Origin of the sequence: Microcoleus sp. AT8-B5, assembly GCF_036705565.1 — a bacterium.
In the GTDB taxonomy this organism is placed as follows: domain Bacteria; phylum Cyanobacteriota; class Cyanobacteriia; order Cyanobacteriales; family Microcoleaceae; genus Microcoleus.
Window position 1 is genome coordinate 213,569 of the sequence record NZ_JAUBUY010000002.1, and the last position, 56,471, is coordinate 270,039.

Consider the following 56,471-nt stretch of genomic DNA (forward strand, 5'->3'; position numbering starts at 1 on the left):
ACTTTTTACCAATTTTGTTAAGCCTGCTTCCTGGGAACCTAAATGCGGGCGCAATTCAATTTTTAGCTTGTCACCAAAAGTTTGTTGGGCAATTTCGACCTCTGCCGGTATGTCTTCGGCGACGTGAACACCAGGCAATAAAAATACAGGCAGGATTTGCAATTCTGTCAGTCCCAGGGACAGGGTACGTTCGCCAAAACTGCAAATTTGTTCGTGCAGCGGTGCGGGGCCGAGTTCTAAGGTGGCGGTTGCTACTGCTGGGAACGAGTCAGCCAAATTTTGAGACAGCAGTTGACCTAGGTTTTCCAAAGCTAGTTGGGGTCTGGGGTCACGGCTGCCGTGAGAAACTAATAAATAGGTCGATCGCAATTTCAATATGGATTTGATGTTAATGTTCGAGCCGAATTTCAAATAATTATAACACCGTTGGGCGCGTGACTTGAAAAATACTCAACACAAAAGTTCGATATCCTAGGGTGCGTGGCTTAAAAATCAATAAGGTTCAGTTAAGGAAAATTGTAGAGAAAATGTTGGGTTTCGTTCCTCAACCCAACCTACGCACTGGGCTTAAATCTTCTAAGCCGCACACCCTCAAAAAGAAGGTGTGCGGCTTAAAAATTACTTAACACTGGGCTTAAATCTTCTAAGCCACACACGCTACACAACTCACAAATTAACCTTTGGGAGCGGGATCGGCAATGTATTTGAAAGTAGGTTCCGAGTTCCAAGGGCCGCGTTCATCCTTGCCATTTGTGGACAAGTTAAAGTAGAGATCCACAGTGGAATCTGGTGGAATATTGCCGAACATCGGATCGGTGAGTTTACCGAGCGATTCCAGAGCTTTCATGAACATTTGAGTGTGAGAAATTTCGCGAGTCAGCAGAAACTGCAACGTCTTTTTCGTTCCCATATCCGGCGCTAGTTTAATCAACTCTTCGTAGGTTTGGCGAGCTCCTGCTTCCGCACCGATATTAGCGCGCAAATCGCGCACTACCTCCCCGCCTTCGTTGACATAAGCTGCCGTCCAAGCTTGACCTTGGCTGTCCAACAAGTGCGGGCCTACACCGCGCACCGCAAATAAAGTGCTTTTGTAAGCTTCTGTTTGGTCAACGTTTTTGGTGTGCATTTCGATAAGTTGGCCCACCATTTCTAAGTGGCTGAATTCTTCTATTGCAATATCTTGGAGCATATCCTTAATCCCTGCATCTTCACAGTGAAAGGACTGCACCCAGTATTGCAAAGCTGCTGTCAGTTCTCCGGTTGCTCCGCCAAACTGTTCTAGCAGCAATTGGGCAAAACGGGGGTTGGCTTCGTCTACAGTCACCGCAGCCATTAGTTGTTTTTTGTGAAAAAACATGGATAGATACCTCTCTTTAATTCTGTTGCTACAGTCTCAGGATCGCAGACTTGTAGCTGTGTTCACCTTCTGAATCCATTGTGCGACAATCGATCGCACCGAGCCTCGGTCGATGGATACATCTAGCTCAACAAATTTCTCTGCTTTCCGGTAGAGTTTAAATATGAAATTATACTTAGTGAGTCGGTAGACCGAATTACAATTTAGGAGCAGGATTATTGTCGCACTCGGTTAATTTTGCTGATAGGGCATCGAGGTGTCGCAGCCACTGAATGCCGCCAACCCAACTGCGAGAGGGGAGGTGTCCGATTGGTGCTTGCTGACTAAATTTAATCGGCCCTAAAGTAGTAGCAGAATTGTAGGTTTGCCAGTTGACCCGATCGCAAAATCTGATATAGTCTCCCTTAACGCTTTCATAAATCTCCTTTTGGACGCTGAAGCCAAACCGACCTTGACTGTAGTGCAACCAAAGGCGATCGACTGTTTGCAAATCTTCGCAGGGTAGCTGGTAAATTTGGCTAATTTCTAGCTGAGTACCCGGTGGCTGAGAAAGAGACTGACACATCAAGCCCCAAGTTTCGCGATCGGCTTCTTTCCATTTTTTGTTTGACAAAAAATCACGCAGTTTGGTATAATCAACTCCCCGTGCCGAAATCATGGTCGGATCGAGATTTGAAGTAACAGATAAGGAAAAAGTTTCTGCGGAATTGGCGACGGCATTTGTGGGTAAAATCCGAGAATCAGAAGTTGGTAGCGCGTTGATATCGGCAGAGTTGTCGCTATTATTAAGAGCAGGAGCGATCGGCTTTTGGGGCGAAAGCAAATTTTGATGGCGAATATCTAAAGCTGCTTTGATATCGTCCAAAACTTCCGTAGCAAAACTGTACCGCTGAGTGAGACGAGTTTGCAGCAATTTATCTAAAATTTCGCCTAACTCGTCGCTAATACTCGTGGCTTTGGGGAGAAACTCGCGCCACCACCAGCGCTCGTGGTTGCAGTCGTACATATCCAAGGGAGGAACTTGCGTCATGAGGCGAATGCAAGTAACCCCTAAACTGTAAAGGTCGCTAGCAGGAAATACTTTGCCGCGCATTTGTTCGGGGGCTACATAATCTTGACTGCCGATGAGCGTTGCTGAACGGAGTATCGCTGAATCAGTCAGCAGTTTGGCAATGCCGAAATCGATCAATACGAGTTTGTTGTCCGACTGGCGGCGGATAATATTTTCGGGTTTGATGTCGCGGTGAATGACGCGCTTGTCGTGGATAAATTGCAGCACGGGCAATAAGTCTTGCAGCAGTTGCCAAATTTGATTTTCATCGTAGACACTATTGTCTAATTCTTGTTTAAGAGTCGGCCCGTCTATAAACTCTTGAACTAAATAAATATGACCTTCTTGTTCAAATCCCGCTAATAATGTGGGGATTTGCGGGTGTTTTCCGAGTTCGTCTAAACGGACTGCTTCTTGGCGAAATAATTCAACGGCTTTGTTGAAAATTTCGGGGTCGCGGTCGTAAAAATAAAATTGCTTGACTGCACAGCGGGGATGAGATGGGATGTCTTCATCAATTGCTAGGAAAGTTTTACCAAATCCGCCTCTACCTAAAAGTTCAATCGGGCGATATCGCTGTCTCAGCAACAGGTTAAAGCCGCAGTTTAAGCAAAATTTGGCGGTGTGGGAGTTTTGAGGATTTTGACATTCTGGTTTGATACAGTAGCTCATATCGATTTTAGATTTTAGATTTTAGATTTTAGATTGCACAGAAGACTTTTTTTTAAACGAACCGCGAAGACGCGAAGCGGCGCGAAGGAATAGGGAAGAGAGAAGAGACAGAAGAGAGAGGGTTGATAACTGTCCCGCTTCTGGCGTTGTATTTTTTGGGCGGGCGGGACACCCCACAAGCATTTCATCTGAGATGTTGCACCATTCTCAATCAGGCTTTTAGGGGCGGGCTAGAAGAGCCCACCCTAAAAGAAATTCATTCTTTGTGGAACAGGCCGGAAAGCCTGTTCTTAAAAATGGTGTCAGAGGTGAGTTTTATCAAGCTGGACTGTAGATGCGCCTGGGCTGATAAGGCTATTTTAATGCGCGGGATCGAATCGGGACGCTGCCAGAGCTGCCGAACCCGGGCCCCATGACCGAAAGCATCCAGGATACCCGCCACGTGGTTCATCCGTGGAGACATAAAAAACCTGTATCCGATAAAGGAGCCCCCGAATTTATCTCGCGCAAGTCAATGCTTCAATTCTAAAATCTAAAATCTAAAATCTAAAATCTAAAATCGATTGAGTGCTGGGGGCGGGATAATTGCCGTTGGCGAAGCCCTCGAAGAGGCTCGCACAGGCCGATCGCTCACCCCGATCGCACAGAGCGAAAATTGTGCTAAACTCCTACTGTGCTTGGAATTTGAGGCACCATCGATCTGTCCGGTTCAGGGACGCTCAGAAATATTTCAAAATATTTTTGCCTTACCCCTAGACTTGTGCTGAGATATGATGCTATAGTTAAAACTGATACGGCGAGCGTAGCCAAGTGGTTAAGGCAGTGGTTTGTGGTACCACCATTCGTGGGTTCAAGTCCCATCGTTCGCCCTTTTGATTCTCAACTGTTTAATTCGATCGCCCGTTGCCTGTACGGTAATTTGCGATGGTCGTAGGGTGTGCAATGCACACCTTAATTTTTTTTGGGATGTCGCGGTTCTGTCGGCACAAGTTCCGATGTGCTAATCTTAAATCCAATCTAAAATCTAAAATCTAAAATCTAAAATCAAAATATGCCATCTTTAGTAACAGAAGATTGGGGATATAAATTTAGTGGCGATCGCACAATTAATAAGTTTATTCGGGATATAGAAGGAGAAGCTGCTTTAGGGAAATATTGCGATTGGGAATGCAAAGAACGTGCGGAAATTCTGATGTCGGAGATAGCTGGCAAATCCCACAATCTTTTCTACGTGCGTCGCCAAAAGGTAAATGAGAGATTTTCCGAAGAAGAAATCTGGGAATTGCTGCTTGCTACGGATGGAGATGATTTTGAATTACCTCAATTGTTGCAAAAAGCAGATCGCACTTTGCGGTTGTTAGCAACTGTACGCTGTGAAGACGGAATCGGCGGTTTAAAACTGCTGGATGCTGGTTTGGTGGCGCTTCCCAGAGGGAGGAAAGATGGGTATTCTTTGCCGGTTCAGTTGCGACTTTTGGCTAACAGTAGATCGCCAATTCCTGTAAAGTCGATCGCCCGCGTCCAACAAATGCCATTTTGGGACGACAGGCACATACCGACTACCGAACAACTAAAGGTTTGGCATACTTTTTTAAATGTAGAAAAACGCATTGCGGAAGCGCGTCAATTTTGTGTACCTTTCCGAGGACACAATTACGGTTCCGGCTTCAAAATCGTCACTTTTGAAATCGATCGTAATTCCGCAACTCTTGACGGCTACGAGGAAAATCCCTTACAAGTGGGCGACTTTCGCGACAGGCTGAAAAAAGCCAGAAATGAAGAAATTATCCTGTTTGATTCGCCGCCCGGAAGCAGAAGCAGCCGCGACGGAGAGACATTGGGTAGCATCGCCGAAATTGACTTTGAACATAGTAAATTACGCATTAAGTTAGATGTTGATTTAGGAGCTCGCATGGCGGGCGGCAGATATCAAATGCCCAAACAAGGATTCTTGTATTTTGAGGCTGCGGGCGATATTAGTCAGATCGAACGAAAGAAAAAAGCTTTAAAAATGCTGACAGATGGGCGCGCTCAAAATCCCTATTTGAGTGAGTTTTTATTCGACTCTTCTCAGGCGAGAAAGCCCGAAAAACTGATTAAATTGGATCGGGAAAACTTATTAAATCGCAATGCTAATGAGGACCAACTTGCTGCCGTAGAAACTGTGCTTTCGGCGCGGGATTTAATTTTGATTCAAGGCCCGCCGGGAACGGGCAAAACGACTGTGATTGCGGAAATTTGCTATCAAATTGCCCGTCAGGGTGGCAAAACGCTCATTGCTTCCCAAGCAAATTTGGCTGTAGACAATGCTTTGAGTCGGTTAGTTCACAATCCGGCGATTCGGGCTTTGCGGAAGGGAAAAGCTCATAAGGTGCAGGAAGAAGGGCAGCCGTTTTTGGAGGAAAATGCGATCGGCACTTGGCTGCAAAATACGGCGACAGACTGCGAACAAAAGCTCTCGCAGCGCCTGACTAATGTCAAATCTTTGCGGCAGTTGGTGGCAGAATCCGAGCGATTTACCGCCTACTGTGCCGCAGAGAGAGATTTTTTTAATGAACTAAAACACCTGCACGACAGTAAAGCAAGTATTGAGGAAAAGTGCAACCAGCAAGCAACCAATTATGAACTAATTTTAACCGAAAAAAGCGAGATTGAATCGGTGGTTTCGGGGCTAGAAAATCTACTGGATGCGCCGCAAGTTAACTGGGAATCTCCAGAAGTTGCCGAGTTTATGCCCCGACTAAAACCCTATTCAGAAGGCAATGTTTTAGTAGAAAACTTTATGGCAAAGGTTCGGATTGCTGCTAGCAATGCTATTCAAATAGGGTTCGATCGCCCTGCTTGCGGCGCGTTTGGGATTGCGGTTTGGCTGCAGGAAACTGTAGCAGCGCAAATATCGGAATTTAAGACGGCATTCGATCGCGCGGATGATGTTTGTCACGCTATGTCGGCGGTTGCGGAGTCGTTGCGGGTGTCGCGGCAGATGTCTGAGGCTGTGAATCAACTCGAATTGGGCGATCGGCAAAATCAGACGCACCGCCACAATCTCGAACAGAAAATCAAGAATTTGGAACTGCGAAAAGCGGAAATTGCAGCCGTTGTCGTCGCCGTTGCACAGTGGATTGAGACGGCGGATACGGGACTATATGAAGTCGTGAAAACTTGCTGGGAAACGGGCGCAATGCTGACGGATGATATGGTAGAATTGCCCGCAGGATTGCTGAAAATTGCCCGATCGCTCAAATTGCCGATCGTGCCGCCCAAATGCAAAATCAATTTGCCCGATTTGGATCGGTTGCAAAAGGCGATATCCCACGAAGAAAGCGCAGGTTTTAAGGATATACAAGGGCAACAATTTCGGTTTAGCGAGTTTCTGCACCTAAATTTGAGTCAAACGCCGATCGTGCTCTCTGCGGGCGATCGTACACAGTGGCAGCAACTAGCTAAAGACTTCGCCAGCTACTCCCAAGTCAGCCAAAGTCAGCGCAAATTTATCATCGAAAAAGCAGCGACTTTCTTAGCTAGCATTCAACAATTTTACAGTCAATCCTTGCAGCCAAATAATATCCAGGCTACGTTCGATCGCCTAGTCAAAGAATTGCTGCACAGTATCCTCGCAAATGCCCGTCAGTGCGTGGTTCCCCTGAAAACCGAAACCGAACAGCAGCTTATAAAACAGCAACAGTTATTAGATAAAATCGGTCAAACCTTGAGCCAGCAGCAAATATCCGCCGCTAAACTTCAGGTAGAAACAGCGCAGCAAGAGGCAAACTTAAAAATTAGCGAAGTTACTACTTTGTTGCAAGCAATTGTCCAACAGCCAAACGTACCTGAAAAATTGCGAATTTTATCCGAACAATATCTCGCCCAAAAATCGAATATTTGGGAGCAACCGCAGCAGTTTGTCAAGCAAGTTGAGGCTTGGAAAGCCAGCACGATTCAGCTTGAAAAATCCATTGCTGACTTAGATCCTTTTGGTGTTTTGGAGACAATCAAAAACACTCTTGACGAGCATTTATCCCCCCTGCGAATTGCGGCTGCAACTTCGCAGCAGCAACTCGCTCAACTACAAGCAGAATTGAGCGAAATTAATGCTCAACTGCAACAGCAGCAACCAACAGCAGCATTACTTGTTGAGAGAAATTGGTGGGAGTCAGCATGGCAAACTATCCCGACTCAATATCAGCCAGAAGTTCCGAATACAGGATTATTCACCGTAGCTTTTTTGAACAAAATTAAGCGTCTCTTCAAAACTTGGCAGCGGAAATTAGAACAAGAAGAAACAGCACTAAATCGCTCTCAAACGTTTGTGACAGATTGGATTCAAAAACTCCGCAATCCATCAGAAAAAGACCGCAACGATTTAAAGCAAATTTATATTGACAATGCTAACGTAATCGGCATTACTTGCGTGCAAGCTGCTAGTTTCGATTTTACTAAAAACTTTCCCAGCTTTGATGCAGTTATCATTGACGAAGTTAGCAAATGCACTCCGCCAGAGTTGTTAATTCCCGCTTTGAAAGGCAGAAAGTTAGTATTAGTGGGCGATCACAGGCAATTGCCGCCGATGTTTAATCAAAGTACGATCGACGATATTGCCGAAGACATCGGCTGTACAGGAGACGAACTTAACTTTATCAAAGAATCGCTGTTCAAAGTTTTGTTTGAAAATGCCAGCGACAGCATCAAAAAAATGCTGACAACTCAATACCGAATGCACCCGCAAATCATGGGCGCAATCAATCAGTTTTACCAGCAAAAGCTCAACTGTGGCATTCAGGAAGCTGACACCAAACGCGCCCACAACCTCGCAGGTAGAATCATTCAAGAAAATAATCACATTCTGTGGGTGAAAACGCCCATTGGACAAGGGTTTGAAGAGGAAAAACAGGGTACTTCGCGGTTGAATGTCAAGGAGATTGATGCGATCGAGCGTTTGTGCGAACAAATGGACACAGCTTGGCAGCCCAAAGTTGCCGATGGTGAACCGCCGAAAGAAATCGGAATTATCACTTTTTATGCTGCTCAATTAAATGCAATTAAAGACAGAATCGAAGGCGAAAGATTCCCAGCTTTGAGCATCCGTACTGGTACGGTTGACATATTTCAAGGTATGGAAAGACCTGTAATTATTGTCAGCACAGTGTGCAATAATGTTAGGGGCGATATTGGATTTGCTAAGGAACCGGAACGGGTGAATGTGGCATTTTCCCGCGCTCAAGAATTGCTGGTAGTTGTCGGCTGCCACGATTTATTTACCCAACAAACAGGTACAGTGGGGAAAATGTATCAGGAAGTTTCAAAAACGGTGCGTCACTGCGGAGGTTTTGTAGATGTTTCTAGCGTCCTCAACTAAAACAATAGACTCGAATTTAAGTTCGCTAGCCGAACAAATTGAGCAACAAAATCCGGGTTTGTCTGTGTTGGCGGCGCGTCAATTCCGCTTTGCAATCCGCCAAACTCCGCTGGAGGTGGCGGTTAGCGAACCGCGCGAGTTTAACGTGTTGGAAGAGTTCATTTTGCGGGCGGGTGTTGAGTTTGAACCTGCACCAACTTTGAAGGAATTGGCGGATTTGCTGGGGTTGGACGAGATTTTTGTGAAGACTACGGCGGCGACTCTGGTTAGTTTGGAAAGCTTGGAGGTGGCTGAAAATGGAAAAATTGCGATCGCCCCACAAGGGAGAAATTTTTTCGAGAAAGGTGCGGTTAGTCGATCGCAAATTCAATCACTTTATGCCATTTCCGATCCGCTGAATCAAACTCTTACCTTTAAATTCGATGCTTTAGCCGCAGAATCGGTCAACTTACCCGATTTAGCAGATTTAGTTTCGCTCGAACATAAAATTACTGACCTTGCGAATTTAAGTCTAGCAGAAATCCAGCCGTTAATTCAAGATTCCGGCTTAGGAATTCACGCCCCACAAAACGGCAAAATTGTCTCTGCTTGCGATGTCGTCGGCGACGATTTAGATATTTGGCAAACAGTCTCGGTTTTTGTGTTGCTAGATGCGATCGAAAATAAAACTACTATTCAAGTCCGACAGGGAAAACAAATATTAGAAACAGCTTCAAACTTGCTAAACGAACTTGAATCGCAACAAAAACTTTCTTTGAATGACTTTTGTAACTCAACCTCAGATATCGCACAGCAAGAATTAGAGACAATCCCGGTTCCGAAAACTCCTAAAAAGCTATCTAAGAAGAAACCCAAGTAAACGATATGATGAAATCTAAAGTCCTGATTACGAACTGGTTTGTAATCAGGACTTTAGTCCTGATTAACTGATATCTTGCACCCTTCTCAATTACTTGTTTAGGAACGGGCTCTCCGGCCCATTCCACAATAAAATCAAGTTTTGTGGAACGGGCCGGAGAGCCCGTTCTTGAAAAGATTACAACATAATATAAGTATTAACAAACAAATGAGGTAATTGTGCAATGGACAAACTAGCTCAATATCGTCAATATGTTCAGACATTAATGAGCCGTTATTCTAAAAAAGTTTTAGACGGCTCTTTAGCAACTAAATTTGGCTGCATTCCCGCCGAAAAACCGAATTCCGCCTCTCGACGGCGCACCCCCATCAATTCAGCGCGAGTGACGGGCTGGGTAGGTTTAAAAGTTCCATCTTGATAGCCGCTAACTATCTTGTTGTCCCGCGCAAATAGAACTTTTCCGGCACTCCAGTGGGAAATAGGAACGTCGCTATAGGGAGGGATAGAAACATAGCTAGGAAATGTGATATTAGCACCTTGTATTCATTTCAAGAATTCCCAAACTAAAGATACCAATTGCTCTCTGGTAACAGCAAGTTGTGGTCGAAAGGTATTATCTTGAGAAAACCCGGCTACAAACCCCAGGTTCACAGCTTCTTTAATTTCGGAAGCGTAGATATCATCGGTAGCTATCTCCAAATTGTAGAAAAGGCAGTATTGCCTACGGTATTGGTATTTCCTGCGGTATTGGCTGCGGTATTGGTATTTCCTGCGGTATTGGCTGCGGTGTTGGCTGCGGTGTTGGTATTGGTATTGGTATTGGCTGCGGTATTGCTTCGGTATTGCCTCCGGTATTGCCAATTTCTTCCGGTGCGGCTTGATTGGTAGTGAAATAAAAGTGACCTAATGTGCGGCCTTGATAAGCTCTTTTGCTCAAGCGCCAAGCAGGATCGAGAGTGATTTTCATAAATTCGTTAGCATCGCCATTTGTGCGGCCTATTACCACCGATTTACCTTGGTAATCTACGGGAGTTCCAATTAGTAGAACATCGCCATCAACAATTTCCAAAGTCAGGGCGTATTTTAATGCTAAATCGGTGCCTGCCATGCGAATTGAAAAGCCGTTGCTGTCTGTTGCACGGCCACAAATACCGGTGAAATCAAAACTAACTAATAATGGATCGACTTTCACGGGATTAGAGCCACTTTCGCTCCAGCATTGTCGCGTGTTAGATACCTGTTCTACAATTAGCAATTGGTAGCCGCCGGAAGGGCGGGGTTGGGCGATGACAATTACTCGGTCTTGGTTAATTTCGGTTTCGTCAAAAGTAAATGCTTTAGCCGAACCGATCGCGCCAAGTGTTAAAATTGCTGAACCTGCCAGTGCGGCCACTGTTCGTACAAGTGAATGTTTCATGATTTTTCCCTATTGGCTCCTTATGGTGATGAGACTTATCTAGAATATAAAAAAGTCGCCCTCTTCCAACAACAAGATAGAATTTTACCATCTCTTGTTCCGGTGGTACCAAGTGCGATCGATCGGCGATCGTCACCTTGGTTCGTAGCGAAAACTCAAGTCCGAGCGAATTTTATGAGGGCGTTAGTCCTCAGTACAAACTTATAACCGTTATTTTACCGAGGAACTTGATAAGCTGTTCGACCTCTAAATTGTATTTTCCGGGCGGGCGGGACGCCCACTCACAAGAATTTGATGGGACTTGAGAGTAAAATTTAGATGAGCCTGGGCTGATTACTTGGGGGAAACGATCGCACTATTGGGCAAAAAAACGGTGCGTTACACTCTTGTTAACGCACCCTAAAACAAACATTCAAAAAGTGTCTTTGCCCTCTAGCGGAACATACTGCTAACAGAACTATCTTCGTGAATCCGCCAAATAGTTTCTCCGAGCAAATTGGCTACCGAAAGCACCGTCAACTGCTTAAAACGGTTCTCTTCCGGCACAGGAATTGTATTCGTAACAATTACCTCTTCCAAAACCCCGCTAGACAAACGCTCGATGGCTGGAGGCGAAAACACCGCATGAGTAGCACAAGCATAAACCTGCCTCGCACCCTCGTGGCGCAACAATCTCGCGCCCTCAGAAATCGTGCCGGCAGTATCGATCATGTCGTCCACCAAAACAGCAGTTTTGCCCCTGACATCACCGATGAGGTTCATCACTTCTGCCACGTTGTGAGCTTGGCGGCGCTTGTCAATAATTGCCAGGGGAGCATCACCAAGCTTTTTGGCAAAAGCTCTCGCCCTAGCGACTCCGCCAACATCCGGCGAAACCACAACAATATCCGTCAATTGCTTGCTCGCCAGATAATCCAAAAGCACCGGCGAACCGTAAACGTGATCGAAAGGAATGTCAAAATAACCTTGAATTTGAGCCGAGTGCAAATCCATCGCCAAAATGCGACCTGCCCCAGCTTCCGTAATCAAATTAGCCACTAATTTTGCCGTAATCGACTCTCTTCCGGCCGTTTTGCGGTCAGCCCTAGCATATCCGTAATAGGGAATGACAGCAGTAATTTGTCTAGCCGAAGCGCGGCGACAAGCATCGATCATAATTAACAATTCCATCAGGCGATCGTTTACCGGACAGCAAGTTGGCTGAATCAAGTAAACATCGCAACCCCGAATCGATTCTTGAATTTGAACGTAGAGTTCCCCATCAGCAAACCGCTTGCGAACCATCGGCCCCAAATCGATCCCCAGATAGCGAGCCACCTCTTGGGCGAGGGGAATATTAGCAGAACCGGAAAACAGCCGCAGACGGTCATGGGCGGAAATTGGCGGCTCGGGAAGCGGAAGCGGTAAAGTAGCAGAACGGATCACAGCAGGCCTCTTGCAGGACGTTTATTCCATCGCTATCTTACCATCTGAAACTAGAAATATTCAGCCAATTTTTTAAGAGATTTAACATTCGAGGCGACCACAAGTGTTAAGTTAGGCGAATTGAATAGGACTTGCAGAAATATGTCCGAGAAACCGGGTTTCTAGCCCACATTCGACACCTTCAACGGTCACAATCGGTTTTTACTTATTTTGATCCAGCAATAAAACTATAAATTATACTAAAATACCGTATATTAACGGATAAATTACTTTTAAAAGGCATAATTTATTACTTTAAAGATAGAGTTTTCTGCGTAATTATGCTGTGTGACACCCCAGGGTGTGGAATGTGGGTTCTAGCTGAAATGTTGCACCATTGTCAATAAGCTTTTTAGGAACAGGCTGGACGGCCTGTTCCACAAGAAAATCTACTCTTTGTGGAACAGGTCGTCCAGCCTGTTAAGCGAGAATGGTGCAAGATGTGAGTTCTAGCGAACTCTGTACTGGCAGAAGTACGATCGCACTTGTGCCCCTGCGTCTAAAAGTTCTAGGGTGAGTCAATTTGGGGGTGAGGCTGCACTTGCAGTCTCACCCCCAAATTCCGTCGAAAGCCGAAGGCATCCGGGTTCAAGGCGATAAAAATGCCACCAACAGGCAATAAACTGGAAAAATACTGTAAAAAAAGTTAAGAATCGGAAGCACACTTCAGATTTTTGATATCGGGCAAAGCAAGGTAGAAATCGATGAGCTTAAGAGAACGCATTGACGCAGAAATCAAAGCAGCTATGAAGTCCAAGGACAAAGTTCGCTTGGAAACAGTTCGCGGCATCAAGAAATTTATTCTCGAAAAAGAAGTCAGCCTCCGTCCCTCCGGGCAAGAAACGCTGACAGAAGCTCAAGAAATGGAAATTTTGATGCAAATAGCCAAACAGCGCCGGGATTCGATCGAACAATACCGCAAAGGTGGCCGCGAAGATTTAGTGGCACAAGAGGAGGCGGAGTTGGCAATTGTTGAAGAGTATTTGCCGGCGCAGATGTCAGACGAAGAGGTGAGTCAAGTCGTTGACGAAGTGATTGCTTCGGTTGGCGCTACTTCTGCAAAAGATATGGGCAAGGTGATGGGCAAGGCAATGCAGCAGCTTAAGGGCAAAGCAGACGGTAACAGAATTCAAGACATGGTGAAAGCAAAGCTTAGTCCTTAGTCAGTAGTCAGTAGTCAGTAGTCAGTAGTCAGTAGTCAGTAGTCAGTAGTCAGTAGACATCTCCCATAAATAATCTCAAGCTTTATAGAGATGTAGGGCTTAGGTCGGGGGCGACAATTTATTAGGGCTAAGGCCAAAAAACCCGGTTTCTACGAAAAATCGTGCATTTCTCCCTTGAGATATTGACGCAGAAACCGGGTTTTTGATCGGATCTGCAGGTGGCAACCTCTGTGTTTTCGTGAAAAAACCCGGTTTCTGACCATCATTGCGTCCAAGAATGTCATAAAAAATGTAAAATACTAACTTTGGTCGGGACTGGGGACTACAGATAGTGAAGTATGCTCAAGAGCATTAAAGACCTAGCATTACTAAGTCTGTGAGCGATCGTCTATTTTTTAACAGTTTCTACTTAAACTTATGCAGCCACCTATTGCTATTGGAACTCTCCTACAAAACCGCTACCGCTTGGTGAATATTTTAGGTCAAGGAGGATTTGGCCGGACTTATTTAGTAGAAGATTTGGGACGGTTTCAAGAACGCTGCGCCCTGAAGGAATTGATTCCGGTGCAAAGCGGGCCATACGTTTTGGAAAAATCGAAGGAATTGTTTCAAAGAGAGGCGGCAATACTTTACCAAATTGGGCACCCACAAATTCCCCAGTTTCGAGCAATATTTGAAGAGAACCAGCGTTTGTTTTTAGTGCAGGATTACGTGGAAGGGATGACTTACCGCGAACTGTTGCTCGATCGAACTTCAAAGGGTCGCACCTTCACCGAAGCCGAAGTCTTGGTATTTATCCGGCAAATGCTGCCGGTACTGGCTCACATCCACGCCCGCGGCATCATCCACCGCGACATCTCCCCAGAAAATATAATTCGGCGCGAAAACGACCAGTTGCCGGTGCTGATTGACTTTGGAGTGGTGAAGGAACTCGCCACCAAAGTCCAGTCTCCCGAAGGAACAGCCCACGCGACAACAGTCGGTAAAATCGGCTACGCACCGATGGAACAGTTGCAAAGCGGGCGGGCAACAGCCAGCAGCGACCTCTACGCTTTAGCCGTAACGGCTATCGTCCTGCTGACAGGCAAAGAACCGCAGGAATTGCTCGATCAAACAACGCTGCAGTGGAATTGGCAGCAGCAAGCGCAGGTGAGCACGGGTTTGGCTTTGGTGCTAAATCGGATGTTGAGCCGATCTCCGGGCGATCGATATCAATCTGTCAGCGAAGTCGCCCAAGCACTCGACGCCCAAACTAATCCTAAACCTAGCCAGCCAACTGTACCGCCCGCGCCAGTAGTGGTGCAGACAAACCCTTCGCTAATAGCAACGGTGGCCGTGGGCAGGCCGCCAGAGCCCGCCGCCCAGAGTTCCCACCCCCAAAAAAACCAGCCAGACCCGTTAATTGAGCCTGCTGCCGACACTTTTTGGGACAATCCCATTGCTGCGATCGGACTGCTGGCCGGCTTAGTAATCTTGACGGGCTTCGGTTCCTGGGCTTTAGTCGGCTCATTTCTCAACAATTCGCGCCCCAAACCCACTCCGACACCGCCAGCACTTACAAGTCCGACGCCGACACTAACTCCGGTACCAAACCCGCTACCTTTGCCAACCCCAACCCCGCAACCTTTGGCAACCCCAAGCCCAGAACCTTTACCAGAACCGAGCCCAGAACCTTTGCCGGAACCAACCCTAGAACCTTTGCCGGAACCGAGCCCAGAACCTTTACCGGAACCGAGCCCAGAACCTTTACCGGAACCAAGCCCAGAACCTTTGCCGGAACCAAGCCCAGAACCAAGCCCAGCGCCAACTCCGGCACCAAAACCGACGCCCGCGCCGACTCCAGCGCCGACTCCAGCGCCCAAACCTGCGCCCAAACCTGCGCCCGCACCCAAACCAACACCCGCGCCGTCGCCAACACCGTCGCCAACACCAGCACCAACTCCCGCGCCAACACCGGAACCAGCCCCAACACCCGCGCCCTCGCCGGAACCAGCGCCAACACCGGAACCATCGCCGGAACCGGAACCAACTCCTGCACCGTCGCCGGAACCGGAACCGGAACCCGCGCCGGAACCGGAACCAGCACCAACACCCGCACCATCGCCCGAACTATAAACTTCTGGCAAAATTCCCCTAGACTGAGGTTGAGGCCAATTACTTGTTAGCTATTTGCCAATGAACTCGCTGCTAATTGCTGGAACTGATACCGACGCGGGCAAAACTGTTTTGACCACCGCTCTGGCTGCTTATTGGCAAATGTATTTTCCCGATCGCAGTTTGGGAATTATGAAACTCATGCAAACAGGAACGGGCGATCGCGAACTCTACACCCGTTTGTTTTCCCTCGACCAATCCCCCGAAGAACTCAATCCGCTGCACTTTGATGCGCCTCTAGCACCACCAATTGCAGCCGAACGGGAGGGGAGACGTATCGAACTCGAAAAGGTCTGGACAGCGTGGCAAAGCCTCTCTGAACGCAAGGATTTTGTGTTGGTGGAAGCTTTGGGAGGGCTGGGATCGCCTGTAACGTGGGAACTGACGGTGGCCGATATTGCTAGGGATTGGCGGCTGAGAGGGGTTTTGGTAGTACCTGTGAAGTTGGGGGCGATCGGGCAAGCTGTGGCGAATGTTGCTCTCGCCAAACACACTGGTTTTAAGCTCAGAGGAATTGTGCTCAATTGCGTTAAAGCTTATTCTGAACAAGAAATTGCCGATTTAGCGCCCGTTGACTTGATCCAGTCGCTGACTCAAATACCTGTGTTGGGTATTTTGCCGCATTTAGATGACCCGACTGACCTTGCTAAATTAGCTAAAATTGCTTCAGATTTAGATTTAGAACAGTTACTGCCAGGGGTTAATTTAGTTCCTCAGACTTCTAAATAACCCTATTCTCAACACCTCTCTTTCTCATTCTTCTCTTCCTCTGCGTACTCTGCGTCCTCTGTGGTTAAAAACTAAGATTTTATTTGAACCGCAGAGAGCGCAGAGAGCACAGAGAAAGAAAAGAGAGAGTTTTACAAATTGCTATAAGGAGAATAAAACATGGTTTCTACTTTACCGAATTTAACCTCTGTCGATTTATCTCAGTTGCGGCTGGAAATTAGAAATTTGCAGCCTCAGCTAGTCGAATGGCGTCGCCTTTTGCATCAAAGGCCGGAGTTGAGTTTTGATGAAAATTTAACGGCGCAGTTTATCTCACAAAAGTTGCAGGAATGGGGCATTGAGCATGAAACTAATATTGCTAAAACTGGTATTGTCGCCACTATAGACAGCGGCAAACCGGGGCGGGTTTTGGCAATTCGGGCGGATATGGATGCTTTGCCTATTCAAGAAGAAAATGAGGTGGATTATCGATCGCAGCATGATGGAATTATGCACGCTTGCGGCCACGACGGCCACACTGCGATCGCCCTCGGTACTGTCTGTTATCTTGCTAAGCACAAACACAGCTTTTCGGGGAAAGTAAAATTTATCTTTCAGCCCGCCGAAGAAGGGCCAGGAGGCGCAAAACCGATGATTGAAGCGGGAGTTTTGAAGAATCCTGATGTTGATGCGATCGTCGGTTTGCATTTGTGGAACAATCTACCTTTGGGCACTGTAGGCGTCCGCAGCGGCGCGCTGATGGCGGCTGTGGAAGTTTTTGACTGCACGATTTTTGGCAAAGGTGGGCACGGTGCAATGCCACATCAGACTGTGGACTCGATCGTAGTTACAGCCCAAATTGTCAGCGCTTTGCAGGCTATTGTCGCGCGGAATATTGACCCGATCGACTCAGCGGTAGTAACTGTCGGCAAATTCCACGCAGGCCACACCCACAACGTGATTGCCGATACTGCTCAAATCGGTGGTACGGTGCGCTATTTCAATCCTGCATATCAAGGTTATTTTGCACAGCGAATCGAGCAAGTAATTGCTGGAATTTGTCAGAGTCACGGCGCTAATTACCAATTAGATTATTGTGCGCTTTATCCGCCAGTTATTAATGATTCGAGAATAGCTGAATTGGTGCGCGGCGTCGCAGAATCCGTTGTCGAAACTCCTGCAGGAATCGTGCCGGAATGTCAAACAATGGGCGGCGAGGATATGTCGTTCTTTTTGCAAGAAGTCCCCGGTTGTTATTTCTTTTTAGGTTCGGCAAATCCAGAGAAAAACTTGGCTTACCCGCACCATCACCCGCGTTTTGATTTTGATGAAACTGCGCTGGGGATGGGTGTAGAAATGTTTGTGCGGTGTGTGGAAAAGTTTTGTGTGAATCAATGAAAGATTGTGTCATTCGGTGGGGGCGGGTTTATGAGATTATTGATTTTAGGCAATGATAGTTTGTAAAACCCGCCCCTACAGCAATCATATCTATTTAATTCGATCTCTTGCACCCGCCGTCAAAAAACTGTAGGGGCGGGTTCACCAAAAGATTTAAAGAATGCAGACAGCTTAAATAAACCCGCCCCCACCCCACGCGAGAGTCTTTTTACCGAGTTTGAAAGATATTCTGCACCATTTTTTTATCTACACTCGCCGCCGCCTTATCCAATTCGGCAATCTCCCCGGAGTCTAACTCCCACCCCAAAGCACCAATATTATCCCTCGCCTGTGCCGCAGATTTCGCCCCCGGAATCGGAATAGTTTCTTTGCAGATGCACCAGTTGATTGCTACCTGCGAAACAGTCTTGTTTCTGAATGCCGCTATTTCTCGCAAACATTCCAAAAGCGATCGCATTCCCGGAAGTAGCTGCTTGCACGCCAAACCTCGAATACCTTTAGGAAGAGGGCCGTTTTCGGAATATTTACCCGTCAGCAACCCCAAGGCTAGAGGACTGTAAGCAATCAATTTTATCCCCAATTCATCGCAAACATCTTTCAATCCAAGTTCTGTCACTGGATAGGTAGAAAGTAGCGAATATTGCACTTGTAAAGTAACAATAGGAATTTGGCGATCGCTAAATCTTTGATGCACCCATTTCAGCCGTTTCGGCCCGTAATTAGACAAGCCCACTCCCTTGACCAATCCTTGCTCGTAAAGGTCAGCCAGACCATCCAAAAGAGCCCCCTCTTGCCAAGGAGCGTAATTAGCTGTAGACCAGTGCATTTGCACCAAATCTACATTTTTTCCGAGGCGCGCCGCAGAGGCTTTGCCAGCCGATATCATTGATTGTCGCGTCAGTCTCCAAGGATAAGCAGCCAGTTTTGTCGCAATACAAATACTCTCTTTATTTGCACCTTGATATTGTTGAGAAAACAGCCCCAAAAGCTGTTCGCTACGTCCGTTTAATTTCCCCGTTCCGTAAGAGTCCCCGGTATCGAATAAAGTGACACCGTTACTAACACAAAGATTGAAAACGGCTTGCAATTCCTCGTCCATACTTTCATTGTAGCCCCAGAGGAATCTGTTGCCCCATGCCCAAGTGCCGCAGCCCATTTTTGGAAGTAAAATTTTTTGGTTAGTTGGCATTTTTTGATGGTAGTTGTTGGTAATACGGATATTTTATAGGAACATAATTCGGTATCCCCTAGCCCCCAGTAGAGCTGTTTCATACTGCCACAGGCTGCCAGGGACTCAAGTCCCTGTCTAATAGCATAAGTCGGTTAAAACCGACTGAAATAGTAATCTCAATTTTGAAAATTAGAGTTACACATATATTCTGCGCTAACTCTATACAAAAACAGCTTTGATAGAATTGCTACAGTCGTCTTTAGACGACTTCAGCTATGAGACAGGGGTTTAAACCCCTGTCGGACTGTCGGACTAATGGCACACCCTACAAAGTTACTAATGACTGATGACTCTTTAATTCTTTTACGTGGTTGGTGATGGCGAAGGTGGGCTGTTTTTGGTAGGTTGCTCTGGCTTAGCTTTGGGGTCTGGTTTTGGTGGCGCAGGTGGAGGGAAAGTCGCCGCGCGTCTGGGTATTTGTAGCGCTGTTCGGAATGCAGAAGACGGGAAGAAAGCACTAAATTGAGAAAGTCGAACTGCTAGAGGTTCGGGTGCATATTCCCACAAGCTTTCGTAGTAGAAGAAAGCGGCGCCTAAGCCGTATTCTTGGACTGCTCGCACCTGAGATTTAATTTGCTGAATCGGTACTGGGTTATTTCTCAAACCAGTCATAATCCCAACTCCGGTGGGAATTTTTTGCTGTGCTTCTTGCATTTCTGGACGGTTAAGCTTGTCTACAAATGATTCTAGATTGGAACGGTAGACTTGCACGATTAGCTCGTCGGCAATATCCAAACGCACCCAAGTCAGCCAATCTTGTAGGTGATGTTTGTAAGCAAACTCGTAGTAATTGGGAGAAATTGAGAAAATTGCATTGGGTTTGACTGCTTTGACGGCTTGATTTAGCTGCGACATAAAAGCGGTGATTTTATTGGCTCGCCACCGCACCCATGCTGGGTTTTGAAAATCTTTTGGCGGAGCTTTTTTTGTTTCTTTGGTATACAAAGCAACTGTGTAGTCATCGTATCCAAATTCAGACGGCAAACTCATGTGATCGTCAAATTGAATGCCGTCGGCGTTATATTGAGTGGTGATTTCTAGTACGAGTTTGGTAATGAATTGCTGAACTTCTGGATGAAAGGGATTGAGCCAAACTACTTCGCCACCTGCACCGATTGATGTTTGGCTGCCGTCCTGTTTTTGTGTCAGCCAATCGGGATGATTTAAGGCTAATTCTGAGGTGGGAGGAGCCATGAAACCAAACTCAAACCAAGGAATTACTAGCAGGCCTTGGCGGTGAGATTGAGCGATTAAATCGGCGATCGTATCTTGTCCGTCTAACCCTCTGTAAACAAAGGGTTGAATGTCTTTTTGCTGCGCTACATTGCTGGGATACATTGCATAGCCAGAATTCCAGACTACGGGATAGATTGTGTTAAAATTTAACCGTTTTAGTTTGCTGACAGCATCTCCTAGTTTGCGACGATCTCTGAGGATGTCTTTGTCGTTTGTCGTCATCCAAACGCCGCGAATTTCCTGGCGGGGTTCCTGGGCGATCGCCGGAATGAAGTTGTTCGCCAGCAATACTATAATGAATGAGAGGGCAAACAGAAGCGGGAAAAGAGTTTTAATCGATCGCTGCCAACGGCGCGGAATGATGCGTAATGTCATAGTTTTGAATGGTGAGTTAGCTATTGAAACACACCCTGGCATAATTTGGTGATAAAATTTGCTCGCTCTACAGTCTACAGCCATTTGCGCTGAATGTGGAATCGGTTAACTGAAATGGGTGAATTGATGTGCTGCGATCGCAACTGAGCCAAGTATAATCTGCGATACAGAGGGTAGGTGACAGGATTCTGTCTAACTGCTGGGAAATCATTAATTACGCACTGCCAGCTTTCCTTACCGGACAGTGCGGCCCCAGGAGTGCGAGTGCTGTACAATATTGGTGCTGGAACATCTCGATCGAACATCTGTAATTGTGAAACATTTAGTGTTAATTGGCGGCGGTCACAGTCATGCTATCGTATTAAAAATGTTCGGTATCAACCCGCTGCCCGGTGTGCGTTTGACTCTGATTAGCGACGTGCTGCACGCGCCTTATTCCGGGATGCTGCCGGGACACGTTGCCGGGTTTTACGATTATGATGAATGTCACATTGATTTGCGATCGCTCGCGGAATTTGCCGGGTGTCAAATATTGGTCGATCGGGCGATCGCGATCGACCTTAACAAAAATTTAGTTATTTGTCAAACTTGTCCTCCGATTAATTTTGATGTGCTTTCTGTGGATATCGGCAGCACTCCTGCGACTTTATCTGTACCGGGTGCGGCAGAATATGCAATTGCAGCTAAACCCGTACCGGAGTTTTTATCTAGCTGGAATCAGTTAATTTCCGAAAGGCAAAACTCTCTCCAAAAACTGCTGCGGATAGCCATTGTCGGCGGCGGTGCCGGCGGCGTAGAATTAGCATTAAATATGCAATCTCGATTGGGGAAGGAAGAAGGGTTCGGCAACAGATTGTGTAACGGATTTAACGGATGGATATTAAGGTACAGCGAAAGACGTAAGAGAGAAAAGGGAAGGGGGAAGAAAGAAGAAGAATTAGAAATTCATTTGTTTCACAGCGGTGCGGAATTGATGCAGGGACACAATCAGCGGGTGCGTCGCCGCCTTCAAGAAATTCTCATAAGTCGCGGCATTCAATTGCATTTAAAGGAAAAAGTTTGTGCTGTAAAAAAAATCGAGAGGGAAACCAATCCTCAATTCCCTACCAATTACCAAATTTCCTGTAAATCCGGTTTAAAATTAGAGTGCGATCGCATATTTTGGGTGACACAAGCATCGGCAGCCAATTGGATAAGAGAATCCGGTTTAGCAGCCGACTCAAACGGCTTTATGCAAGTCAACGATTGCCTGCAATCAGTCTCTCACCCCAACGTATTTGGGGCTGGCGATATCGCTGCGATGGTTAATTATCCGCGCCCCAAAGCAGGCGTTTTTGCCGTGCGTCAGGGCAAACCGCTGTTTGAGAATTTGCAGCAGTTTTTATTAGAAAAACCGCTGAAACCCTTTGCACCGCAGGAACAGTACCTAGGGTTAATTGGTACTGGGAATAAAAGGGCGATCGCATCTCGCGGCAATTTCATGTGGGAATCACGGTTGTTGTGGTATTGGAAAGATTGGATCGATCGCCAATTTATGCAAAAATTTAGCAATCTGCCCAAAACCCGCCATACCAAATAGCAATACATTCAAATATTCTCCTCTGTTCCTCTGCGTTCTCTGCGTCCTCTGCGGTAAAGAAAAAAAGTATTATTCAAAAACCCTTTAAGCTTGCTATAGTAATATCAGAAGTCAGAAAAACTAACTATGTTCAGAAAAATTGGATTTGGGCTGCTTTGGATTGCATTTATCACCTACGCCTTTGTATTTGCACCACCCGACAGCCCTGAAAAAACCATCACACTAATTACCAATATTTCCACAGGCAAAATAGCAGACATCAACCCTTTAATTGTAGCGTTATTCAACCTCATGGGAGTCTGGCCGCTCATCTACAGTTGCGTCTTATTTGCTGACGGCAGGGGCCAGAAAATACCTGCATGGTTATTTGCCACTTTATCCTTTGGCGTCGGCGCCGTTGCCTTGCTGCCTTATTTAGCCCTGCGCGAACCTAATCCAGAATTTGCCGATCATAAAAATATCTTTTTAAAGATATTAGACTCCCGTTTTACGGGAATTTTCTTAACATTAGCTGCGGTTGGTTTAGTTGCCTTTGGCTTGACAAACGGCGATTGGTCTGATTTTATTCAGCAGTGGCAAACCAGCCGTTTTATCCACGTAATGAGTTTAGATTTTTGTATGCTTTGCCTACTATTTCCTGCCTTATTAGGAGACGATATGGCGCGCCGAGGAATGCAGAACTCTACAGCATTTTGGGCAGTAACATTAGTGCCGCTGTTCGGGCCGTTGGCTTATCTTTGCACGCGCAAACCGCTGCCGGAAACTAATACTAAAACTGTTACAAATTAGACAGCAGTGCTGGTAATTTTCAGTTTAATCTATGGATCATCCATCACAAGTAATCAGAGAAGAAACAGGCAAGATGCCTGTTTCACAATAAGTAAGTTTTATTGTGGGGAGTAGGGTTGGGCTTATAGCCCGCCCATGAAACACTGATTACAAATAGTGCCAAATCTGAGTATGAATGTAAATAATTATCTCCCAGTCTCTAGCAAATGAAAAAATTTCCTATTGTTGGCATCACAACATACAACCGCTGTCCAGCAGGCGAATATCGCTTAAATGGAACTTATATTGATGCAGTTCAGGCGGCTGGTGGCATTCCGATTTTACTGCCTCCCAATCAATTAGATCCGGCTAGTATTTTGGATGCAGTAGATGGTTTGATTTTTTCCGGGGGCGGAGATATCAACCCAGAACTTTATGGCGGTTATGTCGATCGCACAGTTTACTCGGTTAATGCAGAACGCGACAATTTTGAATTAAGCTTAGCAAAGCTAGCTTTGAAGGCTGACATACCTGTGTTGGGGATTTGCCGGGGAATGCAAATGTTGAACGTAGCCAGCGGCGGCAGTTTGGTGATTCACGTACCGGATGCTTACGGAGACGAGGTTAATCACGGATCGGGAATTCCCCCGCGCGCGATCGAGCATACCATTGAAATTGAACCCAACAGTCGGCTAGCAAAAATTATGGGAAAAACTTCAACAACAGTTGTTTCCTGGCATCATCAAGCAGTGCGAAAGGTAACATCCGATTGGCGAATTGTAGCCGATGCACCTGACACTTTGGTAGAAGCAATGGAGCACTGCTATCACCCTTGGATGATAGCAATTCAATGGCACCCAGAAATGTCGCCAAACTGTTCGGTAAACTCTCGAATTTTTCAGGCTTTCGTAGAAGCAGCAGCTTCAAGATTTATGAATTCTACCAAGTCAGAATCCCAAGCAATTCCTACATTTTTGTAGTCACTTATTCTTGATAGTCAGTATCTATTTCAATATCCAGGGTATCTTCATCTATTCTGACATACAGAACATTCGGGCGACAGCAAACCTGACAATCTTCGATATAAGATTGCTCCATACCACCGCTGATATCAACAAAAGTTGTACTCGGTTCGCCGCAGAAAGCACAGTAATATTCAGCCGTTGTTTGCATTTTTCTCGCACTCTCTTTTTGTGACTTCGTGGCGGTAGCGAAACATATCTGTTAACCGCATTTCCACCCACCAACCTAACAGCAAATCGACAATCGGGCCGCCGGGAATCGAAAATGCGTTAGCGAAGCCCTCGAAGAGGATCGCATCTGTCAATCTAGTCTTGCCATTTTCTGCTGTAAACTCGTGTCGGTGAACCCAACGTGCCATTGGCCCCTCAGTTTGTTCATCAACAAACAACCGATATTGTTCGCACTCAGTGTGAGTCGCCACCCATTTTACAGGAATCGGCCCCAATAACAGGCGAAATTCTGATACAGCACCCACATCGAGTCCCCCTTCGTGGCGAATGATTTTCACCGGTTGCCAAGGCGGAGTCAAAAGTTGCAGAATGTCGGGCCTTTCGTGAAAGTTCCAGACTGTTTCAACAGTTGCATTAATTAGGGATGAATATCGAAAATTAGGCATTTTGTAGATTAAGTTAAACAGTTATTTGCGATCGCGTTTCAGCATTTGCAGTATTATCCTCTGTATCAGTACAAACAGCAACAGTTAGTCTCAATCCCAAAGCATTCAGCCAAGTTCCCAGATTATAAATCGCATCACTTCCTTGCTGCGACAGCAATTCATCCAGTTTTTTTAAGTGCAATTCATATTGTTCAGGAGTCATTTTTGGTTGACCCAAAGCTTCTGCTACATCGCTGAGAGCTCGTTTTAGCAGTTCAGGTTCCGGCTCTTCCTCCTCTAATGTCGCCGTTATATAGGCGGCTGACAATGCCGGGTTTTTTCTCAGAGATTCAATCAAAAACGGATGATAAGGTAGGCTTTTAGGCATTGTCTTAACTCCTATAATCTGTCCAGTATTCTTTAGCTTGGCGGATATCTCTGTCTTGAGTGCTTTTATCGCCTCCGCAGATGAGAATCACAATTGTTATTCCTATTTGTCCAAAATAGATGCGGTAGCCAGGCCCATAATTGATTTTGAGTTCGCATACGCCTTCCCCCACGGATCGATAATCTCCTAAATTACCATCAGCAATTCGGTTAAGCCTAGATATAATCTTGGCTTGAGCATTGATATCTCTCAGCGAATCAAACCACTGATCGAAAGGCACTTTGTTATCTGGCGTCGTATAACGCTGAATTTCTCTCGGTTGGACTTCGGGCATAATTATATTATAGTGCGTCACTCATCCCAGTATCCTGGCAATTAATTATACTCAAGAAATGCCACAGGGGAAAGATGGAAAAACTTAGCTAACTTTTGAATTTGACTCGCCGTCAGTTCCCGCTTTCCCTTCATCACCTCAGATACCCAAGACTCGGATTCAAAAATATCAACCAAATCTTTTTCTTGAATATTGTCTTCAACCATCAATGCTTTCAGTAGTGCGATACCTTTCAAAACTGGCATTGGCTCATGTTTTTGTTCGTAATCATAAACAAGAGTACCCAACACGTTTAAGTAATCCCGATCGTCCTGCGTGAGATTTCTCCGACTCACAATAGAATCAATCCGATTTTGTGTAGCGATTAACTCAGCTTCACAAGTAATGGGACGCGGTGGAAAAGTTGTGATTATCTCAATATAGTAGCTACTAGGAGTTTTTAAACCAGTCGTCATTTTTCCAGTTCTCCTTATTATATTCTGCATGAGTTAAAACACAGCGGACAAACACTATCTGGTATTCATAATCGATAAAAGCAATTAACCGATAGTTATTGCCACCAATATTAAATACCGTAAAGCTACCTACTAAGTCAGCCGAAGGAAATACTTTACGAATATCTACTAAACTTTGCCATTCAGCATCACAGCTACGCTGATACCATAGCAACAGACTTGTTTCAGCATTGGGGTGTGTTTCCCAAAATTCTTTTAGTCGTTTTCGGCTAATGACACGCATGAGGCTATTATAATCTAATTTACTAAACGCGACTTAGTGAATTCTCACATTCTTGATTTGGCTGTCGTGTTGTATGACTCATCGCCTCAGCCAAATGCTTCTTCAAAGTCGCCTCCGGTAGCGGTCCTTTTAAATGACTCCAAGGCAAAACCTGCTCCAATTCCCACTCTTGAAAAACATAAAAATTCATCTCCGGCAACTGTCCCCGCAACTCCTTAAACGCCCGCCGATAACTGCCCAAAGTATCGCCGTAATGCCGCACTAATTCCAACAGCCGAGACAACCGCCGATCGCCCTTTGACAACAACCCCTGAATCACCGACCAGTTATAGCTTTCAGGTCTAAATTCTAAACCCAACTTCCGCAATTCTTTATCTAAAAACTTCAGCCTCTTCTCCGCATCTTTATTCACTCCAAACCACTGAAAAGGAGTGTGAGATTTCGGGACAAAAGTGCTGCATCCCAGAGTCAACCGCAAACCGGGAACAGCTTTTCTAATCGCCCGCATCATCGCCACCGTCTCCTCTAAATCCTCCATTTCTTCGCCGGGAATTCCCGCCATCCCGTAAAGTTTAATTCCCTTTAATCCGCCAGCCTTAGCATTGATAGCAGCTTGAATAATTTCGTCATTTGTGAGTTTTTTGTTAACGATTTTGCGGAGGCGATCGCTCCCGCTTTCCACCGCAATCGTCACAGATTTGCTGTCTCTGTTTGTCAATATTTCGGCTAGCTTAACTGTCACAGTATTCGTCCTTACCGAAGAAAGACTCAACCGCACGCCGTCGTATTTCGGATGATTCAAATGATCCAGCAACGCTTCAAATTCCGGGTGCTGAGTCACCGAAGCACCCAACAAACCCAAACGATTAGTCACAGCTAAACCCCGATCGATCGCCGGAATTAACGAATCCTCCAAACTCGCAGTTCTAAACGGCAAAGTCAGATAACTTGCCAAACAAAAACGGCACATTTCTGGACAACTACGAACCACTTCCACCATGTAAATATTTTCCCAAGCAGCTTTTTCTGTCACCACAGTGGAAGCAGATAAAGTATTGCCGCGGTACGTCTGTTTTTCAACCATACTGGGAATTCCCGAATCGACAGGATGAATCGATTTAATCCCCTCAGCCGCATCCAGATAAGTTACTTCGTACAAACTGGGGACGTAAACTCCCGGAACTTGGGCTAAATGCCGCAATTTAGTTTGTCTGTCGGCGCTACGGACTTCTTTATAAGCATCAATAAAATTGTCAATGAGATGTTCGCCATCTCCCAGCAAAATCACATCAAAAAAATCGGCAAAAGGTTCTGGATTCGCCGTGAAAACCGGGCCACCCCCGAAGACGATCGGATGATTATCAGTTCGTCGTGACGCCCAAATCGGAATTTCTAGAGATTCCAATAAATTTAGAATATTTACATAGTCTAGTTCCCAAGAAAGCGAAAATCCCAGTAATTCTGGATTTCGGGGAAGTTGTTCGCTGATATCAGTAAATAAACGACTGACTTCAATATCCGATCGCACAGCCAAAGTGGCCCACACTATCTGATAGCCGAGACTGGTAATACCCACCGTGTACTCGTTGGGAAAAGCAAAAATAGTCGGGATAGCATCAGCATCGGGGGTTGCTGGGGCAAATAGTAAGCGTTCTTGGGCAAATGGATTAGGATTCATCCGATTTTAGATTTTAGATTTTAGATTTTAGATTAAGCTGTTGTGCATTTAAATAGAATGTCAAAAAACAATCTAATTCTTGTGGGGTGGGCGTCTCGCCCGCCCTGAATATGCAATTTAAATGCGTGACAGCTTAGGGAATTTATCCCACGGATAAATCCGGGAGTTTGTGACCAAATTGCTTTTGATCGCGGGCAAGTTTAGCCTTAGCAATAAAAAATCTAATTATAGCTCATAAATGACTCTAACCTGAAGTTGACACCTGTACCTTCTGGTAACAGACAACTGACAAATGACCGAAAACAATTGGTTGCGAGGCCGCCGGATTCATCAGCGGATAAGGAATGAGAATTAAATAACTTCCACTCTTGAAAGTGGGATGGGCGTCCCGCCCGTCATGAGTGGACGGGCGGGACGCCCATCCCACAAGAACAATTAAAATTGTAAGTTATTTAATTCGCGAGCCTAAGCAAAAAAAGCTCGGCATCCCATAAACCTGAGAACGGTACAGCCCGTGGGTGGTTAATCGAAAATCGAAAATCGAAAATCGAAAATCGATTGACTTGTTGAAAGTTAGTCTGAAATAGAATCGCGATCGTCCTGACTTTTCGGAGTCGGCGGTGCACTGTGAAAAGTTGCAATCAGCAAACAGATAATCCCAGCATTAATAAACACATCGGCTAGATTAAATACGGGGAACCGAATGATCCGAAAATCGATAAAATCTACAACATGGCCCGAAACAAATCGATCGATCCCATTCCCTAGTGCTCCCCCCAAAATCAAACCGTAGCCAGCTTGTTCCCAGCGGTTAATTCGCGGCCCGAACCAAGCCAGCACCATCAATCCCACACTAACGGCCAAAGACAGCCACCGCAACCAAATCGCCCCGCCATTGCTGAACAGACTAAAAGCCGCACCGGTATTAACAACATAAGTGAAGTGAAACACTCCGGGTAACAGCGGCTGCGTCTGCGGAGGAACCGTCAATTCAAAATTTTGCACCACCCAAAACTTAGCCAGGTGGTCTAAAACTAAACTGATAACAGCAGCAACCCAGAACAAGGGATTTCTTTTAAAACGCATGAATTAAGCAATAGAAAATGGGGCATCGGGCATGAGAGAATTTACTCCAATCTCACGTGTCATTATGAGCAGAATGCAGTGCAGGAAAGCAATCCCAGCCGCAGCGCGATGACTCTCTCGTTGGGCAATGTATAGTATAACCTTATTTGACACAACAACCAATCCCCGATTACCAATTCCCAATTCCCAATTACCCAATCAATAAAACATCAAGCGGCGCAAAGTAAATGACAACACTGCGATCGCACAAACTACCGCCAATTGTCCCGGCAGAGGATAAACCGAATATTTAAGAATCTCATCGAATAAAGGTGTTTTTTTTGCTGGAGGCAGCCAGTAAGTAAAAATTAGATAAATTAAGCCGATCGCGTGAACTGTGAACAAACCGCACAAACAGCTAAAAGCCATAGATTCCAGCCGCGAAGCCACCTTAAAAGCCACCCAGCCGCACACCCAAGCACCAGGCACAAAACCCAGCAAATACCCAAAACTCGCTTCTTTGAGATAGCCGATGCCGCCGCCTTGAGAAAAAACTGGCCACAAAGTTAATCCTAATGCCAAATAGGCAATTTGCGAGAGAGCCGCAGCATTTTTTCCCCCCATGCAGCCTACTAGCAAAACGGCTCCAATTTGATAGGTAACACCTAAAGAGTACGCCTGAAGTCCTCGATCGTCCCACAACCCAATCGGGATTGTGACAGATGCAGGCAAAAAAGTGCCTCCTATCGTCAGGAGCAAACCAATAACAGCCCAGATTAATTCAATAGGAGCAGGCATTATAGCAGAAGAAAGAAGGAAGACCGAAGTTGCAATCGACCGTTTATGTTTGTGCAATTAAGAACGTCCTCACCGTCAGGGCGGTTGCTATATCATCAAACAGCATTCCTCAGAATGTATTTGTCAGATGCAAGCTTCAATGCCCGCAGCTTTTAAATTCTTAATCCTAGCACTACTATCAAAATAACCACCATTGTATGGTTTTCTGGTTCTCAAGCTTCGATCTTGTGATAATTTAATGGAGAATTTTTCGCGATCCTCTTCGAGGGCTTCGCTAACGGGCGATCGACTGGTTTCCGTACAAATCTATCTTGCCTATATCTCATGAAATCACAATTGTCAAGATCATCTCTTAATTAATAATATTAATTAATATTAAATTGCCATTAAATGTAAAGATTCTTAACCCAAGCTTTACTTTTGCGCGCTATGCTGATGCGGGACACCCATATAACGATCGCAGCTTTTGTATACCTATGCTTTTTCGTCTTAACTTGATTAATCCAAACCGTCTGACTACTGCAATTTCCGCTATGGCGATCGCCCTCAGTGTAGCAGCTTGCAGCAGCCCCAGCACAAACACAAGCACCAGCCCCAGCCCCGGCGACACCGCAGCTAGCCCCGTTGCGGCCACAGGCACAGCAGCAAACACCAAACTCGCCCTAGCCTCAGACGTAGCCCTGACGGGTGCCGGCGCGTCATTCCCAGCACCCCTGTACCAGCGCTGGTTTCAAGATTTCAACACAGCCAATCCCAAATTACAGATCAATTATCAGTCAGTGGGCAGCGGTGCCGGAGTCGAACAGTTTACCAAAGGTACGGTAGACTTTGGAGCCAGCGACACCGCCATGAGTGACGAGGAAATTGGGAAGGTGCCAGCGGACAAAGGCGTGCTCTTGCTGCCGATGTCGGCTGGCAGCATCGTGATCGCCTACAACCTGCCAGACGTACCCGAACTGAAGTTGCCAAGAGCCGTTTACACAGATATCTTCTTGGGGAACATCACCAAGTGGAACGACCCCAAAATTGCAGCAGCTAACCCAGGCGCTAAACTGCCAGACCAAAATATCACAGTTGTACACCGTTCTGACGGCAGTGGTACGACAGACGTATTCACAAAACACCTCAGCGCCATCAGTCCAGAATGGAAAGAAAAAGTAGGGGAAGGCAAGACAGTAGAGTGGCCTTCTGCCGGTAAGATTGGTGGCAAGGGGAATGAAGGTGTGACAGCTTCTATTCAACAAACCGTTGGCGCTATAGGCTACATTGAGTACGGCTACGCCAAGAACAACAATATCAAGTTTGCTGCCCTGGAGAATAAAGCCGGCAATTTTGTAGTCTACAACGACGCAGCGGGGGCCAAAACCCTTGAAGCAGTGGTACTACCGGAGAATCTGCGGGCGTTCATTCCCGATCCGGAAGGGGCAGAGTCCTATCCTATTGTTAGCTACACTTGGATGCTCATCCCCAAAACAGTTGCTGACCCCAACAAAGCCAAAGCAATCGAGGCCATGATTGAATACGGCTTGAATGAAGGTCAAAAGGTCAGCCCTGAATTGGGCTACGTTCCTCTGCCCCAAAACGTTAAAGAAAAAGTAGCAGCGGCCGCCGACGGCATCAGCCCCGACTACAAAATTGAGGTGGCCAAATAGTAATTGTTGACTGTTGACTGTTGACTGTTGACTGTTGGAAAAAAGGGGAAAGAAAAAAGCAAGAGAGATATTTGTGTAGGGGCGGGTTCACCGACAATAATTGCCTAAAATCAATAATCCGATCGACCCGCCCCACCCAACGGTAAATCGCCATTTACCTCTTTGAAAATACAATGGTCAGGTTTTACCCGAAATAATTGTTGAAATGTCAGGGGATTAATAAACCCGCCCCTCTTTGATTTTATTTATGGTCTTTCTTTCTGCTTCTTTCTAGCTTTTTCCGAAACAGACTATTTTCCGCTACTATATATTTGGTTTTTTTTCTATGATTTCAGACAATCACAGCGCTCAATCACAGAGCAGATCGCGCTCTGGGGCAGAAAAATCCTTAGACCAAGGCTTTATCTGGCTGACTCGGATTTTGGGAATAGGAGTTGGTGTAATTTTGCTGCTAATCGCCCTCACCGTTGGTTACAGGGCTTTACCGGCGATTCAAGAGTACGGTTTGGGATTTCTATTTGGCAGTAGCTGGAATCCGGTTAAAGAAGAGTACGGTGCGCTGCCAATGATTTACGGGACGATCGTCAGTTCGGCGATCGCGCTCCTAATTGCTGTACCATTAGGAGTAGGGACTGCCATCTTCTTGAGTGAAGATTTTTTGCCGCTGCCAGTGCGTACAGCTTTAGTTTTTTTAGTAGAACTTTTAGCCGCCATTCCCAGCGTAGTCTACGGTTTGTGGGGAATTGCTGTATTGATTCCCATGATTACCACTCTCGGCAAGTTTCTCAACGGTAACTTCGGATGGCTGCCGATTTTTAGCACCTCGCCAGTTGGGCCGGGAATGTTACCAGCAGGAGTAATATTGGGAATCATGACTTTGCCCATTATTACTGCTATCTCCCGCGACTCTTTGGCAAGTCTCCCGCCCGAATTGCGGCAAGCATCTCTAGGTTTAGGAGCTACTCGCTGGACAACAATTTTTAGAGTGCTCGTACCGGCGGCTTTTTCCGGCATTGTCGGCGGAATTATGCTTGGGCTCGGTCGCGCTATGGGAGAAACAATGGCTGCAACTCTGTTAATTGGCAATTCCAATCAGTTAAGTCTTTCTGTGCTAGCTCCAGCAAATACTATTGCTTCTCTGATGGCAAATCAGTTTGCGGAAGCTTCGGGATTGCAAGTAGCAGCTCTGATGTACACTGGGCTAATTCTGTTTATTCTGACGCTGATTGTTAATATTTTGGCAGAGTGGATTGTTTCTCAAGTAAGAGCGAAGTACAACTAGAATTTTGCCCCAATTTCCTACATAGTTTTAGTTTATGTCAAATAGCGTCTCCGATGAGAATCCTTTAGTATCGAAAGCAGGCAGTTTGAAGAAGGTTAAAAACAGCCCGCAAGCGCTGTTTAATCTGGGTATGACTGTACTGGCTGGAGCTGGTCTGGCAATCACTCTGCTGCCTTTGTTTGCAGTGCTTTCCTACGTCACCGTACAAGGTTTCAATCGCCTGAATTTAGACTTGTTTACCAAGCTGCCACCGCCGCCGGGACTATCGGGAGGCGGTATTGCTAATGCAATTGTCGGTACGTTAATGACCGTAGGAATTGCTTCTTTAATTGCTGTTCCTTTTGGTGTATTAGCAGCAGTTTATTTGTCGGAGTTCAGCAGCGGCCAAGTAGCTCGCTGGGTACGCTTTGCTACCAACGTCCTCAGCGGCGTTCCTTCGATTATTGCAGGGGTGTTTGCCTACGGTTTGTTCGTGGTAAATATGGGAGGTTTTTCGGCAATTGCAGGGGGTGCGGCGCTAGCTGTGCTGATGTTGCCGACGATTGTGCGGACTACTGACGAAGCTCTACAAATCGTCCCGCAAGATATTAGATGGGCGTCGGTTGGTGTGGGTGCTTCTAATTATCAGACGGTATTGCAGGTGGTTTTGCCTGCGGCAATTCCGGCTATTTTAACGGGCGTGACGCTGGCAATTGCTCGCGCTGCTGGAGAAACTGCTCCTTTGATTTTTACGGCGCTGAATTCGCCTTTTTGGCCGGCTGGATTTGATAAGCCAACTCCGAGTCTTTCGGTTTTGGTGTACAACTTTGCAACGGTTCCTTTTAAGGCACAGAAAGAATTGGCCTGGGCGGCATCTTTGATTTTGGTGATTATGGTTTTGCTGACGAGTATTCTTTCTCGCTGGGCTACTCGCCAAAAAGTTTATTGAAGGAAGAAGGGCACGACACGGATTTGGACACCGATACACGGATGAATTTAACTGTTTTTCCTTTCGTCTCCTACTTTCTGTGTCTCCCAGTCTCGCCTTCTTGTTATTTTGTAAAATTCGATTGGATAATTAGCTGTATGATGATGGATTTAGACCAGCAAACGGAAACAATTTTACGGACAGAAAATATCAATATTTTTTACGGCGCTTTTCACGCGGTTAAAAATGTTTGTATGGAGATTCCTAAAAATCGCATTACTGCTTTGATTGGGCCGTCTGGCTGCGGTAAAAGTACAATTCTGCGATGTTTTAACCGCCTCAACGATTTAGTTAACGGTTTTCGTTTAGAGGGTAGAATTGATTACTACGATCAAAATCTTTACGCTCCTGATATTGATGCTGTAGAGGTGCGCCGCAAGATTGGGATGGTATTCCAAAAGCCGAATCCTTTCCCGAAGTCGATTTATGACAATATTGCTTACGGTGCGAGGGTAAACAATTATAAGGGGGATATGGATGAGCTGGTGGAAAAATCGCTCCGCCAAGCTTATTTGTGGGATGAGGTGAAGGATAAGTTGAAGCAAAGTGGTTTTTCTCTTTCGGGTGGCCAGCAGCAGCGTTTGTGTATTGCTAGGGCGATCGCGATTAATCCTGATGTAGTGTTAATGGATGAACCTTGCGCTTCTCTTGACCCGATTTCTACGATTAAGATTGAGGAGTTGATGCGGGAACTCAAGGAGAAGTATACGATTGTGATCGTTACTCACAATATGCAGCAGGCTTCTAGGGTTTCTGACCTGACTGCTTTTTTCAATGCTAAACTTTCTGACGATGGGAAGCGGTTTGGCTATCTTGTGGAGTGTGACAAGACTGAGGTAATTTTCCAAAGTCCGAAGGAAGAGTCTACTTTAGATTATGTCAGCGGCCGTTTTGGTTGAGTCCCCGACAGGTTGAAACAATCGGGCTACACAAACTCTCGTCTCTCTCACTTGAGACTAAAAAGATTTAATTTGCTGAGTATGGTAGCGACAAAAAAAACTGCATAAAACTTTTGTCAATTTAGAATCCCGCTTTCTTGGAGGAAGCGGGATTCTGGATTTTATGATTAAAAGCTCGATCTGAGATGTTGCACCATTCTCAATAAGCTTTTTAGGAACAGGCTTTCCGGCCTGTTCCACAAGAAAATTCACTCTTTGTGGAACAGGCCGGAAAGCCTGTTCTTGACAATGGTGCAAGATGTGAGTCGATCGTACTTTTTGCAGATACAAGCCACTGATTGTTGTGAAGAAATGCTCGAAGAGTTCACATATTCTTCATCCAATGCTTGAACAGGTTTTCTTTGACCATACTTTGCCGCATAACTTCGAGCAAGTATTCCTGAGCTTGGTCTTGGCTTAACCTTTTGACTTCTTCGCGCAGCACTTGAAGTTTGAACTGCTGTTCCATGCTGAGGTTGGTTGTAGGCATATCCATAAATCGCTCCTCCAGTTTGCTGAGATTAATGCGAAATTGATCGGAATGACCTTTCGCAGGATTTGTTGTGTCTCCTACATTGTAAACTATCATAACATTCCCTTGACAATATGTCCAAAGTAGACATTTTGAAACTAATTTGTGTCGCAAAAGTACATCAAAGTGGGGGGAGCTTTATCATAAAAAGGCGTAAAGACCGGGAAGCCTAAGCCAAAGGAGATAGTTTGTATGGATGCAATGGAGTTTTTTCAGAGCAGCGCTGGGGAGTGGCGTTCTCAGCGCAGCACTCACCACCTCGCTTTCCGCCAAGCGGAGATTGGGGATTCAAATATTCAGGTAACGGCGCTGGGTGCGGATGACGCGCGAGTCGCCGATATTTGCAAGATGCACGAAGTCGATCCGAGCCGGGCTGCTGGGGGGGCTTTTGTGACTTGGCACGGCTCGATGGCGTGGGATAAGGATGATGAGAATCATAAAGGGTCTACGGTGTTCGCGATCGTCCCCGATCCTGAAAATCCCCGACAGGGCTTGATGTTGCGCGAACGGGGCTATGCGGAAATTGTGCCGGTGGCTGGCCGTTTTGAGATGGATGATGAGGATGGGCTGCTGCTGATTACCGAATACGAGACGATGAGTTCGATCGAGCGTTTTTGGTTTGCTAATCCGAACGTGCGGATGCGGACGAGTACCGTAAAGCGCTTTGGCGGTTTCAGCACATCGACTTTTTGTACCGAAATTCGGGTGCAACCAGACTCGGATGCAGCATCAGAACCCGCAGCCGATCAAGTGGCCGGCAGCGAGTTTTATTCGGCTCTGGGTTGGTAATTTAGTCATTAGTCATTAGTCTTTACTTTGGCTTCATTTCCAGCCTGGGCCTGGGCCTGGTGGGGTTCAGGCTCTGCCTCCGGTTAGAGTAGACGAGGCAGAGCCTCTAAAGTGGCGTTCCCAGCCAGAGACTCGAAGAGTGACTTCTAACTACTGACTACTGACTTCCCCAAAGTCAACAAATGTTACAGATTGTTGCAAAAATTCAGGAAAATCAGATTTAGATTGCGGGAATCCCCTAATCTGTATGTTGGTTAGTTGTATCCGTTTTGCTGGCAGCTCACGGTGTCAACTATTTCTGAAATTTGAGATAACGGAGATTTTAACGTGGCGCTTCCTTTATTAAGCTACGCCCCCAAGAGCCAAAACCAGCGCGTTGCTGGTTATGAAGTGGGGAGCGACGAGCAGCCGAGAATTTTCACAACTGAAAATGTGCTCTCGTCTGGAGACATGGAAAATTTGATTTGGGCTGGATATCGCCAGATTTACAGCGAACACCAAATCCTCAAGAGCAACCGCCAAACGTCTTTGGAGTCGCAACTCAAGTTCGGCCAAATTACTGTGCGGGACTTTATTCGCGGTTTGGCGACTTCTTCTCCTTTCTTGGAGCGGAATTATCAAACTAACAGCAACTACCGGTTTGTAGAAATGTGCGTGCAGCGCATTTTGGGTCGGGATGTGTACAGCGAGCGCGAAAAGATTGCTTGGTCGATCGTCGTAGCCAATAAGGGGCCTCAAGGCTTTATTGACGAGTTGGTCAATAGCGAAGAGTACCTGGATAAGTTCGGCTACGATACCGTACCTTACCAACAGCGCCGAATTTTGCCTCAGCGAGTTGGAGGGGACACTCCTTTCAACTTGAAGACGCCCCGCTACGGTGAGTACCACCGTTCGCAGCTTGGCTTCCCGCAAATCATCTGGCAGACAAGTGTCCGCCGTTTTGTTCCTCAAGAACAGCAGGCGAAGGCTGGCGATCCGTCGAACTATTTGGGTATGGCGCGCAGTATGCCCACGCCTGCTACTCCACCGCAGCGCGTGCCTCTGGCTAATATCAATATTGCCACGATGGTTCCTCGCCGCTAATTGATCCTGTCTGATGCAATTATTTGTGTCGGGCGATCAACTGAATCGATCGGCTTTTAGGCTGAGAGAGTTTTGAGTCTTGAGTTTTGAGGTTTGAGTTTTTTGATAAACTTGGAATCCAAAACTCAGGGCTCATAATTTTTGGGGAAAAAAGGAAGTTCGGCAACGAGCAATCTACAGGATTTAACCGATAAATATTAGACTTGAATTGAAGCTATTCTTTGCTCTCCTATCTTGAAATGTATCTGCGTTCCTCTGCGTGCATCTGCCTTCATCGGATCGCGAATTAAATAACTTACAATTTTAATTGTTATTGTGGAAGTTATTTAATTCTCATTCCATCTGCGGTTTGCCTATTACATCAAAAATTTAGGCAAGAAGTTTAATCAAGAAAAAAGGCAGGGGGAAAAATGTTTATAGTAAGGCCTTTAGTCATTAAAAAGGTAAAGGATCAGGTTCTGACGGTAACAGACTTACGCCAGTATAAGCAGATTGGAGTCTATCAAAAATGTATTCAAAAGCTTCTTCAAAGTGTCTGGGTTCATCAATGAGAATCTTGAATTCGTGACCCCAAGGATAAACGGTGACAATGAAATTGTCAATAACTTTGTTAACACTCAAAGATATTTCGACTGTTTCGCGATCGCCATTTTCGGGAGTTTCGGGATTTTCACAAACATCGATCGCACCATCAAAATACAGAATGCCATTGTCATCAAACTTCTGATTTTGCTTTTGAATCGGGCATTCCAAATAATCGCTCATTTGCGTGATAAAAATGTCACTAAAATCCTGACAAGCTTCGCAGGATTCGCGGTATGCTTGCCGGGATGCGGCGTAAGCTTTGCAAAGTTTCTCAAATTTAGACATAGAAATTACCAGTGTTAACTGCCTAACATATCAAGTGTGAGAGCGCAACCGCAATATTTTCAACAAAGTGTTGAATTGATCGGGTAAAGGCGCGATCGCCTCTATTAATTCTCCGGTTACGGGATGCTGCAATGTCAGCCGCCATGCGTGGAGGGCTTGTCCGGTTAAATTGACGCCGATCGAACGGTTGGAACTGTACATCGGGTCGCCGACAATGGGATGTTTGATCTCCGCTGTATGCACGCGAATTTGATGGGTGCGGCCGGTTTCTAATTGATAGTGCATTAAGCAATAGTTGCCGATTCTTTCTTTGATTGTCCAGTGAGTAACTGCGGGGCGACCGCCTTTTTCTACGGGTACTACCGCCATTTTTTTGCGGTCTGTGGGATGCCGCCCGATGGGTAGGTCTATTGTACCTGTTTCGGTGTTAGGAGCACCGTAAACTATGCCTAAATATTCGCGGCGGGCGGTTTTGGTTTTGAGTTGGGCTTGCAGGTGTTGGTGGGCGATGTCGGTTTTGGCGATCGCGATCGCACCTGTTGTATCTTTGTCTAATCTGTGTACGATTCCCGGCCGCTGAACTCCGCCTATTTCTGCTAGGGGACAGTGGGCTAAGAGGGCGTTGACTAATGTACCGTCTTGGTGTCCGGCGGCTGGGTGGACGACTAATCCCGCTGGTTTGTTGATGATAATTAGGCTGTCATCTTCGTAGAGGATGTCGAGGGGAATTGCTTCGGCCTGCAACTTTGTGGGCTGGGCTTCAGGTAATGTGAGGTGGATGCGATCGCCCGTTTTTACTGAGATTTTTTTCGAGGTGCAGGTTTCGTCGTTGACTTTGACGTTGCCTTGTGATATGAGGCTTTGGATTCGCGATCGGGATAAGTCCGGTATCTGGTTTGACAGCCAAATATCTAATCGCTGATTGACATTACTGCGATCGAATTCTTCTGTATTTTCTACTGTGTAAATCTGTGCCGCAGTGTCTATTTCTATCATTATACTTTCTTTGGTAATCGGTAATCATATCATGTCCGAGCGATTAACCATACTATCCCGGTCGGGGCGGGTTTTTGGGATGGTCAATTATTGGCAGGTATTGTTGGTGAACCCGCCCCTACAAAAATCCCGGCCCCTCAACCGGACATGATATCACTAATTTAAAATCGATCGATTTGTATGCAGTACATATCCTGTAGGGGCGGGTTTCACCAACAATACGCGCCTGTAACTAATAATCTCGTAAACCCGCCCCCACCCAGGGTAAATTTCCAATCACCGGCAATTATCGCAGTGCCCGCACCGCATAAATTTAGCCTCATTTGCAAACCCAAAAGCTTGCAGCAAAAATTGCCACCTGCACTCGCGATGTTTCAAATATTTTACCATTTCCTCAGCGGCTGTAAAGTTGGATTTTTCCGCTTTTTGCTGGGGAGATTTATTGATCGCATAATTAAAAGGATCTTGCCATGTTAATTGTCCGCTGCTGTGCAAGATTGAAAGGGCGATCGCACTTTCGGGAAATTCGCGGGAAACTGCTTCTATATCGCCTTTAACAGGCAGTTTTTTAGCTAATTGCTGAGCTTCTCGGTATTGCGATCGCAATTTATCTTGAAAAAATTCCTTTCTTTGTTTATCTTCAGGATAAAGCAAACCCGTAGGTTCGCTAATCAATGTCAGGGCGATCGCTGATTTGCCGTCGCGTCCGCCTCTACCAATTTCCTGAATGTATTCCGATAATAGCAAAGGTGCTTGATAATGAACAACCCACCGGACATCGGGCTTGTTAATTCCCATCCCGAATGCTGAGGTACAAGTCACGAATTTAAGCTCGTTTTTCAGCCAAGCGTTTTCGATTTTTCGCCGTGATTCTGGACTCAAACCTGCATGATATGCTGCTGTTTCATAACCTGCTGCTTCCAACAAATCCGCCAAGCTTTCGCTATCTTTTCTAGTGCGGACATAGACTAAACCTGCTTGTTTGGGTCGGGATTTAATAAAATTTAATAACTGCTGTTTGCGTCCTCTCGGCGTCCAGACTGTTTGCACTTGCAGGTGCAGATTAGAACGGTAGGGACTTAGCAAAAATGCTTCGGGTTTTTGCAGTTGCAAGACATTTTTGATTATCTGCTGTGCTTCCGGGTTGGCGGTAGCGGTAAAAGCTGCGATCGCAATTTTACTGTTTGCTGGTTTAGCTTTCAACAAAGCCGATCGCACTGTTCCCAAACGGCGGTAAGCTGGTCGAAAAGTATCGCCCCACTGCACTAAACAGTGAGCTTCATCTAATATTAAACCGTTGATTTGGATGTGTGGCTGACTGATAATTTCCCAAACAGGTTTGCTGAGTAATGTTTCGGGAGACAGGTACAGCAATCTTAATTTGTTTTGTTGCAGCGATTGCATAGTTTGTCGGCGCTGCGCTGTTGGCAATTGACTGTGGAGGAGGGAAGCGGGTAAATTGCGATCGCGCAATTCTTGTACTTGGTTTTCCATCAGTGCGACTAACGGCGAAACTACCAAAGTTAAACCTGTTTGTAACAAAGCTGGCAGTTGAAAGCAGATGGATTTGCCGCCACCTGTCGGCATAATTATAAGTGTATCTTTTCCGGCTAATAAACTACCGACGATTTCTCCTTGGGGTGGTCGAAAGTCGTCGTATCCCCAGATTTTTTGGAAGGCAGCGCGGGCTTGATTTAATGATGTTGGTTCTTGTTGGTCTTTCATTTAATTTATCCCCAAATCAGACGTAATGTGAGCAGTGCCTGCCCTAAATAATTAAATTTTGTGTAAGTCCTGATGTACCAAGAAACCGGGTGGCTGGTTTCATAATATGCAAGTATCGAGCAGAATAAGTGTTAATTTAATAACAGTTAATAATTTTACTTTTTTAAGTATGAACGCAAGCACGTTAAGCGAAGTTTTCAGCTATCGGCAAAAGACTTGTGATCTTTTCGACACAGCAGGGGCGGTAGAAGCGGTGCGCGAAGATGGTTTTGCGCTGATGCCTGGTGTACTCAGTCCGTCGGAAGTGGCGCAAACAAAGGAAGCACTCGATCGCCTGCAACCCTTCGGACTCGATGGTAGCAGTTGGAGTGAATTGAACCAGCATTTTAAGTGCGTTTTTAATCGCGATCGCCTGTGGCTTTCCTATGCCGATCGACCGGGTATAATTGAATTAGCCGAAGCATTAATGGGCAGCGATTGCCATATTATCGGCATGACTGCGTGGAAAAGCGGGCCCGGTTATGATGGTTGGCGCGTCCACGTCGATCAGGTGTTTGTACCCCTGCCCGAAAGCGTGTTTGCCGTTAGCGGAGCCCTCGAAGAGGAACGCACTTTTCAACTACCAGTATGGATTTGTACAGCCCATTTCTATCTCAGCGACATCGCAGAAGACCTCTGTCCTACCTACATTATTCCTGGTAGTCACAAATCTGGTCGAAAACCAGAACGCGGGGAAGAAACTTGGAACGGACACTCCCCAGAACCAGTTTTGTGCAAAGCAGGAGATGTGCTGTTTTTCCGCAGTGAAATTTGGCATTCCGGTGGCAAAAATACGACCACAGATGGAACTCGCTACTTACTGCAAGTGCATTATTCCCACCGCAACATCGCGCAGAAATTTTCGCCTTGGCCGTGGCAGTTCAATCCCGAAATTCTCGCTACCGCTACAGAACGGCAACTGCGGCTTTTAGGCAAACATCCTGAGTCAAATTACGGTTAAAATACATGGCTAATTCTGTTGAACCACCTGTATAGCAAGCCTTAGAATAAATATGAACACCATCTATTCTCTTCTATTCCTTTCTCTTTTCTTCTCTTTCTCTGTGTCCTCTGCGCCCTCTGCGGTTCATCAAAAAAAAAATCTGTCACAAATGCATTAACATTATAATGTCAAAGTTATTTGAGACTTGGAGTTTTGGATTTGAGATTATCATCAATTCTAGAGACTGGTAAATCTCCGAATATCTTGAGCAATCCAAAATCCAAAATCTAAAATCTAAAATCGCCTAAGATTGACCGTCTCGGCGGCCGAGCTCGTACACGCCGCCGCCAATACAGGCGATCGTACCCATAGATACCGCCCAACCAGTGCCCAGAGAAAATTCTACGCCCCAATTGCACAATCCGCCCACAATCAAAAAGGGCACAATGCTCAACAGGGAAGCGTAAAAGGCATTTTGAGCTTCTCTGGCTTGGCGGGTTCTTTCAAACTCGGCTTCCGAGGTGTAGAGGGATCTCTCAGCAAAATTCATCCAGCGGTTGAGTTGCAGGATTACCCATTCTGTCAGGGGCGACAGGCCCCAGTACAGGGCCAAAGACCACAAGGACGCACCGGCGATCGCAGTTGCGTCTATGGCAAAACTAAAGGGAAAAATTTCAGTAAGCATTGCTTGATGTTTGTGATGAATTTGAGATTTTGGATGACATCCAAAATCCCGGAACTAACTAACTATAGTGTCAAGCAAAAGCTCGATCGGATTCAACCGCAGCACGAATTAGTCTGCCAACTTTTTTTTATCTCCCCTGGGCATTTACCCGGAAGCCTTGACACGGGTTTTGGATGGAGTAAGATACACGTTGTTGATAAACTGATTCGCGATCGCGGGTAGAGCTCAAAGCCAATCTTGCAGCGAATTGGCATAACTTACATTTTGCACCCTTCTCACAAACGGGCTTTCCGGCCCGTTCCACAAAGGATGATTTTTTTGTGGGCTCGGCCGGAAAGCCCGCCCCTGAAAGCTTTATTGACAAGGGTGCAAGATGTGAGGCTAACAGACAACGCAAACTCCCACACACATTTAACTTTGAGCCGTGAAAAAAATCCTGCAAGACTCTAGAGGCCCGCTGACGGCAAAACGCTTTTTTCGTCTCAGACAGATGCTGCTGCTGGCACTTTCGATCGGCATTGTGTTGATTAGCCCTTATTTGCAGCAGCAGGTGGTCAAAGCTCAGTCAGGCTTACCAACCAGAGTAGCGACGGGTAATTTGTGGCAAGAAGCTTCTTTTCCAGTCGAAAACTTTGAAACCTACACTTCCCCCTTCGGCCCCCGTGGCGGGGATTTTCATTACGGTTTGGACTTGGCCGCCCCGGAAGGCAGCTATATCCGCAATTGGTGGGGCGGGCAAATTGTGGAAGTTTGGGAAGATGGCCGATGCGGCACTGGTATGATCGTGCGATCGGGAAATTGGGAACACATCTACTGTCACCTCAGAGGCCGAGTGCTAACGGCTAACGGCGGGCGTTATTATACCGATCGCGAAGGTACTTTGCAAATTTGGCAAGGTCAAACAGTGCCTGCGGGTGCGAGAATTGCCAGAGTTGGGATGACCGGCCGCACGAGTGGGCCTCACTTGCACTGGGGATTGAAGTACGGCGGCCGCTGGGTTGACCCGGCTTTGGTTCTCCGGGAAATGTACGCGCAACAATCTTAATTAGTCATTAGTTAGTAGTCATTAGTCATTAGTCATTAGTGATTAGTTAGTAGTCATTTTTGGGGTTTGTAGTAATGAGTAAAGTCCTGATTTTTTCGAGAATGAGGAATAAAGTCATCACTACAAACTTGAATAACTAATGACTAATGACTCTTTATGTTGGTGCCAACTCTTTTTTGTTTACCTCGGTGTAGCGAGCGACAATTTGCCGGAATTCGTCGCCGTCGATCGTTTCTTCATCCAACAGCGCTTCGACAAGTTTGTCTACCAAATCCCGATTTTCGCGGATAATTCGGCGAGCTTCTTCGTAGCACTCAAAGGCAATTTCCCGGACTTGGCGATCGATCTTGATTGCCATTTCTTCGGAATACTCCGATCGCGAATTCCAGCTTTGACCCAAAAACACCTCATTGTTCGGACTTTCCAAAGCCACAGGCCCCAAATCCGACATTCCGTAAAGCGTTACCATCTCCCTGGCGAGACTGCTAACTTTTCTGAGATCGCTACCGGCACCGGTGTCGATTTCAGCATCGCCATAAATTTCGGCCTCCGCCGCCCGTCCCCCCAAAGCTACTTTAATTCGGTTTAACAGCAAAGCCCGACTCCTCAAACCTTCGCTGTCGAGCATTTCGTCGTCGAGCACAAAGCTAGTAAAGCCTTCGATGCCACCGGAACGGGGAATAATCGTTACTTTTTCCACGGGGTCGGCATTTTTGAGCATGGTCGCGACTAGGGCGTGTCCGACTTCGTGGTATGCTGTCATCCACTTTTTCTTGCTGTCGAGCAGCGGGTTGAGCGTCAGCCCGATCGTGATCCGGTCGATCGCGTCGTGAACTTCTAAGTTAGTAATCGTGTCTTTGCGACGCCTCGCAGTGAGAATTGCTGCTTCGTTGAGCAAGTTTGCCAAGTCAGCGCCGGAAAAGCCGGGAGTGCGGCGGGCGATCGTGTCTAGGGCAACTTCTGGGTCGAGTTTTTTGTTGCGCGCGTGAACTTGCAAAATCCCCAAACGCCCTTTGTAACTGGGTAAATCTACCGTTACTTGTCGATCGAACCTGCCGGGTCGCAGCAGGGCGGTATCGAGCACGTCGGGGCGGTTAGTAGCTGCAATCACAATCACACCGCTGTTACCCTCAAAGCCGTCCATTTCTGTCAGCAACTGATTGAGAGTTTGTTCGCGTTCGTCGTTGCCGCCGCCGATACCAGCGCCCCGCTGCCTTCCTACGGCGTCTATTTCGTCGATGAAGACGATGCAGGGCGAATTTTCTTTAGCTTTGCGGAACAAGTCGCGGACGCGGGAGGCGCCAACTCCGACAAACATTTCGACAAATTCGGAACCGGAGATGCTGAAGAAGGGGACGGCTGCTTCGCCTGCGATGGCTTTGGCCAGCATTGTTTTGCCGGTTCCGGGAGGCCCGATTAACAGAACTCCTCTGGGAATTTTGGCGCCGATGGCGTTGAAGCGTTCGGGTTTTTTGAGGAAGGTTACGACTTCTTGCAGTTCTTCTTTAGCTTCTTCGATGCCTGCTACGTCGTCGAACATCACGCCGGTTTTGGCTTCCATTTGGAAACGGGCTCTGGATTTGCCGAAGTTCATGGCATTTCCTTGAGATTGGGTCGATCGGCGCAGGATTGCCATCAGCACTGCCAACACTGCAAAAATCACTAGCAAGTTTATTACTAAACTGACTGCCGCTGCGTTATCTGCTGTTTGTTTGACTTCAAAGTCAATCTTTTTGGCGCGGATTTGCGAGTACAGTTCTCGGTTGTTGTAGTCGAACAGACTAACTGATTGGGTTTGATCGCTTTTTTGATTTTTTAGCCTAACCTTGGCAGTTCTTTGAGTTTCGTCTACTTCGATTTTACTGACTTGCCCTTTTTCTATGTTGTCGATGAGTTGGCTGTAACTCATGGTGTTTGGCGCACTCTCGGCAAACACCGGGGTCGAGAGCAATATTCCTTGAGAAATCACCAAACTGCCCAGGATGCGCCAAAGATTCCGTCCTGGAATTGATTTTTTAGGATTCTGGCTCGACTTGTCTTTGTTTACAGCTAGATGCCCCAGCCATGCGTGTTTCCAAGAATTTTTCATATTGCTTTGCCCAAGGTTGAAGACTGCCAAGATTGACCGCTTGTGGTTTGCTACGTTCATTTATTTTAACAAGAGGGCGGGTGTTGGATGGGTTTATCTCTCGCGGGCATCTTAAGAAACCCCTCAAGAGGGGGGCGGTTTCATTCTCGGTAGGTGCAATCCCCCGTGGTTGCCCCCATGTCCCAAACGCCTGTGCAATGGTCTGTGGGTGGGGGCGGGCACGGGGACTAGGGGTCGCACCGCCCCTACAAAAGCCTGATTTTCGTGAGAATGAAACCGCCCTGCTCTTGAGGGGGGTTTTGAATCCACGGCTGCTCGAGAAACCGGGTTTTTTACCTAATCTGCGGGCTATAACCCAGGATTTTGCTCAAAAAACCCGGTTTCTCGGCTCCCTCCACTGAACTTACCCACGGCTGCTCAAGAAACCGGGTTTTTTACCTAATTTGCGGGCTATAACCCAGGATTTTGCTCAAAAAACCCGGTTTCTCGGCTCCCTCCGTAAATCTCAAATCTCAAATCTCAAATCTCAAATCGATGGATTTTGCTCAAAAAACCCGGTTTCTGGGCCTCTCTACTGAACTTACCCACGGCTGCTCAAGAAACCGGGTTTTTTACCCAATCTGCGGGCTATAACCCAGGATTTTGCTCAAAAAACCCGGTTTCTGGGTTCCGTCGGTAAATCTAAAATCTCAAATCTAAAATCTAAAATCGATTGACAGTTGTCGATCGAACTTGCTATGTTAATCATACTCGTAATGAGTACGTTTTAGTCAAGCAGTTATTGTTTTTAAGCTTTATGGTAAAAATTGTCGGCATTGGTGGAAGTTTGCGGGCTGGCTCCTACAGCCAGTTAGCGTTGAAGGTGGCAGCAGAACGGGCGCAGGCTTTGGGCGCGGAAGTTGAAATATGGGATTTGCGATCGCTCAATCTGCCATTCTGCAAGGGTGAGAATGATTATCTCGATTACCCGGATGTGGAAAAGCTGCAGAATGCAGTTAAGCAAGCCGACGGCTTGATTTTGGCAACGCCGGAGTATCACGGTAGCGTCAGCGGTGCTCTCAAGAATGCCCTGGATTTGATGAGTTTTGAGCATTTGGACGGGAAAGTTGCGGGTGGGATTAGCGTTTTGGGAGGGCAAGTTAACAGCAACGCACTCAACGATTTGCGCGTGATTTTGAGATGGGTGCACGCTTGGGTAATTCCCGAACAAATTGCGATCGGACAAGCTTGGAAAGCTTTTAGTCCTGATGGTAAATTGTTGGATGAAAAACTGTCTGAAAGGTTCGACGAATTTGCTCGGAGTTTAGTAGAAAATACGCGGAAATTGCGAGGAATTTCATAATTGTATCTCATGACAAATGCAGTCCTGGACGCAACTGGCATAGTCTTTGGGTGCGTCAGTTCCAATAATTTCTCGATTAGAAGAGGTTTTCTCTATCTGACGCACCCTACAAGCTGTAATGTAACAGTTAACAGTCAACAGTCAACTGAGTCAAAATGGCATATCGATCATGTCTCCGAAAGGATGGGGTACGTCGATCGGCATTCTTCCGGGTTTTGACTCATATTTGTCTATCCACTTTTTGGCCAATTCCAAAGCTTCCTCCTCTGTCTTGGCATTTTGGACGGCGACGTGGCGGTTGCCGCGGCTATCCCAAACCTCGACGTAGAAGACTTTCTGGGATTGAATAATCCAACCTTTATATGTGTCTGCTGGTTCCATAGTTAGAATCCTAAAATAATCGGGCGGGGAGTTCCACTGGCTAGCTAATTGTAAATATTGCCCTGCATAAAATGAATTTTACGGGGGTTTCTATAGTATTTTTGGAAAAAAGTCAGTTTTACGGTTAACCTCATGACTAGACTCCTGAAGCAATTATTTAACTGGAGAAAATATCTCCAACCTTTGGCGGCGACGATCGCGATCGCCCTAATCGCATCCCAGATGGCGGTATTGCCGGCATTGGCGACTGGCGTTTACGAAATACCGGTGTTGTCGGCGGGCGATCGAACTTGGGTGTTCGACAAAGGCGACGTGCTCAGCCGCAGTAGCGAAAGCAATATCAGCAGCGTGCTCGACAACCTGGAAAACAAAACAGGGAAACAAGTCCGATTTGTCACCATCCACCGCTTAGACTACGGTGAAACGGCTGCCACTTTCACCGACCAACTGTTTGAACAGTGGTTTCCCGCAAAAGAAGACCAGACTAATCAAATTTTACTCGTTCTGGACACTGTTACCAACAGCGCGGCAATTCGGACGGGGGAAGGGGTGAAATCCCTGCTAACCGATGAAATTGCCCAGAGTGTGGCCGGGGAAACTGTGCAAGTGCCACTGCGGGAAGCGAATAAATACAACGAGGCATTTGCGGCTGCAAGTACGCGCATTGCAACTGTTTTGTCGGGCGAACCCGATCCGGGCCCTCCTGAAGTTGTTGACAACATTCAAGTTGAAGGCACGTTTAAAAAAGCTGAAGAAACAGATCAAGGCAATGCCACAGTTGTTGTGGTTGTGCTGTTGGTGTTGGCGACAGTGATTCCGATGGTGACTTATTTCTGGTATCAAGGTTTTTCGTGATCGGGTGCTGCTTGCATCCGATCGGTTGCCATTTTGTCAAGAAAATATGGCAGGGCTGCACTAATCTTGAACGTATTCTCGATCGCTCAACAATGCAATTTCTGCCCGTACAAATTCCCGTCCCAGATAAGCCGCGTGATCTAACATTGTCACCGGGTTGGGGCGGGTTTCTTCTAGAATTTTGACACAAAGTTCTTTGGCGGTTCTGCCGGTAAAAAGTGTGGACTGAGTGCGTTCTACTTTGCCGCGGGCGGGGATGGGTTTGCCGGTTTCGGGATCGACGGCGAGGCCTCGATCGTCGATGATGTTGGTGAAATGTTTGGCACAAATTAAGCTGGTTTCGCGATCGAGATAGATGATGAAGTAGCCGCCTGGATCGAGGTCGATGTGGCGTTTGGATAGCTTGTCATCGATTGCGGTGAGGTTTTCCAATGTTTGACTCATGGTTGGTGAAAGGAAGTAAAGAATAGCTATATTTTTTTTGCTATTTCTAGTTTAGTCGGCTGTGGGACAAGTTTGGGACATTGGTTGGTTGAATGCGGGGGAAATTTTCGGGCGATCGACATTCTATCCGATATCTGTGGGGACAGGGCATTGCCGTGTCCGGCGGTGGCTGCTGCGACTTTTAATGAGTGGTATAAGATTGAGGACTGTCACAAGACTTGTGGAACTTGATAGAATGAACCGCAGAGAACGCAGAGAACGCAGAGTGAAAGAAGAGAGAGAAACAAAATATGTTAGGATTGGCTTTAGTAAGATTTAGTATTGAATTATAAATGAAATTTATAGATTTATTTTCAGGAATTGGAGGTTTCAGACAAGGTTTTGAAAAAATGGGCTTTGAATGCGTTTTTTCCTGCGAAATTAACAGCAAATGCCGACAAGTTTACACGGAGAACTTCGGTGAGGTTCCTTTTGGAGATATCAGTAAAATTAATCCCGTTGAGTTAGAAGACTTTGATGTTTTAGTCGCCGGGTTTCCGTGCCAACCTTTTAGTATCTGTGGCAAAAAGCTAGGTTTTGAAGATACTAGAGGCACGCTATTTTTTGAGATTTGTAAAATTATCAAAATTAAGCAACCTCAAGTAGTTGTTCTCGAAAATGTCAAGCACTTAATCCATCATGACAAGGGAAATACCTTAAAAGTAATTATTGCCAGTCTTGAAGATTTGGGATACAGCGTGAATTACAAAATGCTGAATGCTAAAGACTTTGGAATTGCTCAACATCGTGAAAGAATATTTATTATTGCAACTCAAGGTAAACCATTCAATTTTTCTCGGCTTAAAATCCAGTTGACTCCAAAAATCAGGGAATTTCTAGACGAGACAGGAGATTTTGAAATATTGGATAAATCCGAGTATACTCTAATTGAGTCTCCGAGAAAGCAAGATTCGGGACTTTTATTTGTAGGTTACAGAAATAAAGGTACTTGGAAAACTGGCGTGAGGCCGAATACAGAACATTTATCGAGAGTTCACAGACAGCCTAATCGCATTTATTCGGTAGATGGAGTGCATCCGACAATTCCTTCGCAAGAAACATCGGGCAGGTTTTTTATCTACATTCCTGAGCAAGATATGGTGAGAAAGTTGACGCTGAAGGAATGTTACCGTCTTATGGGTTTTCCTGAAGATTTTAAAACTTATCCGAGTGCGGGGGAAAGTTACAAGCAAATTGGGAATTCGGTTTGTGTGCCGGTTGTGGAGGCGATAGCGCAAGAAATATTAAGTCAAAATTTATTGTCAAATGAGCCAAATGAACCACAAAGAAAAACTGAAGAATATATACAGCTTGTCCTTTTAAATTGCTGATATTAACTTGAGGAAGATTCCCATACAATTCGAGACCGTCTTGCTAACAAAAGTGCAAGCTCATCAGCCCTTGGACGGTTATCTTCACGATAGGGCAAGCCTATAATACTCCCATGAGATGAAGAGTCACGTACTACATTTAGACCTAGTTCTCGAATTTTCCCTAAATCCAGGCTAGCAACTCCTTCACAATTTCTCAATGCACTCAAAGATTGCTCTAGGGAAAAATTGACAGAAATACCCTGTTCGTTTATACGTTGGCGCAAATAGTAGGCGTCCGATTTGACGATCGATCTATCCCGATCTATCCATCCTTTTCGGAGAGCTCGGTAAACAAGTGTACGATCCGGTAATGTTTCAAACTCTGACGCACTCCCTGAAGATGGTTCTATCATATTTTGTTAAACCACTGCAACCAGTAAACTAATGTTGATGATGAAGCTATATTTTCGACCGCATTTTCATTGTTTGCATGGTGATAAATGTCAACTGGTTGCTCCGCACTGCATGGACAAAATAGGCGAACTGTACGCTCTGGTTCTAAGCTTGTCCAATCTAGTGTAATACTGCCTCTGTCATCTGTACCTGTTGAGGCTTTTGGAAAATTATCACCCAAAATATCATAGGTTTCTACAATCAATTTCATCGCTGTTCTGAAAGCATACTCAGTTGGTCTCAAAATCCCGTACTCATCCTCTTGTTCTAAATCTAAAAGTTCGATCAGACGTTCAACAGTGATTCGGAAATTCAATAAACCGCTATTGCTACTGCTCTCAGTAATCTGTTCTTTCGCTACAGTCATAAAATTCAATCCCTTTTAGGCGATCGCCAATTTAATCCTAACACAGCCTCATGCTGTGAAATTTGTACTCAAAACTGCGATCGTTGACTCTCGATCAATATTTGCAAGGACACAGCAGTGCCGTGTCCAAATCCGAATATATTTGTAGGGATACAGCACTGCTGTGTCCGCGATATTTGCAAGGACACGGCAGTGCCGTTTCCCTACCGAAAACCGCGATATTTGTAAGGACACGGCAGTGCCCTTTCCCTACTTGTCTTAAGCTGGAACTTGGATTCTTTCGGTGCCGGCAAGTTCAAAGGCTGCGTGAATTGCCTTCAAAGCAGTTACGCCTTGTCCTTCATCCACAACGCAGCTAATTTTAATCTCCGAAGTTGCAATCATTTGAATGTTGATTTGCTGGCGGGAAAGCGCTTCAAACATTTTTGCCGCTACTCCCGGATGCGCTACCATCCCGGAACCGACAACGCTAACTTTGGCAATTTGTGTATCGACTGCTACTTCGCCCCATCCGAATTCTGGGGCGGCTTTTTCGAGGACTATTTTAGCAGCTTCGGCGTCGATTTGTGCTACGGTAAATGCAATGTCGCGAGTTAATATGCCGTCGATATTGTGACAGCGCTGCGACTGAATGATTGTGTCTACGCTGATATTTTCCTCGGCTAAAAGTCCGAACAGTTTTGCTGCTACTCCGGGTCGATCGGGCAATTGGCGAATTGCTAGACGCGCTTGATTGAGATCCAACGCAACGGCGCGGACTGCGGGCGGTTTGTGGGATGATGAATGCAGCCCAACAGGGGAGTTGGCGACATCAAATGTTTTGCAGAGTTCGGCAACGGCCCGATCGCAATCTTCAGCATCGATCGCACAACTAACTTTAACCTCGGATGTAGAAATCATTTGAATGTTAATTCCCGCATCCGCTAAAGTCTTAAACATCTGCGCCGCTACCCTCGGACGACCGATCATTCCCGCACCCGCAATGCTAACTTTAGCTATGGGCCGCTCTTCTGCTTTCACTTCCGGTTCTCCCAATTCTGGGCGAGAATTCTTGCCGAGGGTGGGAATAATTGCATCTGCAACGGCGGTGGCTTGTTGCAGAGATTTTCGCGTCACTGTGAAGGCAATATCGTTAGTATTTCCTTCATGAATTGACTGGATAATTAAGTCTACATCGAGGTTTTGTTGGGCGATCGCACCAAACAACCGCGCTGCTACGCCGGGGCGATCGGGCAAACGCAGCAGCGACACCCCTGCCTGATCTAAGTCAAATTCCACCGCATCGACGGCTTTTGCGAGCTCCAAGCCCTCCAAAGGCCGGGGTTGCGGGGGTGGGGACACTACACGGGTACCGGGGGCGTCACTCCAGCTAGAAAGCACTACTAGGGGCACGCCGTAATTCTTGGCAATTTCTACCGCGCGCGGGTGGAGGACTTTTGCGCCCAAACTCGCCAATTCCAGCATTTCGTCGCAAGTGATTTCGTCCATCAATTGCGCGTCGGCAACCAAGCGCGGATCTGTAGTCAGAATTCCGGGCACGTCGGTATAAATTTCGCACCTGTCGGCCCGCAGCGCAGCAGCCAAGGCTACTGCTGTTGTGTCGGAACCGCCACGGCCCAAGGTGGTAATTTCCAATTCTCCGGCATCGGCGATGCCTTGGAAACCGGCAACCACAACGACTTTACCGCTTTTTAACTGGCTTTCAAGCCGATTCGGATCGATTCGCAAAATTCGGGCGCGGGTGTGGGCGGCTTCGGTGACAATGCCGACTTGGGCGCCGGTGAGGGAAATGGCGGGCTGTCCCATTTCCTGCAATGCCATGCTTAAAAGTGCGATCGAGACTTGTTCCCCAGTGGAAAGCAACATATCCATTTCCCGCTTGTTGGGATTTGGGGAAATTTCCTTGGCGAGTTTAACTAAACCGTCGGTGGTTTTGCCCATCGCTGAAAGTACGACAACCAGAGAGTTGCCGAGCTGTGCTGTTTTTACTACTCGTCTGGCTACTTCCAAAATGCGATCGACTGTACCAACCGAGGTTCCGCCATATTTCTGAACAATTAGTGCCATAGATTCTACACAAAGCTACAAAATACTTATCAAATAATACAAGCAGCTTCTGGATTAGAACCGATGTCGATCTTGTTTTTGAGGCTGGTAGGTGCCAATCAAGAAACCGGGTTTTTGGCTAGATTGAAGGTTTGAATCGAATACTTTGGCGAAAAAACCCGGTTTCTCGTCACCGCTGCGTAAGTTCAAAGAAACCGGGTTTTTGGGAGATTGATGATTTTTTGCGAATATTTTGGCGGAAAAACCCGGTTTCTGGCTACCTATTAACCTCCTTCTAACTCTCGCAAACGCGCTTCTAAGGCTTGAATTCGCTGCTCGGCTTCTATTCGCTTTTGCCGCTCTTGTTCTGCTTCTGACTGCGCTTGTTCGACTGCCAATTCCGCTTGTTCAACCCGTTCATCAGCAGCCAGCAGCAAATTCCCCTCAGCATCCCACCAGCGCATCCAAGGCCGTTCTACGCCCTGATAAATACCGGAATATTGACCGATGCAGTATTGTCCGTCGGGATGAAGTTGGTCTAAAATGGGGCGAACAGATGTTGTTAACAGGATGCTTTGAGGGAGTTCTTGAAAGTTTTTCACAAAAGCACCGTCGGAGTCGGGTAATTGAGTGTGATCTGGAAAATCGGTAAAATCTGTTACTAGAAGTTCGGGTTTTTCGGTGACACTCATGTTGACCTCTTGAATGTTGAAAAATTATACTTATAATTGGTGAATGAGAGATTAATTATGCTATTATATCGTGGCAAACCTCCGATTGCTAGATAGAATATTTTAAATAATATGAGTCAGTACAACTTAATTATTTTCGACTTCGACGGCACTTTGGCAATTACCCACAAAGCTATTGTATTTTGCTTTACCAAAACTTTTGAGACTTACAATATTACCCCGCCTGCTGCTGATACTATTATAGGTACGATCGGCATCAATTTACCAAATAGTTTTAAAATCCTCCATCCGGCGATCGAGGAAAGCGCAATTCCTGAATGGGTTGAAACTTACCGCTCTTATTATCGGACGGAAGGTGAAAAGCAGGTAGAGTTATTTACCGGGACAAAGCAAGTGTTGCAGTTGGCGCGTCAGTCGGGATTGAGCCTGGGAGTTTTCAGCAACAAACAGGTTACTTTTGTTAATTTATTACTAAAAAATTTGAGCATTCACAGTTTTTTTGATTTGATATTAGGTGATAACGGACAAATAATTCCGAAACCCAATCCGACTGTTTTTGACTCGATTATTAAACCGCTGTTCCCGGAGTTGGATAACAGTCAAATTTTAATGGTTGGCGATACAGCGATTGATTTGCTGTTTGCTAAAAATGCTGGGATAGATGTTTGTTGGGCGGCTTACGGATATGGCGATCGCGCTCAGTGTCTCGCCCTAGAACCGACTTTCGCGATCGACGATATTTCAGAACTTGCTGTGTTCGTTCAAAATTAATTTTTCCTCTGTTTGTTTGAGAGAATAGTTTGAATCATTTAACTATAAAGTATTTAATTATTTTTTTTACGATAGCCGGACGATGTATTTTTATTTAAGCTAAAAAATAAATGACCGAACTTGTAAGCCGCCCAAACTCTGCCAAGTAAACTATACCAGAGATAGAGTTATGGTGGGAACAACTATTATAAATTAACAACTAGGATTCCTGTGAAGGTAGAAGGCACAAGGCAGAAGGCAGAAGGAAAAAAAACGAGGGAAGCCAGATTTTCTTTAGGTAGAATTTAGCGCCAAAATTCTGCATGATAGCCTTCTAACTTCTGCCTTCGGAAAACAGGGAAATTCTGTTAAACTTTAGGGTGTGCTGGCAGTCGGTATCTACAATAAACTCAATTTATAGAAACTTATGCAGATCGATATAAGCATTCCTTCTGAAACGCTATCGCCGACTCGTACTGGCGGCACACCGAATTTAATAGAAGAAGTATTTCGGCTGTACGATCGCGCCCTGGCAGCTACCAGCAACGGCATCGCGATCGCGGACGCTACCCGGCCGGACAAGCCTATAGTTTACTGCAACGGTGCTTTCGAGCGGATTACAGGCTACAATCGCAGCGAAATAATCGGGCAGAATTGCCGCTTCCTGCAAGGCCCAGATACCGATCGCGCGGCCGTCGATCGCATCCGCGCGGCCATGAAAGAACAACACGACTGCAAAGTAGTTCTGAAAAACTACCGCAAAGACGGCACCGCCTTCTGGAACGAACTCACCATCTCGCCGGTGCGCGACAGCAGCGGGCTCGTTACCCACTTCATCGGCGTTCAATCTGATATCACCGATCGCTTCCAAGCAGAAGAAGCCCTCAAACAAGCCGAGGCAAAATACCGCAGCATCTTTGAAAACGCCACCGAAGGCATATTTCAAACCGCCCCAGACGGGCGCTACCTCAGCGCCAACCAGGCACTCGCCCGAATGTACGGCTACGATTCGCCGTCTGAATTGATCGCAAAATGTTCGGCAAAAAACATTTACACCGATCGCACCCGCCGCGATTCGTTCATGGCAGAAATCAGCAAAAACGGCTCCCTGAAAGAGTTTGAGTCCTGCGTCCGCCGCCAAGACGGCAGCACTACCTGGATCTCGGAAAACGTGCGCGAAGTTCGCGACGAAGATGGCGAACTCCTTTACTACGAAGGAACCGTCGCCGAAATTGCCGATCGCAAACAAGCCGAAGCAGCCCTGCGCGATCGAGAATACTGGCTGAAAACCGCGATCGACGCCGTGCCCGACGCCATCAACCTCACAGACAGCGAGGGGCGCTGGCTGATTGCCAACGACTGCGCCCTCCAACTTTTGGGCTGGGAAACCTCAGACTACCAGGGCAAAACTACTGCCGAACTCGCTGCCGCCGCCGATCCGAGAGTCAGAGAAATCCTCCTAACTTGGCAGGAAACCGACGAAACCACCTGGCAAGCAGGCACTCTTACCGACCGCCGCCAAATTGTCCCCTTGCCCACAGGCGGCAGCAATTTGTTTGAAGTGCGAAAAGTGCCGCTGTTCAACCCCGACGGTTCGCGCAAAGGTTTGGCAGTGGCGGGGCGCGACATCACGCAGGAAGTGGCAGCGGATGCAGCTTTGCGCGACAGCGAACAGCGGTTTCGGGCAATTTTTGAACGCGCTGCGATCGGCATGGTAGTCGCTACCCTCGAAGGTGTTGCGATCGCCACTAATCCGGCATTTCAAGCTATGCTGGGGATCTCGGAAGCTCAACTGCGGGGTCTCGGCCTCGACGACTGCGCGCACCCGGAAGACGCACAAGTTTCGCGCGAGTTGCGCCAACAGTTAGTCGCGGGCACCCGCGAAGCTTACCAAATCGAGAAGCGCTACCTCCGCCAAGACGGCAGCATCAGGTGGGGACGCCTCAGCGCCTCTGTCATCGACAGCAGTCAGGGAACGCCGCAGTTTATTTTGCAAATGGTAGAGGATATTACCGATCGCAAACAAGCCGAGTCAGCTTTGTTCCAAAATGAGGCTAAGTGGCGATCGCTGATTCTCAACAGTTCCGACATCATTACTATTCTCGATGCTAGCGGTCGCATTGTTTACGAAAGCCCTTCTGTAGAAAGAGTTTTGGGCTACGAACCCCTTGAACTCGATCGTCAAATTGCTCTCGATTCGATCCACCCTGACGACATTGCCTCGGTGATTTCCGACGGCGAAAAACTGATCGCAAATCCAGGCGTTCCGATCGCCCTAGAAGGTCGGTTCCGGCGCGCTGACGGTTCTTGGTGTTTTCTCGAAGGTGTGGGCATCAACTTGCTAGCAGACCCCGCTGTGAAAGGAATTGTGATCAACTCCCGCGACATGACGGCGCGCAGGCAAGCAGAGTACCGCCTCAGCAAAATCAACGAGTGCTTTTTGGGATTCACCACCGACGCCGCTGAGAACATCCAGCGCCTGACATCCTTAGCCGGCGAGCTTTTGGGCGGAAACTGCGCCATCTACAGCCACGTCGGTGGCGGACTGCTGCAAGCGATCGCGACTTGGCAAGCGCCGCCGGACTACCCGCTGGTCGATCGCGCCGAGGGCCACATCTGCACTGATGTATGCAGCAAAGGAAGCGATCGGGCTGTTGCCATTCCTGACTTGCAGAACACGATCTACGCCCAAATCGATCCCGCTGTCATCCGCTACCAACTGCGAAGCTATCTGGGACAAGCAGTGC

55 protein-coding genes, 1 tRNA gene and 1 pseudogene (2 of these 57 running past the window's edge) are annotated in these 56,471 nt (G+C 46.5%); 27 read left to right on the forward strand and 30 right to left on the reverse strand.

From position 1 onward, the window contains the following. The 3 genes from QUB39_RS02430 to QUB39_RS02440 all read right to left on the reverse strand — a co-directional run. Positions 1-369, reverse strand: the 5' portion of a protein-coding gene (locus QUB39_RS02430; protein WP_333207770.1) for a sirohydrochlorin chelatase. The gene continues 366 nt to the left of window position 1, outside the view; only the first 369 of its 735 coding nucleotides appear in the window; its start codon is at positions 367-369; its stop codon lies beyond the left edge, outside the window. Between the two features lie 304 nt (positions 370-673). Next, a complete protein-coding gene (locus QUB39_RS02435) occupies positions 674-1,357 on the reverse strand; it encodes a manganese catalase family protein (protein WP_333207771.1) in 684 nt (227 codons plus the stop codon). A 196-nt stretch (positions 1,358-1,553) separates the two neighbouring features. After that, positions 1,554-3,080 carry a serine/threonine-protein kinase gene (locus tag QUB39_RS02440; RefSeq protein ID WP_333207772.1) on the reverse strand — a complete coding sequence of 509 codons (1,527 nt, stop codon included), beginning with the start codon at positions 3,078-3,080 and terminating at the stop codon, positions 1,554-1,556. A gap of 563 nt (positions 3,081-3,643) precedes the next feature. Between QUB39_RS02440 and QUB39_RS02445 the strand changes: the two genes are divergently transcribed. The 5 genes from QUB39_RS02445 to QUB39_RS02465 all read left to right on the forward strand — a co-directional run bounded on the left by QUB39_RS02445 (position 3,644) and on the right by QUB39_RS02465 (position 9,713). Further along, positions 3,644-3,847 carry a hypothetical protein gene (locus tag QUB39_RS02445; protein WP_333052131.1) on the forward strand — a complete coding sequence of 68 codons (204 nt, stop codon included), beginning with the start codon at positions 3,644-3,646 and terminating at the stop codon, positions 3,845-3,847. A 29-nt stretch (positions 3,848-3,876) separates the two neighbouring features. Then, positions 3,877-3,949 (forward strand) — tRNA-His (locus QUB39_RS02450). A 182-nt stretch (positions 3,950-4,131) separates the two neighbouring features. Next, positions 4,132-8,436 (forward strand): AAA domain-containing protein, encoded by a 4,305-nt coding sequence (locus QUB39_RS02455; protein ID WP_333484993.1) that lies wholly within the window; start codon positions 4,132-4,134, stop codon positions 8,434-8,436. Next, positions 8,414-9,295, forward strand: coding sequence for a hypothetical protein (locus tag QUB39_RS02460; RefSeq protein WP_333052136.1), 882 nt, complete (start codon positions 8,414-8,416; stop codon positions 9,293-9,295). Before QUB39_RS02455 ends, QUB39_RS02460 begins: the two co-directional genes overlap by 23 nt. Positions 9,296-9,518: 223 nt before the next feature. Further along, positions 9,519-9,713 (forward strand): hypothetical protein, encoded by a 195-nt coding sequence (locus QUB39_RS02465; protein ID WP_333052140.1) that lies wholly within the window; start codon positions 9,519-9,521, stop codon positions 9,711-9,713. A gap of 11 nt (positions 9,714-9,724) precedes the next feature. On the opposite strand, the pseudogene QUB39_RS02470 reads toward QUB39_RS02465, so the two are convergent. The 3 genes and pseudogenes from QUB39_RS02470 to QUB39_RS02480 all read right to left on the reverse strand — a co-directional run. Then, a pseudogene (locus tag QUB39_RS02470) lies at positions 9,725-9,838 on the reverse strand (hypothetical protein); the annotation flags it as partial. Then, entirely contained in the window at positions 9,839-9,994 is a 156-nt protein-coding gene (locus tag QUB39_RS02475) for an S-layer homology domain-containing protein (protein WP_333052143.1), read from the reverse strand. Positions 9,995-10,016: 22 nt separating this feature from the next. Then, positions 10,017-10,712, reverse strand: a complete 696-nt coding sequence (locus QUB39_RS02480) for a DUF3747 domain-containing protein (RefSeq protein WP_333052146.1) — start codon at positions 10,710-10,712, stop codon at positions 10,017-10,019. Between QUB39_RS02480 and QUB39_RS02485 the strand changes: the two genes are divergently transcribed. Then, positions 10,704-10,919, forward strand: coding sequence for a hypothetical protein (locus QUB39_RS02485; protein WP_333207775.1), 216 nt, complete (start codon positions 10,704-10,706; stop codon positions 10,917-10,919). The two genes, QUB39_RS02480 and QUB39_RS02485, sit on opposite strands and share 9 nt — an antisense overlap. A 225-nt stretch (positions 10,920-11,144) precedes the next feature. Here QUB39_RS02485 and QUB39_RS02490 read toward each other — a convergent pair whose 3' ends face one another. Then, entirely contained in the window at positions 11,145-12,137 is a 993-nt protein-coding gene (locus tag QUB39_RS02490) for a ribose-phosphate pyrophosphokinase (RefSeq protein ID WP_333207776.1), read from the reverse strand. Between the two features lie 743 nt (positions 12,138-12,880). Here QUB39_RS02490 and QUB39_RS02495 point away from each other — a divergent pair. From QUB39_RS02495 to QUB39_RS02510, 4 genes are all read left to right on the forward strand, one after another. Further along, complete coding sequence (locus QUB39_RS02495) at positions 12,881-13,339, forward strand: GatB/YqeY domain-containing protein (protein WP_333207777.1); 459 nt, start codon at positions 12,881-12,883, stop codon at positions 13,337-13,339. A 417-nt stretch (positions 13,340-13,756) separates the two neighbouring features. Beyond that, entirely contained in the window at positions 13,757-15,454 is a 1,698-nt protein-coding gene (locus tag QUB39_RS02500; protein ID WP_333207778.1) for a serine/threonine-protein kinase, read from the forward strand. Positions 15,455-15,514: 60 nt separating this feature from the next. After that, a complete protein-coding gene (bioD, locus tag QUB39_RS02505; protein ID WP_333207779.1) occupies positions 15,515-16,222 on the forward strand; it encodes a dethiobiotin synthase in 708 nt (235 codons plus the stop codon). Positions 16,223-16,381: 159 nt separating this feature from the next. Continuing rightward, positions 16,382-17,599 carry a M20 family metallopeptidase gene (locus tag QUB39_RS02510; protein WP_333052161.1) on the forward strand — a complete coding sequence of 406 codons (1,218 nt, stop codon included), beginning with the start codon at positions 16,382-16,384 and terminating at the stop codon, positions 17,597-17,599. A gap of 208 nt (positions 17,600-17,807) precedes the next feature. Here QUB39_RS02510 and QUB39_RS02515 read toward each other — a convergent pair whose 3' ends face one another. The 3 genes from QUB39_RS02515 to QUB39_RS02525 all read right to left on the reverse strand — a co-directional run bounded on the left by QUB39_RS02515 (position 17,808) and on the right by QUB39_RS02525 (position 20,746). Beyond that, positions 17,808-18,788: an aldo/keto reductase gene (locus QUB39_RS02515; protein WP_333052163.1), complete on the reverse strand. Its 981-nt coding sequence runs from the start codon at positions 18,786-18,788 to the stop codon at positions 17,808-17,810. Between the two features lie 345 nt (positions 18,789-19,133). After that, positions 19,134-20,525: a glycoside hydrolase family 10 protein gene (locus QUB39_RS02520; protein ID WP_333052166.1), complete on the reverse strand. Its 1,392-nt coding sequence runs from the start codon at positions 20,523-20,525 to the stop codon at positions 19,134-19,136. After that, the gene (locus tag QUB39_RS02525) at positions 20,516-20,746 is read right to left on the reverse strand and encodes a hypothetical protein (RefSeq protein WP_333052169.1); all 231 of its coding nucleotides are present in this window, start codon (positions 20,744-20,746) and stop codon (positions 20,516-20,518) included. The genes QUB39_RS02520 and QUB39_RS02525 overlap by 10 nt, the downstream gene beginning before the upstream one ends. An 8-nt stretch (positions 20,747-20,754) precedes the next feature. On the opposite strand from QUB39_RS02525, the gene QUB39_RS02530 reads away from it, so the two are divergent. The 3 genes from QUB39_RS02530 to QUB39_RS02540 all read left to right on the forward strand — a co-directional run bounded on the left by QUB39_RS02530 (position 20,755) and on the right by QUB39_RS02540 (position 23,768). Beyond that, positions 20,755-22,020, forward strand: a complete 1,266-nt coding sequence (locus QUB39_RS02530) for an FAD-dependent oxidoreductase (protein WP_333052171.1) — start codon at positions 20,755-20,757, stop codon at positions 22,018-22,020. Positions 22,021-22,146: 126 nt separating this feature from the next. Then, positions 22,147-22,809, forward strand: a complete 663-nt coding sequence (locus QUB39_RS02535; protein WP_333052174.1) for a DUF2834 domain-containing protein — start codon at positions 22,147-22,149, stop codon at positions 22,807-22,809. 206 nt (positions 22,810-23,015) lie between these two features. Further along, a complete protein-coding gene (locus tag QUB39_RS02540; protein WP_333052175.1) occupies positions 23,016-23,768 on the forward strand; it encodes a gamma-glutamyl-gamma-aminobutyrate hydrolase family protein in 753 nt (250 codons plus the stop codon). A 4-nt stretch (positions 23,769-23,772) separates the two neighbouring features. Here the strand turns inward: QUB39_RS02540 and QUB39_RS02545 are convergent, their stop codons facing one another. From QUB39_RS02545 to QUB39_RS02585, 9 genes are all read right to left on the reverse strand, one after another. Further along, positions 23,773-23,961 carry a CPXCG motif-containing cysteine-rich protein gene (locus tag QUB39_RS02545; RefSeq protein ID WP_006635525.1) on the reverse strand — a complete coding sequence of 63 codons (189 nt, stop codon included), beginning with the start codon at positions 23,959-23,961 and terminating at the stop codon, positions 23,773-23,775. Beyond that, a complete protein-coding gene (locus tag QUB39_RS02550) occupies positions 23,945-24,427 on the reverse strand; it encodes an SRPBCC family protein (protein WP_333207782.1) in 483 nt (160 codons plus the stop codon). Before QUB39_RS02550 ends, QUB39_RS02545 begins: the two co-directional genes overlap by 17 nt. A gap of 13 nt (positions 24,428-24,440) precedes the next feature. Beyond that, positions 24,441-24,794, reverse strand: a complete 354-nt coding sequence (locus QUB39_RS02555; protein WP_333052181.1) for a transcriptional regulator — start codon at positions 24,792-24,794, stop codon at positions 24,441-24,443. Between the two features lie 4 nt (positions 24,795-24,798). Beyond that, positions 24,799-25,128, reverse strand: coding sequence for a type II toxin-antitoxin system RelE/ParE family toxin (locus QUB39_RS02560; RefSeq protein ID WP_333052183.1), 330 nt, complete (start codon positions 25,126-25,128; stop codon positions 24,799-24,801). Positions 25,129-25,169: 41 nt separating this feature from the next. Further along, positions 25,170-25,583 carry a transcriptional regulator gene (locus QUB39_RS02565; protein WP_333052185.1) on the reverse strand — a complete coding sequence of 138 codons (414 nt, stop codon included), beginning with the start codon at positions 25,581-25,583 and terminating at the stop codon, positions 25,170-25,172. Further along, a complete protein-coding gene (locus tag QUB39_RS02570) occupies positions 25,558-25,866 on the reverse strand; it encodes a type II toxin-antitoxin system HigB family toxin (RefSeq protein WP_333052186.1) in 309 nt (102 codons plus the stop codon). Before QUB39_RS02570 ends, QUB39_RS02565 begins: the two co-directional genes overlap by 26 nt. 22 nt (positions 25,867-25,888) lie before the next feature. After that, positions 25,889-27,544, reverse strand: a complete 1,656-nt coding sequence (locus tag QUB39_RS02575; RefSeq protein WP_333052188.1) for a radical SAM protein — start codon at positions 27,542-27,544, stop codon at positions 25,889-25,891. 573 nt (positions 27,545-28,117) lie between these two features. Continuing rightward, the gene (gene lspA / locus QUB39_RS02580; protein WP_333052190.1) at positions 28,118-28,630 is read right to left on the reverse strand and encodes a signal peptidase II; all 513 of its coding nucleotides are present in this window, start codon (positions 28,628-28,630) and stop codon (positions 28,118-28,120) included. 198 nt (positions 28,631-28,828) lie between these two features. Further along, the gene (locus QUB39_RS02585; protein WP_006635529.1) at positions 28,829-29,407 is read right to left on the reverse strand and encodes a biotin transporter BioY; all 579 of its coding nucleotides are present in this window, start codon (positions 29,405-29,407) and stop codon (positions 28,829-28,831) included. Positions 29,408-29,883: 476 nt separating this feature from the next. Here QUB39_RS02585 and pstS point away from each other — a divergent pair, with 476 nt between their 5' ends. From pstS to pstB, 4 genes are all read left to right on the forward strand, one after another. Then, complete coding sequence (gene pstS, locus QUB39_RS02590) at positions 29,884-31,059, forward strand: phosphate ABC transporter substrate-binding protein PstS (protein WP_333312566.1); 1,176 nt, start codon at positions 29,884-29,886, stop codon at positions 31,057-31,059. Between the two features lie 325 nt (positions 31,060-31,384). After that, positions 31,385-32,341, forward strand: coding sequence for a phosphate ABC transporter permease subunit PstC (gene pstC, locus QUB39_RS02595; protein WP_333052197.1), 957 nt, complete (start codon positions 31,385-31,387; stop codon positions 32,339-32,341). A gap of 34 nt (positions 32,342-32,375) precedes the next feature. Further along, the gene (gene pstA / locus QUB39_RS02600; protein ID WP_333052200.1) at positions 32,376-33,269 is read left to right on the forward strand and encodes a phosphate ABC transporter permease PstA; all 894 of its coding nucleotides are present in this window, start codon (positions 32,376-32,378) and stop codon (positions 33,267-33,269) included. A gap of 137 nt (positions 33,270-33,406) precedes the next feature. After that, positions 33,407-34,207 carry a phosphate ABC transporter ATP-binding protein PstB gene (gene pstB, locus QUB39_RS02605; protein WP_333052302.1) on the forward strand — a complete coding sequence of 267 codons (801 nt, stop codon included), beginning with the start codon at positions 33,407-33,409 and terminating at the stop codon, positions 34,205-34,207. Positions 34,208-34,571: 364 nt separating this feature from the next. Here pstB and QUB39_RS30500 read toward each other — a convergent pair whose 3' ends face one another. Continuing rightward, positions 34,572-34,835 (reverse strand): NblA/ycf18 family protein, encoded by a 264-nt coding sequence (locus QUB39_RS30500; protein WP_445242989.1) that lies wholly within the window; start codon positions 34,833-34,835, stop codon positions 34,572-34,574. A 135-nt stretch (positions 34,836-34,970) separates the two neighbouring features. Here QUB39_RS30500 and QUB39_RS02615 point away from each other — a divergent pair, with 135 nt between their 5' ends. Together QUB39_RS02615 and QUB39_RS02620 are read left to right on the forward strand one after the other, a co-directional pair. Then, positions 34,971-35,567 carry a phycobiliprotein lyase gene (locus QUB39_RS02615; RefSeq protein ID WP_333052203.1) on the forward strand — a complete coding sequence of 199 codons (597 nt, stop codon included), beginning with the start codon at positions 34,971-34,973 and terminating at the stop codon, positions 35,565-35,567. 327 nt (positions 35,568-35,894) lie between these two features. Continuing rightward, positions 35,895-36,650, forward strand: a complete 756-nt coding sequence (locus QUB39_RS02620; protein ID WP_333484994.1) for a phycobilisome rod-core linker polypeptide — start codon at positions 35,895-35,897, stop codon at positions 36,648-36,650. 435 nt (positions 36,651-37,085) lie between these two features. Here QUB39_RS02620 and QUB39_RS02625 read toward each other — a convergent pair whose 3' ends face one another. The 3 genes from QUB39_RS02625 to QUB39_RS02635 form a co-directional block, all read right to left on the reverse strand. Then, positions 37,086-37,520 (reverse strand): hypothetical protein, encoded by a 435-nt coding sequence (locus QUB39_RS02625; protein ID WP_333052208.1) that lies wholly within the window; start codon positions 37,518-37,520, stop codon positions 37,086-37,088. A 30-nt stretch (positions 37,521-37,550) separates the two neighbouring features. Continuing rightward, complete coding sequence (locus QUB39_RS02630; RefSeq protein ID WP_333484995.1) at positions 37,551-38,516, reverse strand: RluA family pseudouridine synthase; 966 nt, start codon at positions 38,514-38,516, stop codon at positions 37,551-37,553. Positions 38,517-38,792: 276 nt separating this feature from the next. Then, the gene (locus QUB39_RS02635) at positions 38,793-40,241 is read right to left on the reverse strand and encodes a RecQ family ATP-dependent DNA helicase (RefSeq protein WP_333484996.1); all 1,449 of its coding nucleotides are present in this window, start codon (positions 40,239-40,241) and stop codon (positions 38,793-38,795) included. A gap of 169 nt (positions 40,242-40,410) precedes the next feature. Here QUB39_RS02635 and QUB39_RS02640 point away from each other — a divergent pair, with 169 nt between their 5' ends. After that, a complete protein-coding gene (locus tag QUB39_RS02640) occupies positions 40,411-41,241 on the forward strand; it encodes a phytanoyl-CoA dioxygenase family protein (protein ID WP_333484997.1) in 831 nt (276 codons plus the stop codon). 286 nt (positions 41,242-41,527) lie between these two features. On the opposite strand, the gene QUB39_RS02645 is transcribed toward QUB39_RS02640, so the two are convergent. Then, complete coding sequence (locus tag QUB39_RS02645) at positions 41,528-41,908, reverse strand: hypothetical protein (protein WP_333484998.1); 381 nt, start codon at positions 41,906-41,908, stop codon at positions 41,528-41,530. A 33-nt stretch (positions 41,909-41,941) separates the two neighbouring features. Between QUB39_RS02645 and QUB39_RS02650 the strand changes: the two genes are divergently transcribed. Further along, on the forward strand, positions 41,942-42,130 hold the full coding sequence (locus tag QUB39_RS02650) for a hypothetical protein (RefSeq protein WP_333052221.1): 189 nt from the start codon (positions 41,942-41,944) through the stop codon (positions 42,128-42,130). Positions 42,131-42,398: 268 nt separating this feature from the next. Next, a complete protein-coding gene (locus QUB39_RS02655; protein WP_333207798.1) occupies positions 42,399-42,953 on the forward strand; it encodes a M23 family metallopeptidase in 555 nt (184 codons plus the stop codon). 154 nt (positions 42,954-43,107) lie between these two features. Here QUB39_RS02655 and ftsH read toward each other — a convergent pair whose 3' ends face one another. Further along, positions 43,108-45,042: an ATP-dependent zinc metalloprotease FtsH gene (gene ftsH / locus QUB39_RS02660; protein WP_333052227.1), complete on the reverse strand. Its 1,935-nt coding sequence runs from the start codon at positions 45,040-45,042 to the stop codon at positions 43,108-43,110. 796 nt (positions 45,043-45,838) lie between these two features. On the opposite strand from ftsH, the gene QUB39_RS02665 reads away from it, so the two are divergent. Next, positions 45,839-46,384 (forward strand): NADPH-dependent FMN reductase, encoded by a 546-nt coding sequence (locus QUB39_RS02665; protein ID WP_333052309.1) that lies wholly within the window; start codon positions 45,839-45,841, stop codon positions 46,382-46,384. Positions 46,385-46,534: 150 nt separating this feature from the next. Here the strand turns inward: QUB39_RS02665 and QUB39_RS02670 are convergent, their stop codons facing one another. Continuing rightward, positions 46,535-46,765, reverse strand: a complete 231-nt coding sequence (locus tag QUB39_RS02670) for a hypothetical protein (RefSeq protein WP_006635545.1) — start codon at positions 46,763-46,765, stop codon at positions 46,535-46,537. A gap of 132 nt (positions 46,766-46,897) precedes the next feature. Here QUB39_RS02670 and psb32 point away from each other — a divergent pair, with 132 nt between their 5' ends. Continuing rightward, positions 46,898-47,620 carry a photosystem II repair protein Psb32 gene (gene psb32, locus QUB39_RS02675; protein WP_333052230.1) on the forward strand — a complete coding sequence of 241 codons (723 nt, stop codon included), beginning with the start codon at positions 46,898-46,900 and terminating at the stop codon, positions 47,618-47,620. A gap of 60 nt (positions 47,621-47,680) precedes the next feature. Here the strand turns inward: psb32 and QUB39_RS02680 are convergent, their stop codons facing one another. Further along, on the reverse strand, positions 47,681-48,064 hold the full coding sequence (locus QUB39_RS02680) for a DUF4346 domain-containing protein (protein ID WP_333052232.1): 384 nt from the start codon (positions 48,062-48,064) through the stop codon (positions 47,681-47,683). 332 nt (positions 48,065-48,396) lie between these two features. On the opposite strand from QUB39_RS02680, the gene dcm reads away from it, so the two are divergent. Next, the gene (gene dcm / locus QUB39_RS02685; protein ID WP_333052235.1) at positions 48,397-49,434 is read left to right on the forward strand and encodes a DNA (cytosine-5-)-methyltransferase; all 1,038 of its coding nucleotides are present in this window, start codon (positions 48,397-48,399) and stop codon (positions 49,432-49,434) included. A gap of 391 nt (positions 49,435-49,825) precedes the next feature. Here dcm and QUB39_RS02690 read toward each other — a convergent pair whose 3' ends face one another. From QUB39_RS02690 to QUB39_RS02700, 3 genes are all read right to left on the reverse strand, one after another. Next, the gene (locus QUB39_RS02690; protein ID WP_333052239.1) at positions 49,826-50,236 is read right to left on the reverse strand and encodes a hypothetical protein; all 411 of its coding nucleotides are present in this window, start codon (positions 50,234-50,236) and stop codon (positions 49,826-49,828) included. A gap of 258 nt (positions 50,237-50,494) precedes the next feature. Beyond that, positions 50,495-52,303, reverse strand: a complete 1,809-nt coding sequence (locus QUB39_RS02695; protein ID WP_333052242.1) for an aspartate kinase — start codon at positions 52,301-52,303, stop codon at positions 50,495-50,497. A 263-nt stretch (positions 52,304-52,566) separates the two neighbouring features. Continuing rightward, positions 52,567-52,974 carry a hypothetical protein gene (locus tag QUB39_RS02700; RefSeq protein ID WP_333052244.1) on the reverse strand — a complete coding sequence of 136 codons (408 nt, stop codon included), beginning with the start codon at positions 52,972-52,974 and terminating at the stop codon, positions 52,567-52,569. Between the two features lie 111 nt (positions 52,975-53,085). Here QUB39_RS02700 and QUB39_RS02705 point away from each other — a divergent pair, with 111 nt between their 5' ends. Next, positions 53,086-53,745 (forward strand): HAD family hydrolase, encoded by a 660-nt coding sequence (locus tag QUB39_RS02705; RefSeq protein WP_333207788.1) that lies wholly within the window; start codon positions 53,086-53,088, stop codon positions 53,743-53,745. 406 nt (positions 53,746-54,151) lie between these two features. Continuing rightward, positions 54,152-56,471: the 5' portion of a PAS domain S-box protein gene (locus QUB39_RS02710; RefSeq protein WP_333207789.1), read on the forward strand. It continues 1,049 nt past the right edge of the window; the window shows 2,320 of its 3,369 coding nt (coding positions 1-2,320); its start codon is at positions 54,152-54,154; its stop codon lies off the right edge, out of view.

What these genes read in the sequence shown, in the direction of transcription:
- QUB39_RS02555 (WP_333052181.1), bottom strand. Translation starts at nt 24,794, where the DNA reads ATGCCTAAAAGCCTACCTTATCATCCGTTTTTGATTGAATCTCTGAGA.
- QUB39_RS02700 (WP_333052244.1), bottom strand. Translation starts at nt 52,974, where the DNA reads ATGAGTGTCACCGAAAAACCCGAACTTCTAGTAACAGATTTTACCGAT.
- QUB39_RS02485 (WP_333207775.1), top strand. Translation starts at nt 10,704, where the DNA reads ATGTTTCATGATTTTTCCCTATTGGCTCCTTATGGTGATGAGACTTAT.
- pstC (WP_333052197.1), top strand. Translation starts at nt 31,385, where the DNA reads ATGATTTCAGACAATCACAGCGCTCAATCACAGAGCAGATCGCGCTCT.
- lspA (WP_333052190.1), bottom strand. Translation starts at nt 28,630, where the DNA reads ATGCGTTTTAAAAGAAATCCCTTGTTCTGGGTTGCTGCTGTTATCAGT.
- dcm (WP_333052235.1), top strand. Translation starts at nt 48,397, where the DNA reads ATGAAATTTATAGATTTATTTTCAGGAATTGGAGGTTTCAGACAAGGT.
- QUB39_RS02560 (WP_333052183.1), bottom strand. Translation starts at nt 25,128, where the DNA reads ATGCCCGAAGTCCAACCGAGAGAAATTCAGCGTTATACGACGCCAGAT.
- QUB39_RS02545 (WP_006635525.1), bottom strand. Translation starts at nt 23,961, where the DNA reads ATGCAAACAACGGCTGAATATTACTGTGCTTTCTGCGGCGAACCGAGT.
- QUB39_RS02550 (WP_333207782.1), bottom strand. Translation starts at nt 24,427, where the DNA reads ATGCCTAATTTTCGATATTCATCCCTAATTAATGCAACTGTTGAAACA.
- pstA (WP_333052200.1), top strand. Translation starts at nt 32,376, where the DNA reads ATGTCAAATAGCGTCTCCGATGAGAATCCTTTAGTATCGAAAGCAGGC.
- QUB39_RS02500 (WP_333207778.1), top strand. Translation starts at nt 13,757, where the DNA reads ATGCAGCCACCTATTGCTATTGGAACTCTCCTACAAAACCGCTACCGC.
- pstS (WP_333312566.1), top strand. Translation starts at nt 29,884, where the DNA reads ATGCTTTTTCGTCTTAACTTGATTAATCCAAACCGTCTGACTACTGCA.
- QUB39_RS02510 (WP_333052161.1), top strand. Translation starts at nt 16,382, where the DNA reads ATGGTTTCTACTTTACCGAATTTAACCTCTGTCGATTTATCTCAGTTG.
- QUB39_RS02575 (WP_333052188.1), bottom strand. Translation starts at nt 27,544, where the DNA reads ATGAATCCTAATCCATTTGCCCAAGAACGCTTACTATTTGCCCCAGCA.
- QUB39_RS02455 (WP_333484993.1), top strand. Translation starts at nt 4,132, where the DNA reads ATGCCATCTTTAGTAACAGAAGATTGGGGATATAAATTTAGTGGCGAT.
- QUB39_RS02615 (WP_333052203.1), top strand. Translation starts at nt 34,971, where the DNA reads ATGGATGCAATGGAGTTTTTTCAGAGCAGCGCTGGGGAGTGGCGTTCT.
- bioD (WP_333207779.1), top strand. Translation starts at nt 15,515, where the DNA reads ATGAACTCGCTGCTAATTGCTGGAACTGATACCGACGCGGGCAAAACT.
- QUB39_RS02515 (WP_333052163.1), bottom strand. Translation starts at nt 18,788, where the DNA reads ATGCCAACTAACCAAAAAATTTTACTTCCAAAAATGGGCTGCGGCACT.
- QUB39_RS02665 (WP_333052309.1), top strand. Translation starts at nt 45,839, where the DNA reads ATGGTAAAAATTGTCGGCATTGGTGGAAGTTTGCGGGCTGGCTCCTAC.
- QUB39_RS02695 (WP_333052242.1), bottom strand. Translation starts at nt 52,303, where the DNA reads ATGGCACTAATTGTTCAGAAATATGGCGGAACCTCGGTTGGTACAGTC.
- QUB39_RS02655 (WP_333207798.1), top strand. Translation starts at nt 42,399, where the DNA reads ATGCTGCTGCTGGCACTTTCGATCGGCATTGTGTTGATTAGCCCTTAT.
- QUB39_RS02650 (WP_333052221.1), top strand. Translation starts at nt 41,942, where the DNA reads ATGACATCCAAAATCCCGGAACTAACTAACTATAGTGTCAAGCAAAAG.
- QUB39_RS02460 (WP_333052136.1), top strand. Translation starts at nt 8,414, where the DNA reads ATGTTTCTAGCGTCCTCAACTAAAACAATAGACTCGAATTTAAGTTCG.
- QUB39_RS02670 (WP_006635545.1), bottom strand. Translation starts at nt 46,765, where the DNA reads ATGGAACCAGCAGACACATATAAAGGTTGGATTATTCAATCCCAGAAA.
- QUB39_RS02495 (WP_333207777.1), top strand. Translation starts at nt 12,881, where the DNA reads ATGAGCTTAAGAGAACGCATTGACGCAGAAATCAAAGCAGCTATGAAG.
- QUB39_RS02705 (WP_333207788.1), top strand. Translation starts at nt 53,086, where the DNA reads ATGAGTCAGTACAACTTAATTATTTTCGACTTCGACGGCACTTTGGCA.
- QUB39_RS02625 (WP_333052208.1), bottom strand. Translation starts at nt 37,520, where the DNA reads ATGTCTAAATTTGAGAAACTTTGCAAAGCTTACGCCGCATCCCGGCAA.
- QUB39_RS02680 (WP_333052232.1), bottom strand. Translation starts at nt 48,064, where the DNA reads ATGAGTCAAACATTGGAAAACCTCACCGCAATCGATGACAAGCTATCC.
- QUB39_RS02435 (WP_333207771.1), bottom strand. Translation starts at nt 1,357, where the DNA reads ATGTTTTTTCACAAAAAACAACTAATGGCTGCGGTGACTGTAGACGAA.
- QUB39_RS02585 (WP_006635529.1), bottom strand. Translation starts at nt 29,407, where the DNA reads ATGCCTGCTCCTATTGAATTAATCTGGGCTGTTATTGGTTTGCTCCTG.
- QUB39_RS30500 (WP_445242989.1), bottom strand. Translation starts at nt 34,835, where the DNA reads ATGATAGTTTACAATGTAGGAGACACAACAAATCCTGCGAAAGGTCAT.
- pstB (WP_333052302.1), top strand. Translation starts at nt 33,407, where the DNA reads ATGATGATGGATTTAGACCAGCAAACGGAAACAATTTTACGGACAGAA.
- psb32 (WP_333052230.1), top strand. Translation starts at nt 46,898, where the DNA reads ATGACTAGACTCCTGAAGCAATTATTTAACTGGAGAAAATATCTCCAA.
- QUB39_RS02635 (WP_333484996.1), bottom strand. Translation starts at nt 40,241, where the DNA reads ATGAAAGACCAACAAGAACCAACATCATTAAATCAAGCCCGCGCTGCC.
- QUB39_RS02465 (WP_333052140.1), top strand. Translation starts at nt 9,519, where the DNA reads ATGGACAAACTAGCTCAATATCGTCAATATGTTCAGACATTAATGAGC.
- QUB39_RS02520 (WP_333052166.1), bottom strand. Translation starts at nt 20,525, where the DNA reads ATGGCTGTAGACTGTAGAGCGAGCAAATTTTATCACCAAATTATGCCA.
- QUB39_RS02645 (WP_333484998.1), bottom strand. Translation starts at nt 41,908, where the DNA reads ATGCTTACTGAAATTTTTCCCTTTAGTTTTGCCATAGACGCAACTGCG.
- QUB39_RS02640 (WP_333484997.1), top strand. Translation starts at nt 40,411, where the DNA reads ATGAACGCAAGCACGTTAAGCGAAGTTTTCAGCTATCGGCAAAAGACT.
- QUB39_RS02565 (WP_333052185.1), bottom strand. Translation starts at nt 25,583, where the DNA reads ATGACGACTGGTTTAAAAACTCCTAGTAGCTACTATATTGAGATAATC.
- QUB39_RS02525 (WP_333052169.1), bottom strand. Translation starts at nt 20,746, where the DNA reads ATGTTCGATCGAGATGTTCCAGCACCAATATTGTACAGCACTCGCACT.
- QUB39_RS02480 (WP_333052146.1), bottom strand. Translation starts at nt 10,712, where the DNA reads ATGAAACATTCACTTGTACGAACAGTGGCCGCACTGGCAGGTTCAGCA.
- QUB39_RS02630 (WP_333484995.1), bottom strand. Translation starts at nt 38,516, where the DNA reads ATGATAGAAATAGACACTGCGGCACAGATTTACACAGTAGAAAATACA.
- QUB39_RS02570 (WP_333052186.1), bottom strand. Translation starts at nt 25,866, where the DNA reads ATGCGTGTCATTAGCCGAAAACGACTAAAAGAATTTTGGGAAACACAC.
- QUB39_RS02535 (WP_333052174.1), top strand. Translation starts at nt 22,147, where the DNA reads ATGTTCAGAAAAATTGGATTTGGGCTGCTTTGGATTGCATTTATCACC.
- QUB39_RS02690 (WP_333052239.1), bottom strand. Translation starts at nt 50,236, where the DNA reads ATGACTGTAGCGAAAGAACAGATTACTGAGAGCAGTAGCAATAGCGGT.
- ftsH (WP_333052227.1), bottom strand. Translation starts at nt 45,042, where the DNA reads ATGAAAAATTCTTGGAAACACGCATGGCTGGGGCATCTAGCTGTAAAC.
- QUB39_RS02440 (WP_333207772.1), bottom strand. Translation starts at nt 3,080, where the DNA reads ATGAGCTACTGTATCAAACCAGAATGTCAAAATCCTCAAAACTCCCAC.
- QUB39_RS02540 (WP_333052175.1), top strand. Translation starts at nt 23,016, where the DNA reads ATGAAAAAATTTCCTATTGTTGGCATCACAACATACAACCGCTGTCCA.